Origin of the sequence: Pseudoalteromonas sp. PS5, assembly GCF_004103255.1 — a bacterium.
Classification (GTDB): Bacteria; Pseudomonadota; Gammaproteobacteria; order Enterobacterales; family Alteromonadaceae; genus Pseudoalteromonas; species Pseudoalteromonas peptidolytica.
In genome coordinates, this window is sequence record NZ_RCSQ01000043.1 from 1 (window position 1) to 51836 (window position 51836).

General features: G+C 43.6%; 43 protein-coding genes and 1 tRNA gene. 27 read left to right on the forward strand and 17 right to left on the reverse strand.

All coding sequences use genetic code 11. The features are described 5' to 3' along the window. Nucleotides 1-211: 211 nt before the first annotated feature. Nucleotides 212-778, reverse strand: coding sequence for an NAD(P)H-dependent oxidoreductase (locus tag D9603_RS05785; RefSeq protein WP_128730607.1), 567 nt, complete (start codon nt 776-778; stop codon nt 212-214). A gap of 107 nt (nt 779-885) precedes the next feature. Between D9603_RS05785 and D9603_RS05790 the strand changes: the two genes are divergently transcribed. Further along, a complete protein-coding gene (locus D9603_RS05790) occupies nt 886-1767 on the forward strand; it encodes a LysR family transcriptional regulator (protein ID WP_128730608.1) in 882 nt (293 codons plus the stop codon). A gap of 216 nt (nt 1768-1983) precedes the next feature. On the opposite strand, the gene D9603_RS05795 is transcribed toward D9603_RS05790, so the two are convergent. The 3 genes from D9603_RS05795 to D9603_RS05805 form a co-directional block, all read right to left on the reverse strand. Next, nucleotides 1984-3339 carry a S41 family peptidase gene (locus tag D9603_RS05795; protein ID WP_241651597.1) on the reverse strand — a complete coding sequence of 452 codons (1356 nt, stop codon included), beginning with the start codon at nt 3337-3339 and terminating at the stop codon, nt 1984-1986. A 311-nt stretch (nt 3340-3650) separates the two neighbouring features. Continuing rightward, nucleotides 3651-4271: an endonuclease gene (locus D9603_RS05800; protein ID WP_128730609.1), complete on the reverse strand. Its 621-nt coding sequence runs from the start codon at nt 4269-4271 to the stop codon at nt 3651-3653. A 90-nt stretch (nt 4272-4361) separates the two neighbouring features. Continuing rightward, nucleotides 4362-5066: a hypothetical protein gene (locus D9603_RS05805; RefSeq protein ID WP_128730610.1), complete on the reverse strand. Its 705-nt coding sequence runs from the start codon at nt 5064-5066 to the stop codon at nt 4362-4364. A gap of 178 nt (nt 5067-5244) precedes the next feature. On the opposite strand from D9603_RS05805, the gene D9603_RS05810 reads away from it, so the two are divergent. Then, nucleotides 5245-5625 (forward strand): hypothetical protein, encoded by a 381-nt coding sequence (locus tag D9603_RS05810; RefSeq protein WP_125251527.1) that lies wholly within the window; start codon nt 5245-5247, stop codon nt 5623-5625. 118 nt (nt 5626-5743) lie between these two features. Then, the gene (locus D9603_RS05815; protein WP_128730611.1) at nt 5744-6910 is read left to right on the forward strand and encodes a DUF3103 family protein; all 1167 of its coding nucleotides are present in this window, start codon (nt 5744-5746) and stop codon (nt 6908-6910) included. A gap of 94 nt (nt 6911-7004) precedes the next feature. Here D9603_RS05815 and D9603_RS05820 read toward each other — a convergent pair whose 3' ends face one another. Next, the gene (locus tag D9603_RS05820; protein WP_125251529.1) at nt 7005-8615 is read right to left on the reverse strand and encodes an endonuclease; all 1611 of its coding nucleotides are present in this window, start codon (nt 8613-8615) and stop codon (nt 7005-7007) included. 297 nt (nt 8616-8912) lie between these two features. Between D9603_RS05820 and D9603_RS05825 the strand changes: the two genes are divergently transcribed. From D9603_RS05825 to D9603_RS05845, 5 genes are all read left to right on the forward strand, one after another. Beyond that, a complete protein-coding gene (locus tag D9603_RS05825; protein ID WP_128730627.1) occupies nt 8913-10727 on the forward strand; it encodes an assimilatory sulfite reductase (NADPH) flavoprotein subunit in 1815 nt (604 codons plus the stop codon). Nucleotides 10728-10771: 44 nt separating this feature from the next. Further along, nucleotides 10772-12493, forward strand: coding sequence for an assimilatory sulfite reductase (NADPH) hemoprotein subunit (gene cysI, locus D9603_RS05830; protein WP_128730612.1), 1722 nt, complete (start codon nt 10772-10774; stop codon nt 12491-12493). Nucleotides 12494-12531: 38 nt separating this feature from the next. Then, complete coding sequence (locus tag D9603_RS05835; protein ID WP_128730613.1) at nt 12532-13272, forward strand: phosphoadenylyl-sulfate reductase; 741 nt, start codon at nt 12532-12534, stop codon at nt 13270-13272. 318 nt (nt 13273-13590) lie between these two features. Next, nucleotides 13591-14421 (forward strand): transporter substrate-binding domain-containing protein, encoded by an 831-nt coding sequence (locus D9603_RS05840; RefSeq protein ID WP_241651598.1) that lies wholly within the window; start codon nt 13591-13593, stop codon nt 14419-14421. Between the two features lie 4 nt (nt 14422-14425). Then, complete coding sequence (locus D9603_RS05845) at nt 14426-14962, forward strand: DUF4124 domain-containing protein (protein ID WP_128730614.1); 537 nt, start codon at nt 14426-14428, stop codon at nt 14960-14962. Between the two features lie 5 nt (nt 14963-14967). Here the strand turns inward: D9603_RS05845 and D9603_RS05850 are convergent, their stop codons facing one another. The 3 genes from D9603_RS05850 to D9603_RS05860 form a co-directional block, all read right to left on the reverse strand. Next, entirely contained in the window at nt 14968-16053 is a 1086-nt protein-coding gene (locus tag D9603_RS05850) for an NAD(P)/FAD-dependent oxidoreductase (RefSeq protein WP_128730615.1), read from the reverse strand. A 171-nt stretch (nt 16054-16224) separates the two neighbouring features. Next, nucleotides 16225-16443, reverse strand: a complete 219-nt coding sequence (locus D9603_RS05855; protein ID WP_128730616.1) for a hypothetical protein — start codon at nt 16441-16443, stop codon at nt 16225-16227. Nucleotides 16444-16521: 78 nt separating this feature from the next. Next, a complete protein-coding gene (locus tag D9603_RS05860) occupies nt 16522-16959 on the reverse strand; it encodes a hotdog fold thioesterase (RefSeq protein WP_125251534.1) in 438 nt (145 codons plus the stop codon). A 95-nt stretch (nt 16960-17054) separates the two neighbouring features. Here D9603_RS05860 and D9603_RS05865 point away from each other — a divergent pair, with 95 nt between their 5' ends. Continuing rightward, a complete protein-coding gene (locus D9603_RS05865; RefSeq protein WP_128730617.1) occupies nt 17055-17816 on the forward strand; it encodes a hypothetical protein in 762 nt (253 codons plus the stop codon). Nucleotides 17817-18015: 199 nt separating this feature from the next. Here the strand turns inward: D9603_RS05865 and acnA are convergent, their stop codons facing one another. Next, entirely contained in the window at nt 18016-20754 is a 2739-nt protein-coding gene (gene acnA / locus D9603_RS05870; protein ID WP_128730618.1) for an aconitate hydratase AcnA, read from the reverse strand. 198 nt (nt 20755-20952) lie between these two features. Beyond that, the gene (locus D9603_RS05875) at nt 20953-21324 is read right to left on the reverse strand and encodes an RNA-binding S4 domain-containing protein (RefSeq protein WP_125251537.1); all 372 of its coding nucleotides are present in this window, start codon (nt 21322-21324) and stop codon (nt 20953-20955) included. Nucleotides 21325-21523: 199 nt separating this feature from the next. On the opposite strand from D9603_RS05875, the gene D9603_RS05880 reads away from it, so the two are divergent. Both D9603_RS05880 and D9603_RS05885 read left to right on the forward strand, forming a co-directional pair. Next, nucleotides 21524-21793 carry a hypothetical protein gene (locus D9603_RS05880; protein WP_125251538.1) on the forward strand — a complete coding sequence of 90 codons (270 nt, stop codon included), beginning with the start codon at nt 21524-21526 and terminating at the stop codon, nt 21791-21793. 80 nt (nt 21794-21873) lie between these two features. Beyond that, on the forward strand, nt 21874-22533 hold the full coding sequence (locus tag D9603_RS05885) for a hypothetical protein (RefSeq protein ID WP_125251539.1): 660 nt from the start codon (nt 21874-21876) through the stop codon (nt 22531-22533). Here the strand turns inward: D9603_RS05885 and D9603_RS05890 are convergent. After that, nucleotides 22510-23490, reverse strand: coding sequence for an extracellular solute-binding protein (locus tag D9603_RS05890; protein ID WP_241651600.1), 981 nt, complete (start codon nt 23488-23490; stop codon nt 22510-22512). The genes D9603_RS05885 and D9603_RS05890 overlap by 24 nt on opposite strands. Before the next feature lie 156 nt (nt 23491-23646). Between D9603_RS05890 and D9603_RS05895 the strand changes: the two genes are divergently transcribed. Beyond that, nucleotides 23647-26304: an EAL domain-containing protein gene (locus D9603_RS05895; protein ID WP_128730620.1), complete on the forward strand. Its 2658-nt coding sequence runs from the start codon at nt 23647-23649 to the stop codon at nt 26302-26304. A 98-nt stretch (nt 26305-26402) separates the two neighbouring features. Further along, nucleotides 26403-27221, forward strand: coding sequence for an arylamine N-acetyltransferase (locus D9603_RS05900; RefSeq protein ID WP_241651601.1), 819 nt, complete (start codon nt 26403-26405; stop codon nt 27219-27221). Nucleotides 27222-27300: 79 nt separating this feature from the next. Here the strand turns inward: D9603_RS05900 and cysQ are convergent, their stop codons facing one another. The 6 genes from cysQ to cysG are packed head-to-tail and all read right to left on the reverse strand — an operon-like array spanning nt 27301 to nt 34219. Then, complete coding sequence (gene cysQ, locus D9603_RS05905; RefSeq protein ID WP_125251543.1) at nt 27301-28071, reverse strand: 3'(2'),5'-bisphosphate nucleotidase CysQ; 771 nt, start codon at nt 28069-28071, stop codon at nt 27301-27303. A 3-nt stretch (nt 28072-28074) separates the two neighbouring features. Further along, complete coding sequence (cysC, locus tag D9603_RS05910; RefSeq protein ID WP_128730622.1) at nt 28075-28671, reverse strand: adenylyl-sulfate kinase; 597 nt, start codon at nt 28669-28671, stop codon at nt 28075-28077. An 11-nt stretch (nt 28672-28682) separates the two neighbouring features. Then, nucleotides 28683-30407, reverse strand: a complete 1725-nt coding sequence (locus D9603_RS05915) for an SLC13 family permease (RefSeq protein ID WP_194086954.1) — start codon at nt 30405-30407, stop codon at nt 28683-28685. Between the two features lie 33 nt (nt 30408-30440). Further along, on the reverse strand, nt 30441-31856 hold the full coding sequence (gene cysN / locus D9603_RS05920; RefSeq protein ID WP_128730624.1) for a sulfate adenylyltransferase subunit CysN: 1416 nt from the start codon (nt 31854-31856) through the stop codon (nt 30441-30443). Then, nucleotides 31856-32755, reverse strand: a complete 900-nt coding sequence (gene cysD, locus D9603_RS05925) for a sulfate adenylyltransferase subunit CysD (RefSeq protein ID WP_125251547.1) — start codon at nt 32753-32755, stop codon at nt 31856-31858. The genes cysN and cysD overlap by 1 nt, the downstream gene beginning before the upstream one ends. A gap of 42 nt (nt 32756-32797) precedes the next feature. Further along, nucleotides 32798-34219 (reverse strand): siroheme synthase CysG, encoded by a 1422-nt coding sequence (gene cysG / locus D9603_RS05930; protein ID WP_128730625.1) that lies wholly within the window; start codon nt 34217-34219, stop codon nt 32798-32800. A 350-nt stretch (nt 34220-34569) separates the two neighbouring features. On the opposite strand from cysG, the gene deoC reads away from it, so the two are divergent. The 14 genes from deoC (at nt 34570) to fusA (ending at nt 51758) form a co-directional block, all read left to right on the forward strand. Next, on the forward strand, nt 34570-35325 hold the full coding sequence (gene deoC / locus D9603_RS05935) for a deoxyribose-phosphate aldolase (protein WP_128730626.1): 756 nt from the start codon (nt 34570-34572) through the stop codon (nt 35323-35325). Then, nucleotides 35303-35803, forward strand: coding sequence for a hypothetical protein (locus tag D9603_RS05940; protein ID WP_125251550.1), 501 nt, complete (start codon nt 35303-35305; stop codon nt 35801-35803). Before deoC ends, D9603_RS05940 begins: the two co-directional genes overlap by 23 nt. 96 nt (nt 35804-35899) lie before the next feature. Continuing rightward, nucleotides 35900-35976, forward strand: a tRNA-Trp gene (locus tag D9603_RS05945). Nucleotides 35977-36109: 133 nt separating this feature from the next. Then, the gene (secE, locus tag D9603_RS05950; protein WP_010376231.1) at nt 36110-36487 is read left to right on the forward strand and encodes a preprotein translocase subunit SecE; all 378 of its coding nucleotides are present in this window, start codon (nt 36110-36112) and stop codon (nt 36485-36487) included. 4 nt (nt 36488-36491) lie between these two features. After that, nucleotides 36492-37049 carry a transcription termination/antitermination protein NusG gene (nusG, locus tag D9603_RS05955; protein WP_010376230.1) on the forward strand — a complete coding sequence of 186 codons (558 nt, stop codon included), beginning with the start codon at nt 36492-36494 and terminating at the stop codon, nt 37047-37049. A 166-nt stretch (nt 37050-37215) separates the two neighbouring features. Beyond that, nucleotides 37216-37644, forward strand: a complete 429-nt coding sequence (gene rplK / locus D9603_RS05960) for a 50S ribosomal protein L11 (RefSeq protein WP_099642992.1) — start codon at nt 37216-37218, stop codon at nt 37642-37644. Nucleotides 37645-37650: 6 nt separating this feature from the next. After that, nucleotides 37651-38355: a 50S ribosomal protein L1 gene (gene rplA / locus D9603_RS05965; protein WP_125251551.1), complete on the forward strand. Its 705-nt coding sequence runs from the start codon at nt 37651-37653 to the stop codon at nt 38353-38355. A 336-nt stretch (nt 38356-38691) separates the two neighbouring features. Then, nucleotides 38692-39186 (forward strand): 50S ribosomal protein L10, encoded by a 495-nt coding sequence (rplJ, locus tag D9603_RS05970; RefSeq protein WP_125251552.1) that lies wholly within the window; start codon nt 38692-38694, stop codon nt 39184-39186. A gap of 71 nt (nt 39187-39257) precedes the next feature. After that, nucleotides 39258-39620 carry a 50S ribosomal protein L7/L12 gene (rplL, locus tag D9603_RS05975; protein ID WP_125251553.1) on the forward strand — a complete coding sequence of 121 codons (363 nt, stop codon included), beginning with the start codon at nt 39258-39260 and terminating at the stop codon, nt 39618-39620. Between the two features lie 347 nt (nt 39621-39967). Continuing rightward, the gene (gene rpoB, locus D9603_RS05980) at nt 39968-43993 is read left to right on the forward strand and encodes a DNA-directed RNA polymerase subunit beta (protein WP_125251554.1); all 4026 of its coding nucleotides are present in this window, start codon (nt 39968-39970) and stop codon (nt 43991-43993) included. Between the two features lie 109 nt (nt 43994-44102). Continuing rightward, entirely contained in the window at nt 44103-48284 is a 4182-nt protein-coding gene (rpoC, locus tag D9603_RS05985; protein WP_125251555.1) for a DNA-directed RNA polymerase subunit beta', read from the forward strand. Between the two features lie 385 nt (nt 48285-48669). Then, complete coding sequence (gene rpsL / locus D9603_RS05990; RefSeq protein WP_010387308.1) at nt 48670-49044, forward strand: 30S ribosomal protein S12; 375 nt, start codon at nt 48670-48672, stop codon at nt 49042-49044. 101 nt (nt 49045-49145) lie between these two features. Further along, the gene (rpsG, locus tag D9603_RS05995) at nt 49146-49616 is read left to right on the forward strand and encodes a 30S ribosomal protein S7 (RefSeq protein ID WP_099031881.1); all 471 of its coding nucleotides are present in this window, start codon (nt 49146-49148) and stop codon (nt 49614-49616) included. Between the two features lie 27 nt (nt 49617-49643). Beyond that, a complete protein-coding gene (gene fusA / locus D9603_RS06000; RefSeq protein ID WP_125251556.1) occupies nt 49644-51758 on the forward strand; it encodes an elongation factor G in 2115 nt (704 codons plus the stop codon). The last annotated feature ends 78 nt before the right edge of the window (nt 51759-51836 follow it).

A 51836-nucleotide genomic window follows, 5' to 3' on the forward strand; every position in this document is an offset into this window, starting at 1 on the left:
TTGTCGATAACTAGGCAAAAATTTTGCTATTTAGTGGTTCTAAATAAGAAATTTTTAACGCGGTTAGCGTCAGATTGACTCCTTCAAATTGAGCAAGTATTAAGTCAAATTGGTATTATTACCTGTTTGGTTAAAGTTGTCATTTGCTTTGGACGCTTAGTGTGCATGAGCTAAACGTCCATAGCAAGATATATGCAAAGCTACCTGCCCGTTATTTTAGTTTACTTGCAACAGATACTAGTTGCAGGGCAAGGTTAGAAACTTTTTCTGCTAGATCTGGGTCTTTAATTTTACCTTGTTCGTCAAAGGTATTAAATGCACTTGGAACCGCGAGCTGATCTGCCAGTACTAGGCTGCCAATTCCTGATAGTACGTCACGAACATGGTTTAAACCACGCAAGCCGCCAAGACCACCGGGTGATGTGGCGTAAAGTGCAACAACTTTGTTTCTAAACGCAGGCACTGCACCTTGCTCTGTACGCGATGCCCAATCAATTGCGTTTTTGAGCGCGGCGGTAAATGAGCCGTTGTATTCAGGGCTAGCCAATAGGATCCCATCGGCATTACGAAGCTTTTCTTTGAGTAGTTGAACACCTTGTGGTGTACCTTGAGCTTCTAGATCTTCATCAAACATTGGAATATCTAAATCCCGTAATTTTACGACCTCTACCTCGGCACCACTTTCCAGTGCATAATTTGCCGCGGCTTGAATGAGAAGTTGGTTATAGCTGTCTTTTCTTAAACTGCCTGCTAGAGCGATAATTTTAGCTGTAGTCATCTTGCTGATACCTTATTTTGTTTCGTTGAATTTATAGTAGCAAAATTTCACTTGCATAAAAGCTGAATAAACGCAATGCTTGTGTGCATATATGCACAGAGGTGGTTATGGATAAATTCACAGATTGGCAAGATCTCAAAGTCGCTTACACAGTAGCGAAGCTCGGCACGCTGTCTGCAGCAGCTGAGTATCTGCACATACATCACAGTACAGTACTTAGGCGTATTAATAACTTAGAAAAAGAGTTAGGTACGCGTTTGTTTCACCGTCATGCTCGTGGCTATCAAGTAACACAAACGGGGGAAAAGCTGTTAGCAACGGCGACGATTATCGACGAGCGTTTGATGGAATTGAGTACCTCAATCGTTGCATCAGATAGTCAGCTAAGAGGCAAGCTATTAGTGACGACAGTCAGTGGTTTTATGGATATATTGTCAGAGCCTTGTCTTACTTTTCAGCAGCAGCATCCCCAAGTACAACTAGAAGTGTTGCTTGATCAAAAGCGTTTGCGGTTAGATCACGGTCAAGCACATGTTGCAGTAAGAGCCGGACCTAAGCCGGATGAACCAGATTACGTGGTGCAACAATTGACTACTTTAGAAGCTGGATTGTACGCGTCCTCCGATTACATTAAGCGTATGGGAATACCGACGACAGTAGACGCACTACGGGAGCATAATTTCGTCTCGGGGGTGAGTGGGTTTAATGCTAGAGTCCCTTATTTTGCTTGGGTCGATGAGCATATTGCAGAGTCTCAAGTCACCTTCAGAGTATCAGAAACTTCAGATGCTACACGAGCAATTGTGAATGGTCTTGGTATTGGCGGTGTTCAGCACAATGTTGCGAGACGCTACCCTGATTTACTGCCGATACTAAAAGAGGAGCTAAGGTGGTGTAGTCAGGTATGGTTAGTCACCCATGTGTTAGTACATCGCACAGCAAAAGTACAAGCGTTATGTGAGGTGTTAAAGCGCCACTTTAACAACTGACAGCTCTTTAGCGCACGCTTTTCTTTTTTGCTTGGATTATTAGGCGGTAAGCCGAGCGCCGCGACCAAACCATATTCAGGGTAAAAAAATCAAACAGGAAAGGTCAACAGACCCCAGCTAGTTTGGCTTTTTATGCTTGCTGAGCAGGAAGCGCAAGTAAGTATATGCTCGCTCGCACTTCCTGTAGACAGTAGCGCAATTAATACAATATGCGGATCACTGTGACTCCTTTGGCTTCAGTAAGATTGCGTTATCGCGTAGAGGGTAATGTGGCAGCGTCACTGCATTACCTGATCTATCTCCTTGTCCATATTGCGTAGGTGCAAGCCTCGGAGCTGATTGGATAGTCTCAGGACATTTACCAGTATCTATATGAGAGAGTGCAGCGGCGAGCAAATCTTCATTTTGACTGCCGAGTGACTCTGAGAAGTCATCAGCCACAATACAACCTGGTACTTGTGACGACAAACCTATCTCACCATTACTGGACGCTCCTGAGGGTGTAAAGCCGTCAGCATAGTCATCAAAGCCTTTGGCATTTTCTGAGCCAAACTGAATTGTGTAGTAAACTGTGCCGCAATTTTGTGCTGGTACAAATCCGTATGGTTTACCTCTCGTAGTGGTGCCAATGAGAAGCACCTCAACATCAATACCACGTAATCCGTTGATCACATTCTCGCTTGCAGATGCTGTGCCTCGGCTTGAGAGGATATACACTCTAGGGAGGGAAACAGTTGGTAAATTGGTCGATGTAAAGGTGTTTTCAGCCCAGTTAATTACTCTGGACTCGAACTCTGTACGTTCTTCTTCTGCGGTGCGCTTGTCGTTCAAGGTACTAAACGTAAACGTTTTGTTTAGGCTATTATTCCCAGCAATCATATAACCTAGCTGAGCCGCCATAATTACACGACCCCCGCCGTTGTAACGCATGTCTAGTATTAGGTCATCGATCTGTCTTGTTTTGAATAGGTTGAACGCCTCGATTAGACCATCTTGAGCGGTTGGAATAAACTGATTAAATTGCACATACCCTACTTGCTTACCCGCGTAGTTAATAATTTGAGCATTTTGAATGGGGGATGTTTTGAAATCTACAGAGGTCAAAGTAACCGATTTTTGGTTACCTGCTTGGTCTTCAAATACGAACTCATGCTGTTCACTTTGAGCAGGAGACAGCCCTGCATTGAGTGTGGCACTGTCAGAGCTGGAGATAAAGTCGATTCCATCAATGGATAATACTTTATCGCCTCGTTGAATGCCTGCGGCAGCGGCGGGAGAGTTTGGCTCCACCGCTGCAACGGTAAAGTTGCGTGGCGGTAAAGTAGAGATTACTGCCCAGCGAATACCATAGCCAGTTGTGAACCCAGCTTGCGCTTGCTTTTGGAAGCTGTCGTAAGACTCATAAAAGTGAAATTGATCTTTATCATTACCTGAAGGAGTTTTTTGGTTCGTTTTCAGTTGATCAAAGTAATCAGTAACCGTGTCAAATTGTGCAGGGTCGTTGTCAATGACCTCGTCATACCATAAGTAAGTTTCGTTGGTAAAAGACCGGAGCCACATTTTTTCGTGCATAGCGGTACCAACCTTATCGGGATAAGGTTGTCGTTGTTGAATTGGTCGGTGCCAGTGCGTGGCGTTGCACAGTAATTAATGAACTGGCTCGAAGGTGAAAATTGGTTAAATGTCCAAATTGGCGGCTCGGTTTGCCCAGTATTATTGCCAGGGTTGTCAGTGCCTAAGGAGTCGCTACCACCGCCTCCGCATGCTGCTAATACTAAGCTTATCACTGTTGATGCGAAAACTAGAGTAATACGTTGCATCGTATTTACGTTCCTGTTTTAGTTGTATAACTAAAAGCTAGCATCGCTTTGCTCATCTAGCAATCACTGTTTCTGCCAAGCTGTGAATAACTTTCGTTGTTGAGTCGATATTTTCAAACCATAGGTTTTTTCCATATAAAAATAGGCGTCAGCAATGCGTTTTCTTGCATAGTAAGGCGGCTCGATACGACGTAGTTTAAAGTCGATTTTAACAGGGCAAGCGCCATAATTTGCTTCGGTATTAGGGAGCATAGAAAAACGGTAATTAGATCTATCACCATTTATTTCGCCGATAGCAGGGGCAAGGTTGTGAATGTCAGCTTCCATTTTTCTAAACTTTTCACTCACTTTTCGACATTGTTTTCTACCTCCCTGTTGCCAACATTGCAGTTGATGACCAAACTCCCATGCCGAGACTATATGCTCCCATTCAATGCGATTTGCTCGAGCATTTTCTTTGCCGTTTCTTGTATAAGGCAACCTAGCGGCATACCCACAGCTTGTGGTGTCGGGTACCAGCTTTTTACCCCGCTTGGTGATACCACAGTTACAATATAAGGTGCGGCTATCTTCAGTGACCTGTTTTGAAAGATATTTCTTAGCTTGTGAGAAAGAGCTGAAATCTTGCGCACTGGCGGTTAGTGCAAAGAAGTAGAGCACTATAATGTAGAAAAAGCGTGACATAACCTCTCACCTTAGGGTGGAATACAGGGAATATCACTATATCAAAAAACTCATCAATACTAACAACGAAATAGGGCGGTACACGCCGTATTATGTATACCGTCGGCGTTTACGCCAAGGAGGAGACTGTAGTAATAGCAATAAACCGGTTATGCAGAATAAGACGCTTGTTGCCGCAAATGAGACAAGTAATGGGTTATTAAAGTCCTCACGTTCGTCGTAATCCATAATGTGTAACATCCAGAAAAAATCGAAAATACGCCAAAGGCTGCTACGCACTGTAATGACTTCTCCATTGCTTGCGCTCAGATAAAGTGTGGTATTGAGCGCATCACCATACTCAACTTTCCATACGTTTTTTCTATAACCTATTTCTCTAGGCCCTTGGGCAAGGTGTGTCGCGCTAATCACCTGTGCAGTGATTAATACATGTTTATCAGCTTGCTGAATTATTTGCATTTTACTAGGTGCTGCCAGAGGGGCGCCAGTTATGCCATTAAATACTTGTGTCTCGTCATGATTTAGTTTGATGATAGGTAAACCAAGAAAGTGACTAAACTGAATATGCTCCAACTTCGTTGACTGCTGTACTAATTTATTGATGTCAGCACGATAGTCAGCAGAGGAAAACGGATTATCGAGTTTGCGCAAAGCAAGATGTTTGCCATGCACTTTTTCTAGAGGAATAGCACTCATCACTAAGCCCCCAAGCAGCCAGGCAAAAATCTGGAGGAAGAGTAAGTAACCAAGATATTTATGGAGTTTACGGGCAGGCTTTAGCAGTTTTTTAATCATCACAATATGTTATTCTAGTTATTCGTGAATATGATAACGATAACATACGCAGTGTAGAATGCGTCACATTGTCGCATTCTGGATAACCTAAGTGTAGATTAGGTAATTGCTTACTTTTACAAAATCTCAGGTTATTAAGCCATTATAACATTTAGTTTTACAAGGTAGCTTTTAACACATGTCTGAAATTCAATTTTTAAATGTCGATTTGGAACTAGAGTCTAAGCAAGATATCAGCACGTTAGTTTCAGATTTGAAGAAAAACGCTATCGTGTTGCATTATGATCAAGATGATTATCGTCAGTTGGCTAGAATTGAAGCGAACACTACCGAACTAACACCTGATAAGGCGATTAACCAGCTGTGTGAGCTGATTGAGTCCTGCTCCAAGGTCGCATTAAAGCAATGGCTTAGTTGCACAAAACGCACCTTTGATATTGGTTTTAGTTCTGGCAAGTCTCCAAAGTGCTTTTCTCAAGCACTGCATGTTGATACGTTGCTCAGAATTTCTGCAATTGGTGCTGGAATAGAAATAACGCTCTACCCAATTGAAGAATAAAAACTCTAAAACTTAGAATAAATTGTTTTATATGTTAACGTTGTTAACTTGTTGATAAATTATTCCTGTTGTTTTATCTTGTTTGTTCACTAAGACGGATTATTTCTAGGAACGCAAGATGAAACAACATGTAACACTTTCTACCCTAACACTTGCCATGCTTGGTAGTGTAACTTTTTCAAGCGTAGCTACTGCACAGACGCCAAATGCTTACAGCTCACTTCAAGGGCTTGATGTTTTTAACGCAGCACCTGTTCAGGTGGCAGATATAAAGAAACAGATAGCAAAAAATTTAGCACTATCGCTTAATCAAATTAATACTCAAGTACAGACCCAGCTTAGTGAATACCAAGACACTATCTCATTAGAACAATTGCAAGTTGGTGGGGCGGCTGCAAAGTTAATGACAGAGGCTAGTCAATACACTCGTGCGTTGAAAGGGTTAACTGATAACACATCTAACCTTTATCAACTACGTATTGCCTCAAGCCAAATGCTTACAAAATGGCAGCAAGGTGAAGTGCCTCTAATCGCATTTGCACCCAAGGGCGATGATAAGTCGTGGCAATATGTCGAAGCATTCGATCAACATGGACAATTGCATTTACTGGATGCACACAAGATGCCTGAGCGGCCAGTGCTTATCGTGGAGCTTGACGCAAAGAAAACCAAAGCTGAAGGGCTTGAGGTCATGAAGCGAGTATTTGCAAAGCAAGGAATGATGATGCCATCGGCTGAAATGCAGGCTAATGACGAAGCTGCGCCGATTTCTACCAGTGTGCTAAAAAAGATTAGGTTGAATAATGACCAAGAGCCTTGGGTGTCTGGCGCAGCAGAAGTATATGGTATTGTGACAGGTGTTAACCCTTCGCGCGACGAGCCTGTACTTGATATTGTTGATATGCCATATCTAGATCATGATGGTAGAGACTACACACCAAATCAAATTATCATTCACTGGGAAAGATATCGTTGGCAAGCGGCTGATTTGTTATTGATGGAACAGGATGACAACACCAATTATCAAGAATTGGCGACAACTTTCTTAGATATTGTGACACAAGTGATGCGTGCGATCCCTGATCCAAACGTTCAGGGATATGCGCTGATCCCACAGCTAACCAACCAATTGATAAAGGCCATGCCAAGTCACTGGTTTACTAATGACGATGATTACGTGGATGTGTACTACACCTTATTTGAAGGTCAGCGTTATACCAATCATATGGGGGCAAGCGGCAACGCCAAGATAACCTTAGAGCCATTGACGATAAATCCGCGTTAGTGGAATTCTATTACAACAACTTTTGATAAGATGTGCAGGCTAGTCCTCCTCGTAAGGAGGACTAGGTTGTAAAGACTAATTTTAGACTTTTACATTACCAAATGGCTTCAACAAATTCAGGGTGATCTACAAAAGGATTACGATTCCCTTGGAACTCATAAGCCGCTTGGTTGCGAGCTTGTTCAAGCGCATCAACAGGATCTTCGTTATGCCATCTCTTTAGCATATTAACAACCCAAGTCTCGAATACCTGATCCTGACTACCGTTTAATACAGCATCACTATAGCTGGTGTTATTTTGCCAGTTAGCGATAACATCTTGATAGCGTGTTGCCATATAAAAATAGGCGCGAGCAAAGTCTCCTTTAAAAGCATCGATAGGCTCAAATACAGTACCACTATAGTTAATACCTGTAGCAGAACCTACGCGGCTACCATTACTTGAGGTATAAGAGGCACTGCCGACTTCACCAAAAGGGAAGTTACTCCGTTTTGAATTAACATAACCATCAGAGGCGAAAATATGATGGATGTCTGAATTCATCGGCTCTACTTTTCCGCCAAACCAAGATTTAGGGAAAGAGTGCTCACGGTTATAGCAGTCTCCTTCTACACGGTAGGTGCCACACTGTGAACCGGTTGAAACATAAGTGATGCTGTCACTTACCGATGGTTTTTCAGAGTACCTATCAAGAATACTATTATCTTTTTCAAAGTAGTTATCTCGTTCACTTTGATCTATGAAGCCCCAAATTGCCGAGTAGCCCTGAGATTGATGATTTCGGATGATACGGTGCAGTTCCGTTTTAAGTGCATAACCGCTTAGCCCCGCGGTAGTGGCGTAGTATCCATCTCCCGTTGGTGGTGGTAACGTGCTACCAAGGCTAAAGCTATGATCTTGACGGCTGGTAAACTGTCCCCCAGATGCAATCGTTTTAGAGCCATGTGTTAAAGTATATTGCCCACTACCATTGCTACAACAAATGCCATCACCGTAGCTATCTAAAATAGTGAAGGTGTAATTACCATCGGCAAGGCAAATTCCCTCGTTAACGGATTGGTTGTTGCTATAATTACCGCCACTTGCCATTGTACTACCTGCGGTATTGGTAATTTTCCAACTGGTTTCACTGGCATAGTTATCAGTGATCAAAGCAAGATTTAAGCTGTTGCTTTGACAACTTGTCGGTGGTTCTGGCGTCACATTACTTGGTGCAAAGCCGTCAACATAAACGGTTTCACTGCCATCAAAGCCACTTCCATCATAAAAGCGTAAACCAACATTGATAGTAGTCGTTGCGGTTGCTGTATAGGTGTGATTAATCTGCTGCCATTGTCCGACATTGAACTGGTCTGAGTAACCATGATAGCCATCCACCACTAACCTTGCTTTGACACCACCCTCAGTATGATAAACCCATGCGCTAAATTGATAGCTTTTTCCCGCTTCAACATTAACTTGTTGTTGCAAGTCTGTACTACTTTGAGTTGCAGTATTAACCTGAATTGCGGCAGCATAGTTGCCATCTTTTACAGGGCTTGTGACTGAAGATAGCGTTATCCCAGAATCAATCGTCGTCCATCCACTTGGAGCCTGTCCACTCCAACTTTCAAAGCTGCCATTTTGCACTTGTGCAGTGGCGTTTAGGCTCAATAGTGAACAGCACGACCCGATGAGCAGGTGTTTATATTTCCCGTGTTTCATTTTTACTCTCATTATTATCATTATCTATATTATTGATTTGTCTATTTGACAGGTTGATTTTACATCAACTCTGTTACGGCAATGTTAATACTTTTAAAGGCTAAATATTGCACTTCTTTTAAGTTATTTTCTTTGGACTTTTTCATCTTCAATAACTAAAAGGAATATAAAAGCAGATTCTATTCTTTTTGATCTTATCTTTTGCCACGTATGCTTCAGGCTTATAAAAGCAGGCTCCGCTGTGAGCGAGCCAATGATGCAATGAGCAAGCAAACCTTTTGGGTACGGGGATCCATGATGTTGTTAAGTCAACTTAGTGCTGCAGCAAGTCCGCTGACAAATGAACAACTGCAAAAATTACAAGGCTTAGTTGGGGAGCTAAATCCAATCCAGCAGGCATGGGTGAGTGGCTACTTAGCAGCGACAGCCAATTCAGCTGCTTTATCAGGTGTAGCTGGTCAAGCAACTGTGAGTGTTGGTGATTCTGCACCATTAACTATTTTATATGGTTCACAAACTGGCAACGCAAAAGGCGTCGCAACGCTTATCAAGACCCAAGCTGAAGCGCGGGGATTGACGACCAAGCTCGTTAATATGGCAGATTACAAACCAGCTAACCTAAAAAAAGAAAAGTTTTTGGTGATTGCTGTTTCAACTTATGGTGATGGTGAACCGCCTGAAGACGCTGAAGCATTACATGAATTTTTGGTGAGTAAAAAAGCCCCTAAACTTGCTGGCGTGAAACAAGCTGTTATCGGTCTTGGAGATACCAGTTATGAATTTTTCTGCCAGACAGCAAAAGATTTTGAAGCGCGCCTAGGCACGTTAGGTGCTGAGATTGCCGTCCCCCGTATTGACTTAGATGTAGACTATGAAGCGCAAGCACAAGAGTGGATAACACAAGCATTAGATATATTTGAGCCAGAGCTCAAAGCGCAGCAAACCGGAGGTGGTAATGTCATCAACATGCCCTATGGCATGCCAGAGCCTGTCGCCAGTCAATATACCAAACAAAATCCGTTTGCAGCAGAGCTAAATGTGGTTCAAAAAATAACCGGGAGAAATTCCAGTAAAGATGTTCGTCATATCGAGATTTCACTTGAAGGCTCTGATATTACTTATCAACCAGGAGACTCTCTTGGCGTGTACTTCTTAAATGATCCACAAGAAGTGGCTGCTACTCTTGAGGTACTTAACCTTGATAAAGCGCAAACTGTCAAGCTGGGTGACCTAACTGTTTCAGTAGAAACAGCCTTAATTGAGCATCTTGAGCTAACACAGTCATATCCAGGCTTTGTTGAAAAATATGCGATAGCGACTGGGAATGAGGAACTAAGCGCACTTGCAAACGATAAAGCGGCATTACGTGCCTATATTGAAGAGCGACAGATCTTTGATGTGATTAAACAAAACCCTGCGAACATTGAGGCGCAAGCGTTGGTTGATTGCTGTCGTAAATTGCAAGCGCGTTTGTATTCCATCGCGTCAAGTCAAGCGGAAGTTGAAGAGGAAGTACATCTCACCGTTGGCTTAGTGGAGTTTGATGCTTTTGGTGAAAAACACTTTGGCGGCTGCTCAGGCTACTTAGCGAATCGTGCTGAAGAGGGGACCAAAGTTAAAGTATTCAGTGAGCATAATGATAACTTTAGGTTGCCGAGTGACAATACAACACCTGTGATTATGGTAGGGCCAGGTACTGGTATCGCGCCGTTCAGAGCCTTCCTACAAGAGCGTGAAGCACGAGACGCTGAAGGTGAAAACTGGCTGTTTTTTGGCAATCCACACTTCACTGAAGATTTCCTATATCAAGTAGAAATTCAAAAATACGTAAAGTCGGGTCTATTAACCCATGTAGATTTAGCGTTTAGCCGTGATCAGGCAGAAAAGATTTACGTGCAAGATAGGTTGAGAGAGAAAGGCGAAGCTGTGTTTGCTTGGCTTGAAAAGGGTGCCCATTTTTACGTTTGTGGCGATGCCACTAGAATGGCTAAAGATGTACATCAAGCACTTATCGACATCATTAAAACCCATGGAGGGAAAGATGATGAACAAGCTGAGCAATATCTTAAAGCATTGCGCAGCGCAAACCGTTATCAGAAAGACGTTTACTAACACGTCTTGTTATACCGTCAGCCAATTTTAATGTAGGAAAGACAATGAGCAATTCTGAAATCAAACCGAATAGTAAGCTCGATGCAAACGCAAAGTTTTCTGATAATGAGCGTTTGAAGTCACAAAGTGCCCACTTACGTGGCACAATTTCAACGGATCTGACCGATCAGCTAACCGGTGGCTTTACTGCGGATAACTTCCAATTGATCCGTTTCCACGGTATGTATCAGCAAGACGACCGCGATATCCGCCCTGAGCGTACTAAGCAACGCCTTGAGCCACTGCATAACGTGATGCTTCGCGCTCGTATGCCTGGCGGTATCATTAAACCACATCAGTGGTTGGCGATTGACGAGTTTGCAGCGGATAAAACTATGTATGGGAGCATTCGTCTAACAACGCGTCAAACTTTCCAGTTCCACGGTGTATTGAAGCCAAACATCAAAGGGATGCACCAGCTGCTGAATAGCGTAGGTATTGATTCTATTGCGACGGCAGGTGATGTAAACCGCAACGTGTTATGTACGACTAACCCGGTCGAGTCTGAGTTACACCAAGAAGCGTACGAGTGGGCGGCTAAAATTTCAGAACACTTGCTACCAAAAACCAAAGCTTACGCAGAGATCTGGTTGAATGGTGAAAAAACGGAAACAACGGCCGAGCCGATTTTGGGTGATACGTATTTACCACGTAAGTTCAAAACCACGGTAACCATACCACCAAATAACGAAGTAGACGTGCATGCCAATGACCTCAACTTTGTTGCTATTGCTGATGACGGCAAACTAGTTGGCTTTAATGTGCTTGTGGGCGGTGGTTTGGCGATGACCCATGGTGACGTGAATACCTATCCACGCAAAGCTGATGACCTTGGCTTTATTCCGCTTGAGCACACGCTTGCCGTTGCTGAGCATGTGGTCTCTGTGCAACGTGACTGGGGTAACCGAGTAAACCGTAAAAATGCAAAAACTAAATATACGCTAGATACATTTGGCACTGAGGCGTTTAAAGCGGAAGTTGAAAACCGTGCCGGTATGAAATTTGAGCCAAGCCGTCCTTATGAATTCACCCACCGTGGTGACCGTTTTGGTTGGGTTGAGGGGATTGATGGTAAGCATCACTTAACGGTGTTTATCGAAAACGGTCGTATTTTAGATTTCCCAGATAAACCGCTTAAAACAGGTTGTCGCAAAATTGCAGAGATCCACAAAGGGGATTTCCGCATGACAGCAAACCAAAACTTAATTATTGCGGGAGTTGCAGCTGAAGATAAAGTGCAAATCGAGCAAATCGCCCGCGAGCATGGGTTGATTGATGGTAAGCATTCAGAGCAGCGCAAAAACTCCATGGCATGTGTGTCACTACCAACATGTCCATTGGCAATGGCAGAAGCAGAACGCTATTTACCAGGGCTTGTAACACAAGTCGAAGATTTGCTCGCTAAGCATGGGGTGGCTGAGGAGAATATTATTCTTCGTGTCGTTGGTTGTCCTAATGGCTGTGGCCGAGCGATGCTAGCTGAAGTTGGGTTCGTTGGTAAAGGACCTGGTAAATACAATATGTATTTAGGCGGTAACCGCGCGGGTACTCGTATTCCTAAACTGTACTTGGAAAATGTCGGTGAAGAGGTATTTCTTCCCGCTCTTGATGAGCTGATTGGGCAGTGGGTTAAAGAGCGTAACGAAGGCGAGTGTTTTGGTGATTATGTTATCCGCAAAGAAATTGTTGCGGAAGTCAAAGTATCAAAAACTGATTTCCACGCTTGACTTAGAACGGGCAGCTAAGCTGCCCATTGGATGAGAAAATGAGTAATTTTAAACAAATATTAACTCTTGATGGCGCAACCCAGCAAATGTTACTTGCTGATGCTAATGCCTTATTGAGTGATAAAACAGCCGAGCAGAGAGTCGCTTGGGCACTGGAAAATTTACCGGATACTCACTTTTTGTCTTCTAGTTTCGGTATTCAAGCAGCGGTGATGCTACACCTTCTGACTCAACAACAACCAGATATTCCAGTGGTACTGACCGATACGGGCTACTTGTTTCCGGAAACGTATCAATTTATTGAATCGTTAACAGAGCGCTTGGCACTTAATCTTAAAATATACCGCGCTAAACAAAGTCCAGCTTGGCAAGAAGCAGTATACGGCAAGCTTTGGGAGCAAGGTGAAGAGGGGATTAAGCAGTATAATACCCTAAATAAAGTGGAGCCCATGACTCAAGCATTGCGTGAGCTTAATGCAGGTACATGGTTTAGTGGCCTGCGCCGACAACAGTCTGCGACACGCGCTGACAAACCGATTGTTGAGTTAAGTCGAGGAACTGTTAAATTCTATCCTATCATTGATTGGCATAATCGAGATGTATACCAATACCTCACCAAATTTGATCTGCCTTATCATCCACTGTGGGAGCAGGGCTATGTATCAATGGGGGATGTACATACTACTCGCAAGCTCGAGCCAGGTATGACTGAGGAAGAAACGCGCTTCTTTGGTCTGAATCGCGAATGTGGGTTACATATTGATGGTGATGGTATTTAATGCCAACTACGCCAACGTTTCAACCTCGGGCTACCATATCGTGAGCATTGTTGCATAAAAGACGCCGCCTCGCCCATGCAGGTCAATCCACCTTATACCTTAATTGGCTGCTGTGGGCGAGGATAGAGCGGTACAAGCGCGCTCTACAGTTTGATTATCACCAAGCAACGCGGTGTGTACTTCATGAATACCCTCCTTGTTATGCTCATTTGAGCATCCAGTCAATTTTGAAAAAACCAGTGTTACCCAAAGACGCGTATTCGTCTATTTTTGTGTGTATGCCTCATATAACTGAGCCGAATTATCAAAGGCATTAACTTGGAAATTGGTGGCTATCAGTCATACTTAGACTATTACTTAATCAAAGTCGAGGAGGTGGCTTTGATCTCGTTTGTAAAAGTGGGTTATTTCTGTACATGTCTTTGCACTTTGCTGGCTGTTGTATCGGGGCGTGTTGCTAGTAGTGAGGAGCATATTAATTTTGCCATTCAATATTACCCTCCTTTTATTATTGAGCATGGCGCTGAGCAAGGGCTTATTATTGATGTGTTTAAACTCTTCGCAGCGCAGTATCGATATAAAATCAACTATCTACTGTACCCTGAAAGGCGCTCATCAGTTGAAATCGAAAAGGGAACAGTTGAGGTTAGAATGGAATCAGAGCTGTGGTATCGAGGTATAACTCCGATGTGTTGGAGTGAGCCCCTTTATGTTATTGAAGATGTGATCGTGACACATAAACAAGCCGAACAGTTTGATATGACGGACGTAAAATCGCATTTGTTTCTTGGGCGTTTTGGCTATACCTACCCTCAGTTGGAGCCATATTTAGAACATGACCAGTTACAGAGGAAAGATTATTACTCTGAGCATGATGTTTTATCTGTGCTCGCCGGTGGGGGGCATAAGGCAATCGCTTTTACTATTATCGGCAAACCTACCCTACGTTGGTACCAGCTACAACATGCCCATTTTGATGAGAAGCTAGTGATTCAAGGTATATCTGATGTTGCACCATTGCAATTACAATTTGGATACAGTCAAAAAGCAAAAACGCTTTGCAATGATTTTAATCATTTTCTAACTGACTTTAAAAAGACTGAACAATTTAAAAAGATACTGCTAAAGTATGGGCTCAAAGGACAATGAAGAGATGAAAATGAAAGCCGCGAGTTATTTGATGATTATGGTCATGCTAGTCGCAGTAGCCTGTTTATTTGTGCTCAAACGACCAGATGGAAAGCCTTGGTTAAGTGTGCAGTCGATAACCCAGTCGGTAGAACACAATGCAAATGAGTTGAAGCGCCAAGGAATAGATGCAATGGATCAAGTCAAATCATATACAAACGACTTGTTAGGTGACAGTAAGCCAGCGTCGAGTTCGCATACACAAGTATATCGCTGGCAGGATGCAAAGGGACAGTGGCATTATTCTGATAAGCCAAACCCGCATGGCCATTCTCAAGCATATCAAATAGACGAGAGTAAAATTACAGTTATAGCAGCTGAAGATACAAGTATTCTTGCCGCCAAGGCTGAACAAGAGCCCAATAACTCCTCTTCAAAAGCAGTACCGACAGCGTTAAACCCTGCTGCGGTGCAGCAGTTAATGAAGGACACCCAAGACGTACAAAAGTTAATGGATGAGAGAGCAAAAAAAATAGATGAGGCGCTAAAGGAAAACCGCTAAACAGTCTATAAGTGCTGCTCAACATACTCAGCAATCGCTAAGCTTGCAGTTAGGCCTGGAGATTCAATCCCCATCAAATTGACAAAGTTAGCGATACCGTGTGTTGCCTCGAACTGAATCACAAAATCACTTTGTTGGTGGCGGCTGAGCTTTGGCCTGATCCCGGTATAGTCTGGTGTCAGTCTAGAGGGGTCGAGTCGTGGCCAGTATTGAGTTATCGCTTTTATAAACTGTGCCTTGTGCGAGTCGTCAAAACGATAATCTATGTTGTCTATATACTCAGTGTCAGGCCCAAACTTTAACTGTCCAGCCAAATCTAATGTGGCATGTATCCCAAGGCCATGTCTATTTGGAATAGGATAAACTAAGTGTTGGAATGGGTGTTTCCCTTGATAGCGGTAATAGCGACCACGACAATAATAAGCGTCCACTTGGGGGTTATTACCAGTTATTTTGTTCAGTATATCAGACGCTGACAGCCCTGCGCTGTTAATAAGTTGACTACAACACAGTTCATAATGCTCGTCCTTACAGCGCATCGCTATGACAAAGCCTTCGGCCAGCTTCTGAACATCCATGAATGCTGTTTGGGTTGCAACAATACCACCGTTGGCTTCAATTTCGGCAATCAAAGACAGCATCAACTGATGACTATCCACAATACCAGTGGTAGGAGAAAACAACGCACTGTGAATGCTTAAATGGCTTAATTGTTGGCTAATGGTTTGAGACGAAACGAAGCTCAGATCCGTGACGGTGTTGTTATACGCTGTCTGCTTGATTGCGTCGAGTTGCTGCGCCTCACTTTCATCGGTCGCGACGATAAACTTACCGAGTTGCTTGTAAGGGATATTAAGTTGTTTACAACGTGCATAAAGAAGCGCTTTACCCCTAACACATAACAGCTGCTTGAGGCTATCTAAAGAGTAGTAAATTCCGGCATGGATTACTTCACTGTTACGGCTACTGGTATGTTCGCCAACATGAGTTTCCTTGTCGATGACAAGCACACTACGGTTATGGCTAAGCTTTGCTGCAATAGCAAGGCCGACAACGCCCGCGCCAATAATGATAGTATCAACTTTATCCACTGTTTAACGCCTATCTCAAACTCTTGGTTTAGGGTGCAGTAATCACACTCTAATATCAAGTAATACTGAGCAACTAGGCATTAGGCACCACATGTTATAACTCAATATTCCATTGCACTTAGACATTATTGTAGTTAACTAACAGACTTCTGAAATTAAGCTCAGAACATATCACCCTTTATGCTCGCGGCGCATGAGTAAAATAGTAAGATAGATTTTGGTGGGTAGTGAGCAAGTAAGGCCAAGAGCAATACAGCTGGCACCTACTACAAGCCCCTTTGGCCCCAACTCATGCAGCCATTGAGTCGTCAGTATAGTATGACCTATCACAATGAGCGCAAGCCCTGATACGATAAGTAGGTGTAAAGGCCAGAGTTTGGAAGCCGACATTATATTCACCTCACCATGCTTGTTGGTGCAATAATCATGAGGTGAATTGCATCGTTATGAATTGTGGTAGATCAAGCTTTAACGTGATACCACTGCTGCTGTCATTCGTGAGATACAACATAGTTCATTTTTACTATTAGTAATGCGTACTTCCCACACTGAAGAGCGTTTTCCTAGGTGGATAGGTTTAGCAACAGCTCGCAGTATACCGTTTCGCGAGGCTTTTAAGTGATTTGCATTAATCTCCTGACCGACACAGTAAAATCGTTCGGTATCTACGACAAAGTTTGCCGCATAACTTGCGACGGTTTCCGCTAACACCACATTTGCACCACCATGTACAATTCCCATCGGGTTGTGATGCTGAGGGGTCGCAGGCATAGTCGCTACAAGATAATCATCGCCTATTTCGCTAATCTCGATACCCAAAGTTTTCATTAATGTACCTTTACCCGTCGCTCCCTCATCTAGTGATTTACACAACTCAAGGCTAATTGGGGAAAACCAAATGGACATGTTTGTCTCCTTTTCTTATACATATGCTTACATTTTTTTACTATGGCGATTTTTTCTCATCGTTACAATCTTTGCATTAACGTAAAGGGGAAAACATGAGAGTACTACCAATACTTGGGTTATTACTTTATTCCGGTATGAGTGCAGCCAATTCACACGAAGTAAGTATCGGTTTCGGTGAGTTTTTGGAAATTGAGGATGGATTCTTAGGTGTTCATTATAAGCATTATCTGACAACTTTGAAAAACAATAGCACACCTTATAGCTTGCAGGGGTATTTACAGAAAAGCGATAACTTTTCCATTGGGGGATTTACAAATGATGATTGGCAATTGTACCAAGCTGATGCTGAGCTGTTTATTGGGCGGCACTGGCGGGTGGCGGTAGATGTCACTCAATTTAGTGATGATGAGGCATTTTCTGTGTCCACCAAAGATACCATTGCACTGTTACAGGTGGGTCGTTTCGTCAGTCGAAATATGCAGTTAGGCTTAACATTTATCGGTCAACGTTCAGAATTTGATGGCTTTGGTGTAGATGATCATAGTACTGAAACAGCACTTGCGCCCTTTTTTAGGTATACCGAGGTTGAGGATGGTGTTGGGTGGGATGTGAAGATGCAAAAAGTGGCAGCAGATACGGACTTTTGGCAAGTACAAGCTGGTTATTACTTCAACAAAAGCTGGCAAGTTGCGGTGTCTGCGAGGCTACAAGAAGAAGAGTTTAATGAGTCAATCGTTGAGCTGCAAACAGAGTACTGGTTTAATGCTCATTCAGCGGTTCGATTTGGTTTAGGGTCGGATCTAAACGATGCCGATCTTAACACTGTTACACTTATTTATACGGGACGGTTTTGATACTTAACCTGAAGTTTGGGTAAGGTGCGCTTACTCTTTAACGCTCGAAAACCCTGAAATATTCACAGTTCAGGTGATTCAAGTTTGCACTGGCATAACAGCGATGACAACAGAAAACGAGCTTCGCTGAAGCTCGGTGTCAAAGTAGAGCATAGCGCTGATTTCAGCTTAAGTGCTATGCTCTTCTAATGTTGTTAGATTAATTGAGCATTTGTCTCAGCACATACTGTAATATCCCACCATGTTGATAGTACTCCCACTCTTTTGGGGTATCTATGCGAATGTCTGCTGAAAACTGTTTTTCCTCACCTTTGGCATTTTTGGCGGTAACGATGACTTCAGTTGCGGTGTCGTAGATCCCTTCTATTTCAAATTCCTCCTCACCACTTAAACTAAGCTCTTCATGACCTTCGTCTGGTTTGAACTGCAAAGGCAACACACCCATACCAATAAGATTAGAGCGATGGATACGCTCATAACTTTTTGCCAGAACTGCTTTGATGCCAAGGAGTAATGAACCCTTAGCAGCCCAATCTCTCGATGAGCCTGTACCATATTCACTACCGGCTAAGATCACCAATGGTGTATTACGTTGTCGGTACTGTTCAGCTGCATCAAATATACTCATAAGAGCGCCATCAGGTAATAACCTAGTGATCCCTCCTTCGGTACCCGGGGCTAGCTGATTGCGTAAGCGCACATTCGCAAAGGTGCCACGCATCATTACCTCATGATTACCACGGCGTGAGCCATAAGAGTTAAAATCCGCTTGCTTCACGCCTTGTGATTGTAAATATTCTCCAGCGGGAGCTGACGCTTTAATGTTCCCGGCAGGAGAGATGTGATCGGTAGTAACTGAATCTGCGAGTTTAGCAAGGCACCTTGCGCCTTTGATGCTTGGGATCCCTGGTGGCTCTTTGCTCATATCATCAAAAAAGGGTGCTTTACGAATATAAGTAGAGCTATCTTGCCAGTGATAGCGTTCGCTTTGATTAACAGCGATCTCTTGCCAATGTTTATCCCCTTGATAAACATCGGCATAGTTTTCAGCAAACATGGCTTGGGTCACAGTTTGAGAAACTAGTTCACTGACTTCAGAGACCGATGGCCAAATGTCTTTTAAGAATACATCATGTCCGTCATCAGCTTGGCACAATGCTTCATTGTAGACGTCAATATCAGTTCGCCCTGCGATTGCATAGGCCACGACAAGTGGCGGCGATGCGAGGAAGTTCATTTTTACATCTTGGTGGATCCGCCCTTCGAAGTTACGATTTCCAGATAGAATTGAGCTGACGACCAGCTGATGCTTAACGATGGCGTCGTTAATTTCTTTTGGTAATGGGCCGGAGTTACCGATACAAGTTGTACAGCCGTAGCCGACTAAATCAAAACCGAGTTCCGCAAGTGGCGCTAAAAGGTCAGCTTGTTTTAGATAATCAGTGACTACTTTTGAGCCTGGAGCTAATGACGTTTTCACCCAAGGCTTGGGCTTTAACCCAAGTGCCTTGGCTTTTTTTGCGACAAGGCCAGCAGCAAGTATGACACTTGGGTTTGAGGTGTTTGTGCAGCTTGTGATAGCCGCAATAACGCAGGCACCGTCGACTAATTCAAACTCTTGTTTTTTAAATTTAACCTTACCAACACCAAGGATTGCCGGTTCGTTTTGGTCAACCCGAGAAGTCCCACCTTCACTAACGGTGCGAGCTTCATCTTGATCCGACGCGGCATTTTTTTCACTGCGCTCATGTTGAAATTCTCCTAAATGGGCTTGGATAATTTTACCGGCGTCATTGAGAGGGATTCTATCTTGTGGGCGCTTTGGACCTGCAAGACTTGGAACGACAGTCGCTAAGTCTAGTGTCAAAACGTCGGTGTAAAGTGGCTCATCACCGGGCTCGCGCCACATGCCTTGATGTTTTGCGTAACCTTCAATCAGCGCTATCTTCTCTTCGTCACGGTTGGTGAGGCGAAGGTATTCAAGGGTTTCATCATCAATAGGAAAGATCCCACATGTGGCACCATACTCAGGCGCCATATTAGCAATCGTGGCTCTGTCAGCTAGTGGCAGGTCAGCTAAGCCATCACCAAAGAACTCAACAAACTTACCCACAACGCCGTGTTCACGTAGCATCTGCGTTACTGTCAGAACTAAGTCGGTTGCGGTTGTTCCTTCAGGTAATTGACCTTCTAATTTAAAGCCAACCACTTGAGGGATGAGTAAGGAAATAGGTTGACCAAGCATTGCGGCTTCAGCCTCAATCCCTCCTACGCCCCAGCCTAATATGCCAAGGCCGTTGTTCATGGTTGTATGTGAGTCTGTACCGACAAGTGTGTCGGGGTAGGCGAAGGGCATGCCATTGATATCTTTTTCAAACACGACTCGTGCCAAATACTCTAAATTTACCTGATGCACGATACCCGTTGCTGGTGGCACAACCTTTAGGTTGTCGAATGCGCCTTGCCCCCAACGCAGGAATTCATACCTTTCTTTATTGCGTTGATACTCAAGTTTTGCATTTAAATCAAATGCGCCATCATGACCGTATTCGTCTACTTGCACTGAGTGATCTATGACCATTTCAGCAGGAGACAGGGGATTGATTTTATTTGGGTCACCACCTAGCTTTGCCATCGCATCACGCATTGCTGCAAGATCGACGATTGCGGGCACGCCGGTGAAGTCTTGCATTACGACGCGGGCTGGGGTAAAAGCCACCTCTTTGCTAGGTTTTTCTTCAGGCTTCCAGTTTAGTAGCGCATCGATGTCCTTGGCAGTAACATTTTTACCATCTTCATGGCGTAGTAGGTTTTCGAGTAAGATTTTCAGAGAAAATGGCAGTCTCTTTGCCCTATCGCTCAACGCTGGTAGTGAGTGAATGTGCACCTGACGCTCGCCGACGGTAAGCTGAGTCAGGGTATTATATGAATTGTTCATGCTTGACCCTTTTCCTTATTCTAATCATGCAAAGAAATTTGCATGGAATGTACCAATTGCAAACCTGCTGCATTTTTGTACATTTATAGTCCTAGTGTTGAAAAGGAAATTTTTCAAGAGATGAGTGCACTTTAGCGGGGCATTAGTGCACTACAGCGGTGAGAAAAGAGTTGTGGTTTGCTGTCAAAGCGATACGAGTTAACCAAAAGAAATGGGCTTACGGCCTGTATTTTTGTCCACTTGTGTGTAAGATTTTCCCGACTTTTGTCGTTTTTTCTTACTGGCAGTCGGCGTTGCAGTTGATGGTTTTGGTGTTGCAACTGCTCTAGGCTGTGGTGTCGCGTCTGGTGCTAACGTTAAATGAAATTCATCGCCATCAAAATGCAGAATATCGCCCGAATAAATCTTTTTACGTTTTTGCGTACATATTTCATCGTTGACTGCTACATAACCTTCAGTGATCAATAACTTTGCATGTCCTCCAGTTTCTGCTAAGTCGAGCACTTTCAAAAGGTTGCACAACTCTATCGGCTCTTCTTCGAGCTCAATTTCAATAAACCCATCTTGCATTTTTATAACCTCAACATGCCGTATTTACCTAACACAGCTAGTGTCTTATTGCCTTATACGACAGTATATAAAATTACTACGATTAATGACGAAACTTTTTTGCTAAAACCAGTGTCTTTAACATTACTGAATTATTTGGTGTGTATTTTGCAGGTCGTCCACGCGATTTGTTTTTATCAGTATGTTAATGGAGGCAACGATGGGGATTCGCACAGCATTGAGAAAAGAGCTTATGCAGGTCGATAAGACAGATCTAATGACCGCGGATGATGTACGTCACTATGTCAATGAGTCGCTTACTCAAGCCAAAGACAAGCTCTCAGTCATCTCACGTTTTAATGAGCATCACAGTCAAATCCAAGCAGGGTTACCGAGTCAAGAGCAACATTTACATCATCAACAGCACCATCTTTTCAAAGATATTCTTTATCCAAAATCTGCAGTTGAAACTTGGCTATCTAGGTGTTAACTTGGAGCAAAAATAGCACCAAACTTGAAGGTAAGTGGATAATATAATTCAGCCTCAAGTTATCGTGCTCAAGGATGAATATGAGATATATTTATTTAGTAGCCGCTTGCTTGCTGAGCGGTTGTAGTACCCAAACTTTACACATTTTTGAATCAGGGCTAGACGACACCACAAGACAAAATCTGATGCGTGAGTTAGCGCAGCGAGAGGTTAATTTTCGCTTTACTTCACTGCCTGTTCCTGAAAAGTATGATAGTGCACGTTTGAATATTGCGCCGATGACATCGGGTGAAAGATGGCTTGGAGAAGTTGAGGCGGCTGTAAAAGCGGTTGGTTTTGAATCGCTCACCACTTCTGAATTTAACATGGAAGGGCATCGCTATACTCCTGGGAATGCTGGGCTGTACTTGGTTAAAAATAGAGCCGTGCAGTTACTTCCAAACCTATTATTTTCTCATCAATGTGACGATGCGCTGCAATTGCAGCTCAACCCAAGGGGGAGCTGGGAGCAGGTTGGGAGCCACTACCAAGGTCGCTGGCGTTATGAAGGTGGTCATCTTACCTTGACGTGGCGTGAAAATGATAACAAATACCCCTATCAACAAGTATATTCAGAGCGTGAGCACAGTGTACAAACCCTACAGGGTCCAAAGCCGGCTAAGACATTTACCAGAATACAATTAGCCAAACGACCTGTACCAATATTTAATTGTGACTTACAGGTGATTTTCGCTAATTGATTTAATCACCGCCTGTGCTCGTTTGACTTGCTTTAGACCTTGTTTGATTTGTTCAATAGCTGGATGAAACGGCACAAGGTTGTATTGTGCGCTGCCAAGGACAGGATATTCGTGAAGTAACTCAGCATACATAGACTGGGTACTTGGTTTTAATAAAAACTCCACAAACTGCATGGCTGCCTTGGCATTAGGCGCATGTCGTGAAATTGCTGCTGTGGTTGTGGAAACTGGAGTTTTACCCGAGTGCATTTTTATATGGTGGATCTCGAGTTGCTCTGCCAGTATCTTGTCTCTTTTATTGTCAGAGTGGTGCATCATTAGCCAGTAATAATGATTAGCAAACGCCAGTTCACATTGCCCAAGAGCAAGTGCTCTAAGTTGATCTCTATCACCGCCAACTGGGCGTTTTGCTAGCAATGTATTGGCTTGTTCTAGCCACATGTAATCACCAGAGTATGAAGAAGTATAGAGTATTGATACCAGAGCGAGGTTATAACTATGAGACCACTGACGAATACAAAACTTCCCTTTAAATTGTGGCTTATTCAGATCAGAATAAACCTGTGGTAACGGTGTATTTGAAGCTTTTCTTCTAAATATGGCGCGAGTTCGCATCGAAACGCTGATCCAGCGTTTATCATCATCTTTAAACGCAGGATTAATGATGTGCCAACTTCCAATCTCATCTAATGGACTTAGTAGATCTTTATAGTCATGCAATTGGATCAGATCAGAAGTCAGTAGTACGTCTGCTTGCGAGTTAATTCCATCAGTTCTTAAGCGTGAGAGGAGCTGCTGTGACTTGCCATTGACGAGATTGACACTTATGCCCGTCTCTTGCTCAAAAGCGTGAATAACAGGTTGGATAAGCTTGTATTTTCGAAATGAATAAACGTTAACTTGTGGCTGTGATGATTGCAGCGCGATGGCTTGATCAAAATGTACCCAAAAAAGCAAAAAAAGGAAAAGTTTACTTTTATTCATTGTAAATAAGAATTATTATCGAATGGCAGTAGCATACAATGTTTAGTAAATATGTCCAGATTTAAACGACCGCTAATTAGTAATATCAAAGATGTTAAAGCCTTGCGTACCATACGGCGATGCTTGCCAATGTTTGGTTTATTGTTTTTGTTTACGTCTTTGCTCTACGTAGGCGTGATTGTCAATATTTACTACCAAGAGCAGCTAGATCATAAACAAGAGCAGGAGTTATCAAGGCTTGAGTATTTACTTAATGGTAAATTGCAACATGTGGCTCATTTGCTTTATTCAATAGATGCTTATTTAAACCGACATCAAAGTGCTGATTTTTATGAAATTGCTCAATCTCAGCTAGCTACAACCAATTTAGGGTTAAGTATGGAAACATATGTATTGGTTGAGCCCGGACAGTTCTCAGCACTTGAAACCGCACAGCGAAATCGTGGTTATTTTGACTTTAAAATCCGTCACAACGAGGTAAGTGAATCTGGCCGCTTTTTGGTGGTGACTAAAGCTGCACCAGTCTCAGAAGTTGGTCAAACCGTGGGGCAGGCTGAGCTTTTGACAGAAGATATATTTACTCAACAAAATCAAAATGCACTATCTACGTTTGTGTGGCCAAATCAAAAGAAGCTCAGCCTCTTAATACAGCAAGCTAAAGGGGACGAGTTTAACGCAATACTTGGGTTAAGCTTTGAATTACCTATTTTGCTGGAGTCATTATTTGGTCAACTCTACCAACAACGCAAACAGCATCTCGTGGTTGCCTCGAAGGGGGAGGCTATTTATAGTTCCGATTGGCAACAGCAATTTGCTTTGGATGAATTCACACCAAGTGCTGAGCGAACCATCAACTTCTATGGTATGCCCATTACCATGCAGTTGTTTGATGAGTCTCTTTTGCACCCCAGCTGGTTAAATAATCATAAAATCTTAATTGTGCTTTTCTTATCCGTTGTTACTGTGTGTATTCTTTTGGTTTGGTTGCAGCTGCAACAGCTAAAGAATCGCAACAAAACAGTAAATAATCTCGTGGTTGAGAGAACCAAACGATTGGAAGTTACCAATCAAAGGTTACAAAGCGAGTCAAATAAACGACTAGGGGCATTGCAGCAACAGGTAGCGGCTGAACGAAAGTATAAAAGCCTGTTTATCAATAGTCATGAAGGGCTATTCGTTTTAAATCAAGATGGCAACATAGTAGACTCAAACCCTGCATTCAATCAGCTTTTGTTTGCGGGCAATACGCCTAAGCCTGAAACCAGTTTTGCGACACTCATGCAAGATTATGAGTGCAAAGATCTATGGCAAGGCATTGTAACGAATAAGCACGCGCACCAAGAAATGGAGTGGCTGGCAACGTCTGAGTGTGGTGAGCATATTTGGCTTAGGCACTCAGGCAACTGGTTGCACCTCCCTGATTCATGTCTGTATGAAGGCCGAGTAACAGACATTACTCAAGGGAAATTACTTCAAGAGCAGCTGAGGTATAAAGCACAACATGATAGCCTCACCGATCTCCTTAACCGACAAAGTTTTATTTCTTTAGTTGATAAAGTGCGCGAAAAACAGAGCGCAAAATATACACTGTTATACATTGATTTAGATAGGTTTAAATTGATAAATGACATGTTAGGACATCAAGCTGGCGATAAGTTATTAGCCGAGTTTGCTTCGCGCATGCGGGGGTTGCTAAGTGGTTACGCTGAGATTGCACGACTTGGAGGCGATGAGTTTGCCGTCCTCATTGATGATAAGCTACTACCGCAACCGATAGAAGGGGTATTAGAAGATGTTTTAGTACAGATCCGTGCACCCTTTTCACTAAAAGAGCAAGCGCATAGTGTAAGTGGCAGTATAGGAGTAAGGCATTTCACAACACCTTGCATCAGCTGTGACGCTGAAAAGTTACTGCATGATGCTGATATTTCGATGTATGAAGCCAAAAAGCGCGGCAAAAATACGTATCATATTTTTACTAACGCGATTGCTAACGAGGCGGGACGAAAGATTCAATTGGAGCAGGCATTGAACGTGATGAACCCTGTCCAAGAGCTGACGTTAAATCTGCAACCTGTGTATTGTCAGCAAGGTAAATGCTTGAAGGGGTTTGAAGCATTGTTACGATGGCACAATCCTTTGCTCGGTGATGTAAGCCCAGCTGAGTTTATTCCCATCGCTGAGCAGTGTGGAAAAATTACCATGCTTGGTCAGTGGGTTTTTGAACAAGCGCTGAGTTTCATTCATGATGTGGGGGATGACAGTATGTTTGTTGCTGTCAATGTGTCTCCGTTACAGCTACATTCTCAGCAATTTGTGGATTGGCTGATAGAACAGTGTGAAGTCGCATCGATCTCTGTATCACAAATTAAGCTAGAGCTAACCGAATCTGCGATGATGGCAGAGGAGAATATGCTAGTTGAGCCATTAAAACGCTTACATGACGCAGGATTTGGGATCTATATTGATGACTTTGGTACTGGTTATAGCAGTCTGGCTAGGCTCAATCATCTGCCAATTGACGGAGTAAAAATCGATAGATCATTTATCGCAGGGATTGAGTATGATGACAAAGCCGAGCAGCTTATTGAGGCAATTTGCGCTATTGCTAAGAGCTTCAATCTTGTCGTAACAGCAGAAGGGATAGAAACGGCGGCACAATTAGCTGTGATGTCTCGGCTTTATTGTCAGCAAAGTCAGGGGTATTTAATGTCAAAACCTTTATCAGTAGAGCGCGCAAAGCACCTACTTTTATCAGACTCAAAAATACATCAGTTGTTTGCATGATGTTGATGGTAAAAAGTTTATATTAAGTATTGACCTAAACTTAAGTCGAGGTTTTAACCTGCTCCCATCAACTTAAGGATTCAGTGATGGAATTAGCAATGAATATTAAATATTACCTAGATAGCTTGTCTCTAGAGCAGGGCTCAGGCCTTGCACTTGTAACTGAGTTGCAGCAAAAACATTTAGATCGATACGCCTTTTCAAGTATTAATGCTATGTATGGTGAACGCTTATTACTTGATGAAGACGCTTTATTTAATCGCCTAATCACCCAAAAGCAAGGTGGCTATTGTTTTGAACAAAACAAGATTGCCTATTTGGCGTTACAACAGCTAGGCTTTACGGTTCGACCTGTGCTTGCAAGGGTAATGCTCAATGGTCAACAGGACAACCCTCGCTCTCATCGCATGACGCTACTAGAACTGGAAGGGGAGGAGTACTTAGTTGACGTTGGTTTTGGGGTAAAGTCTCCCCGAGCACCCATCAATATCAACCAAGCGCTTAGTATACAAGGACGCCAAACTTATCAGGTACAAAAATCATCTGATTATGTGAAAGTGACATTGTTAGAGGAAGGAGAAGCTCCGCTCACTTTGTATCATGTTGACTTGGGTGAAATCTTTGAATCAGATTGTGAAATAGGCCATTTTTTCTCTCATCAACACCCTGATGCTGGGTTTGTTAATAACTTGATTGTATCTCGTGTCAGTCATTGCCATCGCTACTTGATCCGAAACCAAAGCTACTTTGAATGGCATGAGTGCGATGGAAATGTAGTAGAAAAACCGATCGAAAGCTTTGCGCAGCTTGAGAAGTTAGTAAGAGAACAATTTTCTTTAACTGTACCCAGCGAAGTTTTAAAACAGGTGTACGATAAAGTACTGACTCGGGCTGCGAATAAACCAACCAATACTTAGCATAAGTAAACCCTACGCCAAGATTGGCGGTATCGGTTGAGTTAATCTCGGGCTAACATGTATAAGCGACTATGTGGTATCACTCTTCTAATCTAGACACCACAAAGTAGGGATTGAGATAGTCAGCTTTTTGGTTATACCGTAGCGGCTCACCATTGAGCTGGGCTACGCTTGCTCCAGCGATATTTGCAACTGCATGTCCAGCGCCTGTATCCCATTCAGAAGTGGGGCCTAGGCGTGGGTATACATCGGCTTTGCCTTCTGCGACTAAGCATAACTTCAATGAGCTTCCCTTTGGTACCATATCAACTTGTTCAAAACGGGTAAGATATTGTGCAAGATCAGCTGACGGGTGGGAGCGCGAACCAACCACTTTAATTACGCCTTGGTTTGGTTTAGTGGTGACTTTAAGTTCAATGCGCGCTTCACCGGTTTGTTTGAAAGCGCCAATGCTTTGTTCAGCGAGGTAGCTTTCATTGAGTGCCGGAGCATGAACGACACCCAGAATGGGTTCGCCGTTGTTGATAAGCGCGATGTTGACGGTAAACTCCCCATTTTTTTTGATAAATTCCTTTGTGCCATCGATTGGGTCAACTAGCCAGTATGATTGCCACTGACGGCGTTCTTCCCAGTCAATTACCGCACTTTCCTCGCTTAAAATTGGGAGCTCTGGGGTAAGTTCTTTTAGTCCTGCAACTATCACTTTATGTGCAGCAAGATCTGCCTCAGTGACTGGACTCTCATCTTCTTTAAATTCAATGTTAAAGTCCTTGGCATAAATCTTCATAATTGCTTCACCAGCGCGAATACTCAGATTTAATACTTCTTCTAGCAGATCCGTATGATTCATGACTTACCTTATGATATTTTTTGACAGTAGATACTCTATTAGTTGCTGGACAGAACATTCCAACGACTGCTCAGAAGTATTTAAACATATTTCTGGGTTAATTGGGGGCTCATACGCAGAATCAATGCCGGTAAAATGTTTTATCTCGCCTGCACGCGCTTTTTTATACAGTCCTTTTGGGTCTCGCTGTTCACAAACGTCGAATGGAGTATCAAGGTAAATCTCAATAAACTCACCTTCAGACACCAAGTCACGAACCATATCTCGCTCGGCTTGAAAAGGCGAAATAAAAGCGGTGAGCACGAGCAGTCCGGCATCGACCATTAGCTTACTTAACTCACCAACTCGGCGAATATTTTCGACACGATCAGCATCGCTAAATCCTAAATCTTTACAGAGCCCATGTCTGACATTATCGCCATCTAATAGATAGGTATGTATATTTCGCGCTAACAGTGCATGTTCTAAGGCATTGGCTACAGTACTTTTCCCCGAGCCTGAAAAGCCAGTAAACCAAAGTATACAAGGTCTGTGAGCTTTTAATTGGCTGCGTTTGGTTTTATCTACGGCATAGTGATGCCAAACAATATTTTCGTCCATATTCTGCTCTGTTAAAATGGAAAGACAAATGGAATTACAATGAGTACCGTTGCGGAATAAATCAACGACAAGGGCAGCCCCATGGTGATGTAGTCACGAATACGGTAGTTGCCTGCGCTATACACCATTAGGTTTGTTTGGTAACCAAATGGTGAAATAAAACTTGCTGATGCACCAAACGCGACCGCCATCACAAAAGGCAAGGGGTTGACCCCAAAGCCGCTCGCGAGTGCATAGGCAACCGGAAATGAAAGTGCGGCTGCCGCGTTGTTAGTAATAAGCTCTGTAAATACTACCGTCATCACAAAAATAGCGATAAAGGCACCATAAGGACCAAAATCTCCGAGTAGCCACAGCAGGCTAGATGAAATTTCAGCTGCCAACCCTGTTTCAATCATGAGTTTGGCAAGCCCAATTGCACTGCCGACGATCGCGACCAGCTCTATGGGAAAGCGACGTTTCATCTCAGGTACTTTAATAGTACCAAGTAGTACAAGTGCGCCTAATAAAACAATTAGCCCTTTAACTAGCGGCACAATACCAAAGATACTCAAGCCAATGACGGTGACAAAACTAGCCAACACCGTATTAGATTTATTACTAGAAAGGTGTGCTTGAAGGTCTAGCCCTGAAATATAGACAAACTCGCGTTTCAGGTTCGGCAGTGCATAAAAGTCACTACTCGGTGCCAAAATTAATGAGTCACCTGCTTGTAACTTAACTTGCCCAATCCCTCCTTGTAGTCGATCATGTCCACGACGAATGGCGATAATCGCAGCATGAAACTGTTCTCTAAAGCGGATCTCTTTAATGGTTTTCCCTAAGAATCGAGACGATTGGCTAACAACGACTTCGACTAAATGCTCCACGTCTTTTTCGTGTTTATCATGGACTATCTTGAGTCCATCAAAACGTTGCAAGAGGGGGACTGAATTGATGTCTCCAACAAATAATAATACGTCGCCTGAAAGGATCTCTTGTTGTGGCGTAACTGCACAAATACGCCTTTCTCCACGTATGATTTCGGCAAGGAATAAGTCTTTCAAGTCGCGCAGACCATTTTCCTCTACGGTACGACCGACGAGTTTTGAGCTAGGCTCTACTCTTCCTTCAAGATAGAACGGCACCACTTCGTCATCATTTTTTCCATTATCAGGCAAATACTTAAGCATGATGGTGATAGTCACCAAACCAACAGCCAAAACCGCCAGTCCTACCAAGGTAAAATCAAAGAAGCCAAATGGCGCCATACCAGCTTCAACAGCAAAACCATTGACGATTAAGTTTGTTGATGTCCCTATTAATGTCAAAGTTCCACCTAAGATGGCGGTATATGACAATGGGAGTAGAAGCTTAGAGGGGGCGTGGGTTTTACTCTCCTTAACCTTAGTAATGAGAGATGCTACTACAGCTGTATTATTGGTAAAAGAAGATAAAAATGCAGTTGATAGTCCAAGCTTTAAAACCGCTTTTGTTAAGCTCCCTTGTGCCATTGACTGGGCAAGTTTGTTTACCAGTGTTGTTTTTTCTACTGCTATGGAAACCAAAATGAGCAAAACAAGCGTGATCAACGAAGGATTAGCATAATTGGCTAGCATGGATTCTAAATCGATCAATCCAGTCAAATAGCTCGTTGCAATTGCACCTGTAAACAGCCAAGCTGCGTTAATACGTGTGGCAAATAGACACACGATTAACGCTAGCATAATGCCTGTTAAAATGACTTGTTCCATAATACTGTCATACCTCGACTAACAGGCGCTGGTGCATTATTTTAATTTCGAAATATCAAGCGCTTGCCAATGTGGAAAATGCTTGCGAACTAATGCGTTAAACTCAATCTCAAAGTCGCTAAATTGACTTGAGGATGTGGTGGTCGCAGTTTGTACCTCTGCTACCATACCTGCACCAATGGTTAGGTTGGTGAGGTGGTCAATTAAAATGAACGAGCCAGTTTCATGATTGTGGCTATACTCGTCAGCAACTACATTTTCAGTAAGCTCGAGTGTTACAATGGCAATTTCATTTAATGATAATGAATCTGCCTGGCCATGCTCAAGAGTATTGACATCAATGGTATAGTCAATGTGCGTTATGGTTGCAGTGGTTTTCTTGCTGCCTAGTTTGATGTTGTAGCTCTTACCAAGTTGTAGCGGCGTTTCATGCATCCATACAAGCTTAGCACTAAGCTTATTGGTAACTTGAGCGCTGGAGTTGGCTGGCACAATGACATCTCCACGGCTGACATCTACTTCGTCATTGAGGGTGATGGTGAATGCTTGGCCTGTTTCTACCTGTGCTAGGTTACCATCAAATGTCACCAACTCTTTAATCGTTGACGTTTTGCCTGAAGGTAGGATCTTAACAGCGTCACCTACACGTAAGCTGCCAGATGTTAGTGTTCCCTGAAATCCACGAAAATCTAAGTTTGGTCGCACTACATACTGTACTGGGAAACGCGCTTCGAATGTATGATTCGGTTCTGCTGCCGGAGAATCTTCGAGTAGCTCAAGTAGTGGCTTATCATTGTAATAAGGTGTTTTTTCTGAGCGATTAACAACGTTGTCACCTTTCAATGCAGACATTGGTACAAAGCGGATATCTTCTACATTCAGTTGCTCAGCAAACTTTAAATAGTCAGCTTTAATGCGTTCAAAAACGGCTTCTTCAAAGTCAACAATATCCATTTTGTTTATCGCGACTACAAACTGCTTGATGCCTAAAGAGTCACAGATAAAACTATGACGCTTTGTTTGTACTTGAACACCATATCGGGCATCAACCAGAATAATGGCTAAATCACTGGTCGAGGCTCCTGTTACCATGTTGCGGGTGTATTGCTCGTGTCCCGGCGTATCGGCAATAATAAATTTACGCTTCGCTGTCGAGAAATAGCGGTAAGCCACATCAATGGTAATACCTTGTTCACGCTCAGCCTGTAAGCCATCAACAAGTAATGCTAAATCTAGCTCTTCACCAGCATTGCCGACTTTTTCATTGTCTTTGTGTAGTGCTGCTAGTTGGTCTTCATAAATTTGGTGACTGTCGTGGAGCAGGCGACCAATCAGTGTTGACTTACCGTCATCAACGCTGCCACAGGTCATCATGCGCAACAAGCTTTTGTCTTGTTGACGCGTTAAATAGGTTTCAATGCCTAATTCTTTTACTTCATTTGCCGTTGACATTAGAAATACCCCTCACGCTTTTTCTTCTCCATTGACCCTGCTGAATCATGATCAATGACTCGGCCCTCACGTTCTGACGACGTTGATAGCAACATCTCTTCAATAATACCTGTTAATGTATCTGCTTCTGACTCAACAGCGCCCGTTAGCGGGTAGCAGCCAAGTGTTCTGAAGCGTACAGATTTCATTTCCGGCACTTCACCTTCAGCAAGTGGCATACGATCATCATCAACCATGATAAGTGTACCGTTTCTTTCTACTACAGGGCGGGGCTTAGAGAGATACAACGGAACGATTTCAATTTGCTCTTGATAGATGTATTGCCAAATATCAAGCTCAGTCCAATTAGATAATGGGAATACGCGGATGCTCTCACCAGGATTCACTTGGCCGTTATAGGTATTCCACAGCTCTGGTCGTTGATTTTTTGGATCCCAGCGGTGGTGTTTATCTCTAAATGAGTAAACTCGCTCCTTTGCTCTGGATTTCTCTTCATCACGACGGGCGCCGCCAAATGCAGCGTCAAAGCCATATTGGTCAAGAGCCTGCTTTAGGCCTTGTGTTTTCATAATGTCGGTATGCTTGGCGGAGCCGTGGACGAAGGGGCTAATATTCATTTCGAGCCCTTCAGGGTTTTTGTGCACAAGCAATTCAAAGCCATATTCTTTTGCTAAGCGATCGCGAAATTCAATCATCTCTCTGAATTTCCAGTTAGTATCAACATGGAGCAAAGGAAATGGTATTTTTGCAGGGAAGAATGCCTTTCTCGCCAGGTGCAGCAGTACCGAAGAGTCTTTGCCAATAGAATACAACATTACTGGGTTTTCAAACTCAGCGGCAACCTCACGAATAATCTTTATGCTCTCAGCTTCTAATTGCTGGAGATGAGTTAAAGCCATGATTTATGTCCTACTTATAAATTTAACTATCTTGTACAGTGATTACGCAACTTGCGTAATCGGTTGAGCGAAACTGCTTATTTGATTGTTCTTATTAAACCAAGCTAGTTGCTCATGTAATGCAGCGACCTCACCGATTATCAGCAGAGCAGGCGAGCATATACTATGTTCATCGATTGCTTTGGCTAATTGGTCAAGCTGTGTTCTTATTACCCGCTGTGATTGTCGCGTGCCATTCTCAACTATGGCGACAGGGGTGCTAGGTGAACGACCATGCGCAAGCAATTGTGCTTGAATATGGGGAGATTTGATCACACCCATGTAAACCGCGAGGGTTTGGTTGGCTTTCGCTAACCCCTCCCAATCTAATTCTTGGCCATCTTGTTTACAGTGGCCAGTAACGAATTGGATCGCTTGAGCATGATCTCTATGCGTTAGCGGGATCCCTGCATAGGCGCTACAGCCAGCTGCTGCTGTGATCCCAGGTACGATTTGATATTGGATCCCATGCTCTGCAAGTACTTGAACTTCTTCTCCACCTCGGCCATAAATAAAGGGATCTCCCCCTTTTATACGACAAACTTTCTTGCCTTGTTTTGCGAGATCTAACAGAATTTGATTGGTTTGCTCTTGCTTTACACTATGGTTGCCTGCTTTTTTACCGACGCAGATCAAATCAGCGTCGCGACGTACAAGTTCCATGATTTCATCAGAAACTAAGTAATCATACACCACAACATCTGCTTGTTGCATTAGTTGTAATGCCTTAAGCGTCAGTAGCTCTGGGTCGCCAGGGCCCGCACCGACGACATAAACCTCGCCTTCAGGTGAAGGAGTACTTGCTAACATGGCTTCAAGTTGCATTTGTGCACTTTCATTATTGCCAGCTTGTACTTCACTAACTACATTTGAATCGAAAACTGATTCCCAAAATTGTCGTCTATCAGCAAAGTGCTTAAACCGTGACTTTACCTTATGTCTAAATTGGCCCACTAAATTCGCAAGTGGGCCGATATGTTGAGGTATCAGTGTTTCTAATTTTTCACGTAAGCGCCTTGCAAGTACCGGAGCTGTGCCTGCACTGGATATGGCGATGGTAATTGGATTTCTGTCGACAATAGAGGGGAAGATAAAGTTGCACTTCGGTTGGTCATCGACAACGTTAACAAATAGGTTACGTGCTTCTGCTAATTGCGCGACTTCGGCGTTGACAGCTTCAATGTCGGTGGCTGCAATTACCAGCATCGCATTATCTAAATCTGTTTCGTCAAACTTTTTATTTCTAAGTGTCACTTGAGCTTCGGCAGCAAGTGTTTCAAGTTCAGAGCAAAATATTGGAGCGACTAACGTAACAGCTGCGTTTACTTTCAAGAAGGCGCGACACTTTCTTAGTGCAACTTCACCACCGCCTATGATTAACACAGGTTTATTTTCTAATTTGGTAAAAATAGGCAAGTATTGCACAGCGACCTCTTAACTTTTTGATAATGGATGTCAGACCGATGTCCAGCATCATTGATAGTTGGCAGCATATAGAGTTGCAAAACGAGGAAAAAATAATTTAAACCGACCCCATATAACCAAAAGTTATAAAAATCACAGTTTAAATTAATTTTTCTATTTTTTCATGCGGTTAAGTTTGTTTTGACCCAGCCTAAGTTAATATATAGCCTTTGGTTATGAGTTATTCATTATAAAGTAGCAAGAGCCACAGTATGGGTAGTTATCCATCAAGGTGCGGACATTTGTCCTATTGCTGTTTTAGCGTATGCTTTTAACTTGGCTTTCTAAATACAGTGAAAAGGAAAACAATAATGACAGTTAAAGCTGATGCTCAGCTGGCACTGAGTTTGATGGATTTAACCTCGTTGAAAGACAATGACACTACGCAAAGTATCATGGCGTTGCTAGACAGCATAGATCCAACTATTGGTTTACCTGCCGCCATTTGCGTGTACCCACAATTCGTCACACTGGTGAAGCAGCAACTGCAAATACGCCAGTGGCAAACAATAAAAATAGCAACGGTTACAAACTTTCCGTCAGGGGAACAAAAGCTAGAGCAAGTACTGAAGCAGACTCAGCAGGCCATTGCCGATGGCGCTGATGAGATAGACCTGGTATTGCCTTATCAACAATTGATAGCCGGAGACCCTGATACGCCATGGCAATATGTACAATCTAGTAAGGCGCTGTGTGCGGGGAAAGCCAAACTAAAAGTGATTATTGAAAGTGGTGTGCTAGCAACATCTAAGTTAATTGCAGAAGCGTCGCAATTAGCGATTATGGCGGGTGCTGACTTTGTCAAAACAAGTACAGGCAAGGTTACGGTGAATGCAACACCTGAAGCGGCTGAAGTGATCTTGCAGGTCATTAAAAATAGCGGTAAAGACGTTGGTTTCAAAGCGGCAGGTGGCGTAAAGTCAGTGACTGAAGCCCAAGTCTATTTACGCATGGCAGAGGAGATTATGGGCGCAAATTGGTTGAACGCTGATAATTTTAGGTTCGGTGCTTCAAGCTTATTGAGTGATGTTGCAGTGGTTGTAAATGGACAGAGCAAGCGAAGCTGAAAAAATTAAATTAGAGCATGATGCCGTGAAACTGTTTTTACGTTGCTATGAAGAACAGTTTTCGGTACCTATGCGTCATATTTGGCATAACCAGCCGAATAAGCCGGATGTGAGCTGCTATCAAGGAGAATACAAACTTGATATAGAGGTTGCCCATTTTTATGCCAGCGAACAAGAAGCCATGGCGGTGCTCGGGCGTCCATTATCACTTTCTATTCAACGCGAATTGGCGGCAATGAGTCAAACTGTTAATAGCGATCCTTTAAGTATCGGGCTGCAACGTTTGTTAAATCAAAAAGCCAAAAAGAAATATGATTCAGAGCGCGTATGGCTACTAATTCGAAATGCTAGCCCCATTTATCATAGTGAGGATTTTAAACGTCTCAAAAACAGCTGGGCGATACCGGATAGCCATCCATTTGAGGAGGTTTGGCTACTTTGTGATTTTTATCAAGGGGAGCTTTTGCAGCTTTTTTAATCGCGATACAAATTCAAGATCTGATTAATTGCTACTTTGCACATCTTTTACACTTGTTTTCGTTTGCTTCGTCAGTATAATGGGCATCCACTTTGCAGGGGCGTAGTTCCAATTGGTAGAACAGCGGTCTCCAAAACCGATGGTTGCGGGTTCGAGTCCTGCCGCCCCTGCCAATTCAGCAACAAGTCCACATTTAAAATAACGTGACCCAAAACCACTTAAGTCGCTTATTTGTAAATTTGGATTGAATGGATTTACCCTGTTCTATGCAGGGTTGTTGTGTCTGTATTTAAGGTAAAATTGATTATGAGCACTAATGTTGAAAACTCGTCAAGCTCGATGGACACGGTAAAGTGGCTAGCTGCTATTGCACTTCTAACTGGTGCCGTAGTTGGTAATTATCTATATGCCGATTTATCTGTTTTAGTACGCGCTGTTGGCGTAGTTGCAGCTATCGCTGCGGCTTTGGGCATTTTGGTAACGACTGAGAAAGGCCGTACCTTTATCGCTTTTGCTAAAGAATCACGTATTGAAGTACGTAAAGTTATCTGGCCAACGCGTCAGGAAGCGACTCACACTACTTTCATCGTGATCATTGCAACGGTGATTATGGCATTAATCCTATGGGGATTAGATGGTATACTTTTCCGTGCAGTAGGCTTTTTAACTGGATTGGAGATCTGATCCCATGTCGGATGAGAATAAAGAAAAGAAATTACGTTGGTACGTGATCCAAGCGTTTTCAGGTTTTGAAAAACGCGTAGCACAAACCATTATCGAGCATATTAAAATCGAAGGGCTAGAAGACCTATTCGGTGAGATCCTTGTGCCGACTGAAGAAGTGGTTGAAATGCGTGCAGGTCAGAAACGTAAATCTGAGCGTAAATTCTTCCCTGGCTATGTCTTGGTTCAAATGGTAATGGACGATGCGTCTTGGCACTTGGTGAATAGCACACCACGTGTAATGGGCTTTGTTGGTGGTACGTCAGACCGCCCTGCACCAATCAGTCAGAAAGAAGCTGATCGTATTCTTAACCGTCTGCAAGAAAACGCGGAAGCACCGAAACCAGCGACATTGTTTGAACCTGGTGAAGTCGTTCGAGTTACCGATGGTCCATTTGCTGACTTCAACGGTGTGGTTGAAGAAGTGGATTACGAAAAAAGCCGCTTAAAGGTATCGGTACTTATCTTCGGTCGTTCAACGCCTGTAGACCTAGAATTTGGTCAGGTTGAGAAAGACAAGTAAAATCTAACTTGAAAAAGTTGTCAAAGGCCGCTGATTAATCTATAATCAGCGGCCTTTTTGTTATTGCGTAAAAAACGCGACAAAAAGACTGTTTTTTTAACTGGGAAGCCGTTTGAGTACGCGTCCTCGCGCGCACGAGGCAAAGACCCACAATTGAGGTATTATCATGGCTAAGAAAGTTGAAGCTTTAATCAAGCTACAAGTTGCTGCTGGTATGGCTAACCCTAGTCCTCCAGTAGGTCCTGCACTAGGTCAACACGGTGTGAACATCATGGAATTCTGTAAAGCGTTCAACGCACGTACAGAGTCTCTAGAGAAAGGTGCACCTGTTCCTGTAATTATTTCTGTTTACAGTGACCGTTCATTCACTTTTGACATGAAGACTCCACCTGCTGCATACCTTCTTAAGAAGGCAGCTGGTATCAAGTCTGGTTCTGGTCGTCCTAACACTGAGAAAGTTGGTACAGTTACTCGTGCTCAACTTGAAGAGATCGTTGAGATGAAACGTCCAGATCTTACTGCTGCTGATATGGATGCAGCTGTACGCACGATCGCAGGTTCTGCACGTGCAATGGGCTTGAACGTAGAGGAGTAATAGAGAATGGCTAAATTAACTAAGCGTATGCGTACTATCCGCGAAAAAGTGGATGTCACTAAAGAGTACGAAATCAACGAAGCTGTTGCTCTTCTTAAAGAACTTGCTACTGCTAAGTTTGTTGAAAGTGTAGACGTTGCTGTAAACCTGGGTATCGATGCTCGTAAATCTGACCAAAACGTACGTGGTGCAACTGTACTACCTCACGGTACTGGTCGTGAAGTACGCGTAGCGGTATTCACTCAAGGTGCAAATGCTGAAGCTGCTAAAGAAGCTGGTGCTGATTTAGTAGGCATGGAAGACCTTGCTGAGCAAGTTAAAAAAGGCGAAATGAACTTTGACGTTGTTGTTGCTTCTCCAGATGCAATGCGCGTTGTTGGTCAACTAGGTCAAATCCTAGGTCCACGTGGTCTTATGCCTAACCCTAAGACAGGTACTGTAACACCTAACGTTGCAGAAGCTGTTAAGAACGCTAAAGCTGGTCAGGTTCGTTACCGCAACGACAAAAACGGTATCATCCACACTACTATCGGTAAAGTAGACTTTGACGCTAACCAACTTCAAGAAAACCTTGAAGCGCTAATCATTGCGCTTAAGAAGGCTAAGCCTTCTACTGCAAAAGGTACTTTTGTGAAGAAAGTAAGCATCTCTACTACGATGGGTGCAGGTGTTGCTGTAGACCAAGCTACACTAAATACTCAAGTAGTATAATTTAGAGTTTGGCGTTTACATGGCGTAAAAATTAGACTATAATTTTGCGCCATTTTGTAGAGAACTGTGCTTCTTTACAAAGCAAAGAATTCGGGTTGAAGCGCATAATTTCGAAAATTGTTGTCTTATATAGTCTACAATAAATCGATAAATTGCGTTTCCGTCCAAGACCGTAGGTGCAAAAGCTTGCTTTTGCTTAATTAATCGCCTACGTAGACGGTGTGAATCCCAGCTAGATTTTCCTAATCTTCTGGTTCTCGCCGTAAAAAGCAGCTCTACTTCGGTAGAGTAAAGTAGAACTGGGAAGTTTTTCCCAACAAACCAGGAGTAACACCCATGGCTTTAAATCTTCAAGACAAAAAGGCAATTGTTGCTGAAGTCAACGAAGCTGCCAAAGGTGCTCTATCTGCAGTTGTTGCAGATTCTCGTGGTGTGACAGTAGACGCGATCACTGCTCTTCGTAAAGAAGCTCGTGAAGCGGGTGTATGGATGAAAGTCGTTCGTAACACTCTAGCTAAACGTGCTGTTGAAGGCACTGACTATGAATGTCTTAACGAGTCGCTAGTAGGCCCAAGCCTAATCGCTTTCTCTTCAGAGCACCCAGGTGCTGCTGCGCGTATCTTTGCTGATTTCGCGAAAAAGAACGAAGCATTTGAGCTTAAAACTGCTGCATTCGAAGGTAACATCGTTGACGTAGAAATGCTTGCTAAGCTACCTACTTACGACGAAGCTGTTGCACGCTTAATGAGCGCTATGAAAGAAGCGTCTGCCGGTAAATTGTGTAAAACAATTGAAGCAGTACGTGTACAGAAAGCTGAGCAAGCTGCTTAATCCAAGCACCGCTCCTTTCATCAATAAATTTTTAGAACCACTTGGGTTCGTGAATAATTAGGAAATTTGAAATGTCTGTAACTAAAGACCAAATCCTTGACGCGATTGCTGAAATGTCAGTAATGGAAGTTGTTGAACTAGTTGAAGCTATGGAAGAGAAGTTCGGTGTAACTGCAGCTGCTGCTGTTGTTGCTGCTGGTCCTGCTGAAGCTGCTGAAGAAAAGACTGAGTTCGACGTAATCCTAGCTGCTGCTGGCGGTAACAAAGTTGCTGCAATCAAAGCGGTACGTGGCGCAACAGGTCTAGGCCTTAAAGAAGCTAAGGCGCTAGTTGAGTCTGCTCCTGCACCTATTAAAGAAGGTGTATCTAAGGACGAAGCTGAAGCACTTAAGAAAGATCTTGAAGAAGCTGGTGCTGAAGTTGAGATCAAGTAATCTAGCTCCCGCTAGGTTCGCTGCCTGAGAAATCAGGCAAGGGCTGGTGATTATTTAATCACCGGCCTTTTTGCGCTATAGAGCGATGTATTTCTATCGTGCATATAACTTCAAATTTCAGTGTAATTTTCAATAACTTAGATCTTTGTTGAAAATCGCAATGGCGTTTGAAGATACACTGTCTTGGTTACACTAGAACTTCAATAAAGCGCAACTGATGCGTATTAAAGTCCCTAGTTAAGCAAGTTAGTGTGACAATTTAGATGTTGTTATCATGGCTTAGATGCCAGTGAAGTCTGTTCAATTTTGGACAGGTTGGGTCAAAGATCAGCAAGCTGAGGAACCCCATGGCTTACTCTTATTCTGAAAAGAAACGTATCCGTAAGGATTTTGGTAAACGTCCACAGGTTTTGGATATACCTTTCCTACTGCAAATGCAGTTGGAATCGTTCGATAAGTTCATTGCGCCTGACGCTGATGGTGATACTGGACTGGAAGCTGCATTCCGTTCTGTATTTCCTATCAAGAGCTACTCGGGCAATTCTGAGCTTCAATACGTTAGTTATCGTATTGGCGAGCCAGTATTTGACGTTAAAGAATGTCAAATCCGCGGTGTGACATATTCTGCTCCACTTCGCGTTAAACTACGTCTTGTGCTAATGGACAAAGATGCACCTGGCACGGTCAAAGACATAAAAGAGCAAGAAGTTTACATGGGCGAAATCCCGCTCATGACTGACACCGGTACTTTTGTAATTAATGGTACTGAGCGTGTTATCGTTTCTCAGCTACACCGTTCACCTGGTGTATTCTTTGATAACGACCGTGGTAAATCACATTCATCTGGTAAAGTACTATATAACGCACGTGTAATTCCTTACCGTGGTTCATGGTTAGACTTTGAATTCGATGTAAAAGATAACCTTTACGTACGTATTGACCGTCGTCGTAAATTACCTGCATCTATCATCTTACGTGCACTTGAGTACACGACTGAAGAGATTTTGGCACTATTCTTTGAGACAACCAGTTTCGAAGTAAAAGATGGTAAAGTGTTGATGGAGCTTGTACCTTCACGTCTGCGTGGTGAAACCGCAGCATTTGACATCAAAGATGCAAATGGTGATGTACTAGTTGAGCAAGGCCGTCGCATTACTGCACGTCATATTAAGAGTATCGAAAAGCAAGGTATTGATACCCTTGAAGTACCGCATGAGTACATCATTGGGCGTATCGTTGCTAACAACTATATTGACGAGTCAACAGGCGAAATCATTGCAGAAGCGAACGCTGAGCTTTCTCTTGAGCTTATGGCTGAGCTGGTAAAAGCTGGTCACACGAAGATTGATACCCTTTATATCAATGAAGTCGACAGCGGTGCGTACATGTCAGAAACAGTACGTATTGACTCTACAAATAACCGCCTAGAGGCATTGGTAGAAATCTACCGCATGATGCGCCCTGGTGAGCCACCGACAAAAGAAGCTGCAGAAGCGTTATTTGATAACCTATTCTTCTCTGAAGAGCGTTATGATCTATCGACTGTTGGTCGTATGAAGTTCAATAGCCGAGTTGGTTATGATTCAGACGAAGGCGAAGGCACGTTATCTAAAGAAGACATCGTTAGTGTGATGAAGGTGTTAATCGACATCCGTAACGGTAAAGGCGATGTAGATGATATCGACCACTTAGGTAACCGTCGTATTCGTTCTGTAGGTGAAATGGCAGAAAACCAATTCCGTGTAGGTCTTGTACGTGTTGAGCGTGCGGTACGTGAGCGTCTAAGTCTTGGTGACCTAGATAACGTGATGCCACAGGATTTGATCAACGCTAAGCCAATCTCAGCAGCAGTAAAAGAATTCTTTGGTTCTTCACAGCTTTCACAGTTTATGGATCAGAACAACCCGCTTTCAGAAGTAACGCACAAGCGTCGTATTTCTGCATTAGGTCCGGGTGGTTTAACACGTGAACGTGCAGGCTTCGAGGTACGAGACGTACACGTAACGCACTATGGTCGTGTTTGTCCAATCGAAACGCCTGAAGGTCCAAACATCGGTCTAATCAACTCACTATCTACTTACGCGCGTACAAACGACTATGGTTTCCTAGAGACTCCATACCGCAAAGTAGTAGATGGAATCGTTACTGACGATGTTGATTACCTATCAGCAATTGAAGAAGGTCAGTTCGTTATCGCACAGGCGAATACAACGCTAACTGATGATAACCAATTTGCTGAAGAACTAATTCCTTGTCGTTTTAAAGGTGAATCAACCTTTATGCCAAGCGACAGCATTCAGTATATGGACGTATCTCCACAGCAGGTAATCTCTGTGGCCGCGGCACTTATTCCATTCCTAGAGCACGATGACGCAAACCGTGCATTGATGGGATCGAACATGCAACGTCAAGCTGTACCTACACTACGTGCTGATAAGCCGTTAGTTGGTACTGGTATCGAGCGTACACTAGCAAAAGACTCTGGTGTAACTATCGTTGCGAAGCGTGGTGGTATTGTTAAATATGCTGATGCGAGCCGTATTGTTGTTAACGTTAATGAAGATGAGCGTATCCCTGGTGAAGCGGGTATCGACATCTATAACTTAACTAAGTACACACGCTCAAACCAAAACACTTGTATTAACCAGAAACCAACTTGTATGGTTGGTGAGCCGGTAGTACGTGGTGATGTACTTGCTGATGGTCCTTCAACAGACCTTGGTGACTTAGCACTTGGTCAAAACCTTCGTGTGGCGTTCATGCCTTGGAATGGTTACAACTTCGAGGATTCAATCCTACTTTCAGAGAACGTTGTAAAAGAAGATCGTCTAACGACTATCCACATCCAAGAGCTTCAATGTATTGCCCGTGATACTAAGCTTGGCCCAGAAGAGATCACTGCGGATATTCCAAACGTGGGTGAATCTGCACTAGGCAAACTTGATGAGTCTGGCGTTGTATACATCGGTGCTGAAGTAAAAGGCGGCGATATCCTTGTAGGTAAAGTAACACCTAAAGGCGAAACGCAGCTAACACCAGAAGAAAAGCTACTACGTGCAATCTTCGGTGAAAAAGCATCTGACGTAAAAGATAGCTCGCTACGTGTACCAAACTCAGTATCTGGTACAGTAATCGATGTACAAGTGTTTACGCGTGATGGCGTTGAAAAAGACAAACGTGCATTAGAAGTTGAAGAAATGCAGCTTCGTGAAGCGAAGAAAGACTTCAACGAAGAGTTTAGAATCCTTGAAGGCGGTATCCTAACTCACGCTCGTAACCTACTGATCAAAGCAGGTATGAGTGAAGAGCAAATAGCTGGCTTTAATACTGAGAAATTGCTAACGCAAAGTCTTGCGGATGAAGAGCATCAAGCAGAGCTTGAGCAACTAGCTGCACAGTATGACGAGCTTAAAGCTGACTACGACAAGCGTTTCGAGAACAAGCGTCGCAAGATCACTCAAGGTGATGATCTAGCACCTGGCGTACTTAAGATTGTTAAAGTATACCTAGCTGTTAAACGTCGTATCCAACCTGGTGATAAGATGGCTGGTCGTCACGGTAACAAGGGTGTTATTTCAACTATCGTTCCTGTTGAAGATATGCCTTACGATGACAAAGGTCGTACTGTAGACATCGTACTTAACCCTCTAGGTGTACCGTCTCGTATGAACATCGGTCAGATCCTAGAAACCCACATGGGTCTAGCTGCTCGTGGTATCGGTGAACGTCTTGAAGAAATGATGAAAGAGCAACGCGAAATTCATGAGCTGCGTGAATTCATCAAGAAAGCTTACGAAATTGGTGATTGTCGCCAGAAAGTAGATATTGCTAACTTCTCTGATGATGAAATCCGTCGCTTGGCAGCAAACCTTAAAGGTGGTCTACCAATCGCAACTCCAGCATTTGACGGTGCACGTGAAGCTGAAATCAAAGACATGTTAGAGCTTGGTGGTTATCCGAGAAGTGGTCAGGTTACGCTATATGACGGTCGTACTGGTGATGCGTTTGAGCGTCAGGTGACAGTGGGCTACATGTACATGCTGAAACTGAACCACCTAGTTGATGACAAGATGCACGCGCGTTCAACTGGTTCTTATAGCCTAGTAACTCAGCAGCCGCTGGGTGGTAAGGCACAGTTCGGTGGTCAGCGTTTCGGTGAGATGGAGGTATGGGCACTAGAAGCATACGGTGCTGCCTACACACTACAAGAAATGTTGACAGTGAAGTCGGATGACGTAAACGGTCGTACCAAGATGTATAAAAACATCGTTGACGGTAACCACAAGATGGAACCGGGTATGCCTGAGTCGTTCAACGTATTGTTGAAAGAAATCCGCTCGCTAGGTATCAACATCGAGTTGGAAGAAATTTAATCCGACCGCCGCAGTGCGCTGCGGCATTGCTTAACAGCAGCCGGACTGAAAAGAATGTAGGGGTAAACAGCGTTTACCCTCAAGATTAACCTCCGACAGGAGAGCTAAGGTGAAAGACTTACTTAAGTTTCTGAAGCAACAAAATAAGACCGAAGAATTCGACGCAATTCGCATTGGTCTTGCTTCGCCAGACATGGTGCGTTCATGGTCTTACGGTGAAGTAAAGAAACCTGAGACAATCAACTATCGTACTTTCAAGCCTGAGCGTGATGGCTTATTCTGTGCCCGTATTTTCGGCCCAGTAAAAGATTACGAGTGTTTGTGTGGTAAATACAAGCGCTTGAAGCACCGTGGTGTTATCTGTGAAAAGTGTGGCGTTGAAGTAACGCTAACAAAAGTACGTCGTGACCGTATGGGTCACATTGAGCTGGCTAGCCCAGTTGCACATATTTGGTTCTTGAAATCACTTCCGTCACGTATTGGCTTAATGCTAGATATGACGCTTCGTGATATCGAACGTGTACTTTACTTCGAATCATTCGTGGTAACTGAGCCAGGTATGACTACGCTTGAGCGCGGTCAATTACTAGGTGAAGAAGAATACCTAGATGCGCTTGAAGAGCACGGTGATGAATTTGAAGCTAAGATGGGTGCAGAAGCTGTACTTGATCTACTTCGCGAGCTAGACCTTGGTCAGTTAATCGCTGAAATGCGTGAAGAGTTACCAACAATCAACTCTGAAACCAAGCGTAAGAAAATCACCAAGCGCCTAAAACTAATGGAAGCGTTCCACCAATCAGGTAACAATCCTGAGTGGATGGTAATGAGCGTATTACCAGTACTTCCACCAGATCTACGTCCTCTAGTACCACTAGATGGCGGTCGTTTTGCGACTTCAGATCTGAACGACCTTTACCGTCGTGTAATCAACCGTAACAACCGTTTGAAGCGTCTTCTAGACTTAGCTGCACCTGACATCATCGTACGTAACGAAAAGCGTATGCTTCAAGAAGCGGTTGATGCGCTACTTGATAATGGTCGTCGTGGCCGTGCAATTACAGGTTCTAACAAGCGTCCACTTAAGTCGCTTGCAGACATGATTAAAGGTAAGCAAGGTCGTTTCCGTCAAAACCTTCTAGGTAAGCGTGTTGACTACTCAGGCCGTTCTGTTATCACCGTTGGTCCTACGCTGAAACTACATCAGTGTGGTCTACCTAAGAAGATGGCACTTGAGCTATTCAAGCCATTTATCTACGGTAAATTAGAGCGCCGTGGTATGGCGACAACCATCAAAGCTGCGAAGAAGATGGTTGAGCGTGAAGTACCTGAGGTTTGGGACGTACTAGACGAAGTTATCCGTGAGCATCCGGTTTTACTTAACCGTGCACCAACACTTCACCGTCTAGGTATCCAAGCATTCGAACCTGTACTTATCGAAGGTAAAGCGATTCACCTGCACCCGCTAGTGTGTGCGGCGTACAACGCTGACTTCGATGGTGACCAAATGGCGGTTCACGTCCCACTGACGCTTGAAGCGCAGTTGGAAGCGCGTGCATTGATGATGTCTACCAACAACATCCTAGCACCAGCGAACGGTGAGCCAATTATCGTTCCTTCACAGGACGTTGTACTAGGCCTTTACTACATGACTCGCGATCGCATCAACGGTAAAGGTGAAGGCACTGTATTTAAAGATGCAAAAGAAGCTGAAAAAGCATACCGTGTAGGTGCTGCTGAGCTTCACGCTCGTGTTAAAGTGCGTATCACAGAAGTGACTATCGACGAAGAAACACGTGAGCGCGGCACGTTAACTCACCTAGTAGATACGACAGTAGGTCGTGCAATCCTTTCATTGAATATCCCTGAAGGTTTGCCGTTTGAACTGATCAATAAACCACTAGGTAAGAAACAAATTTCAGGTCTTCTTAATGAGTGTTACCGTCGTCTAGGTCTTAAAGATACAGTTATCTTTGCTGACCAAGTGATGTATACCGGTTTCCACTACGCGATGAAGTCTGGTGTTTCTATCGGTATCAATGACATGGTAATCCCACCAACTAAAGGTGAGATCATCGATCGTGCGGAAGCTGAGGTTGCAGAAATCAACCAACAGTTCCAATCAGGTCTTGTAACTGCCGGTGAGAAATACAACAAAGTTATCGATATCTGGTCACGTGTAAACGAAAACCTTTCTCGCGAGATGATGGCTAACCTTTCAAAAGAAACGGTTATCAACGCTGAAGGCAACGAAGAAGAGCAACCGTCATTTAACTCAGTGTTTATGATGGCAGACTCGGGCGCTCGTGGTAGTGCTGCTCAGATCCGTCAGCTAGCTGGTATGCGTGGTCTAATGGCACGTCCAGATGGTTCAATCATCGAAACGCCAATTACAGCGAACTTCCGTGAAGGTCTAAACGTACTACAGTACTTTATCTCGACGCACGGTGCACGTAAGGGTCTAGCGGATACAGCACTTAAGACAGCGAACTCGGGTTACCTAACTCGTCGTCTAGTAGACGTAGCACAAGATTTGGTTATCAACGAATCAGACTGTGGCACCGAAGAAGGTCTAGTAATGAAGCCGCTAATCGAAGGTGGTGACGTTGTAGAACCACTTCGCGAGCGAGTACTAGGTCGTGTTGTTGCGGAAGATGTATGTAAGCCAGGTACTACTGAAGTACTTGTTGCACGTAACGTAATGATTGACGAAAAACTGTGTGATCTTTTAGAAGAGCATTCAGTAGACGAAGTTAAAGTACGTTCTGTAATCACCTGTCAAAACGACTTTGGTGTGTGTGCACACTGTTACGGTCGTGACTTGGCCCGTGGCCATATCATCAATCCTGGTGAAGCAGTTGGTGTAATCGCGGCACAGTCAATCGGTGAGCCGGGTACACAGCTTACGATGCGTACATTCCACATCGGTGGTGCGGCATCTCGAGCGTCTGCAGAGAACAGTGTTCAAGTTAAGAACAATGGTAACTTGAAGCTGCACAATGCGAAGTTTGTAATCAATGCTGATGGCAAAATCGTTATCACGTCTCGTTCAACCGAGATCACGATTATCGATGAGCACGGTCGTGAGAAAGAGCGTTATAAAGTACCTTACGGTGCAGTATTAACTGTACAAGATGGTGCTGACGTTAAAGGTAACGACATCGTTGCTACTTGGGATCCGCATAGTCACCCAATCATCATTGAACATGAATCAAAAGTATCGTTCAGCGATATCGACGATTCAAACACTGAAGCACAGACTGATGAGTTAACTGGTCTAACACGTGTGGTTGTTAAGGATCTTGCGAAAGTAAACGCGAAAGAGCCTAAACTAATCATTGAGAACGAAGAGCGTGGTCTTCAAGAGATCCGTCTACCTTCATTCACAACGATTGAAATCACAGATGGTGCAACAGTACTACCAGGTTCTGTACTAGCTCGTATCCCACAAGAAGGTTCGAAGACTCGTGACATTACGGGTGGTCTACCTCGAGTTGCTGACCTATTCGAAGCGCGTAAACCAAAAGATCCTGCAATTCTTGCAGAAATCACAGGTACTGTTAGCTTCGGTAAAGAGACTAAAGGTAAGAAGCGCCTTGTGATCACACCTGATGAAGGTGATGCGTACGAAGAAATGATCCCGAAATGGCGTCAGCTTAACGTGTTCGAAGGTGAGCAAGTGGCTAAAGGTGAAGTTATTGCCGATGGTCCAGAATCACCGCACGATATCCTACGTTTGCGTGGTGTTACTGATGTATCTAATTACATCACTAACGAGGTACAAGAAGTATACCGCCTACAGGGTGTAAAGATTAACGATAAGCACATTGAGACTATCGTTCGTCAGATGCTTCGTAAGTGTATCATCCTTGATGGTGGTGACAGCGAATTCCTAGCAGGTGAGCAAGCAGAAGTTGCGCGCGTTAACATCGCAAATCGTGAGCTAGAAAAGCAAGGTAAGATCCCAGCTAAGTTTGAAATTCAGCTGATGGGTATTACCAAAGCATCACTTGCGACTGAGTCGTTCATCTCAGCTGCATCGTTCCAAGAAACAACTCGTGTTCTAACAGAAGCGGCTGTGAATGGTAAGAGCGATGAGCTACGTGGTCTGAAAGAAAACGTAATCGTGGGTCGTTTGATCCCAGCGGGTACAGGTTTTGCCTACCATGAAGAGCGTATCAATCGTCGTAAGCAAGGCGAAGCTGCACTTGAAGAACAAACAGTAAGTGCGGAAGAAGCAACTCAAGCGCTAACAGACGCATTAAACGCTGATTTACTAGGTGGCAACGAGTAATCGAGTCAGTTAGCTAAATAAGTTAAAAGCCGCTGTGCTAACTCCACAGCGGTTTTTTTATGCCTATACTATTATGGTCTATTTAAGGAAAAGCATGCCAAAGTTGCGACCTGTCGTGTTGCCATCAAAACGTCATATGAATATGTATACTGCAATAATCGTTTTTCCGCTAATCCCATAAGATTTGTTAACTTTCAATAAGTTCAAGCTGAAAATAGGCTAGGTTCAAAGTATTTAAAGACCGCTAATGATTACTTTTGGTTGACAGGTTAAACTTTGGTCATTAAAATTCGGCCACCCATTTTAGTCGTTCAATAAATTGAAGCGCGCTTAAATGGTAAGATTTTATTTTTCAGTAGTAATTTATTAATTCAGGAGCTATTTAATGGCAACTATTAACCAGCTAGTGCGTAAGCCACGTCGTAGCAAGGTTACTAAGAGCAACTCAGCTGCTCTTAAAGCTTGTCCACAAAAGCGTGGAGTATGTACTCGTGTATATACAACGACACCAAAGAAACCAAACTCTGCATTACGTAAAGTAGCGCGTGTTCGTCTAACGAACGGTTTTGAAGTAACTTCATACATTGGCGGTGAAGGCCACAACCTTCAAGAGCACAGTGTAATCCTAATCCGTGGTGGTCGTGTTAAAGACTTACCAGGTGTGCGTTTCCACACAGTTCGTGGTGCGCTTGACTGTGCGGGTGTTAACGACCGTAAGCAAGGTCGTTCTAAGTACGGTGCAAAACGTCCTAAGGGCTAATGGTTCTCCGTTAGTAAGGCCAAGCACTTAAGTTTTAAATTTTTATATATTGTTTTGGGAATCCGTGTAACACACGGACCTGAAGATACCGGAGAAAGAAAATGCCTAGAAGACGCGTAATAGGTCAACGTAAAATTCTTCCAGATCCGAAGTTCGGATCAGAGCTTCTTGCTAAATTCGTTAACGTAGTAATGCTTGACGGCAAGAAATCTACTGCTGAAAAAATCGTATATGGTGCGCTAGACGTGGCTGCTGAAAAATCAGGCAAGTCGCACCTAGAAATCTTTGAAGCTGCACTTGATAACGTTCGCCCACAGGTAGAGGTTAAATCTCGCCGTGTTGGTGGTTCAACGTACCAAGTACCAGTAGAAGTACGTCCAGTGCGTCGTAACGCACTAGGTATGCGTTGGTTGGTTGAAGCTGCTCGTAAGCGTGGCGAAAAATCAATGGGTCTTCGTCTTGCTCAAGAGATGATCGACGCTGCTGAAAACAAAGGCACTGCGGTTAAGAAACGTGAAGACGTTCACCGTATGGCTGAAGCGAACAAAGCATTCGCTCACTACCGTTGGTAATCTGCTAACACCCTTTAAGAGGATATTATGGCACGGACAACTCCTATTGAGCGCTACCGTAACATCGGTATTTGTGCTCACGTAGATGCGGGTAAAACAACTACGACCGAGCGCGTACTTTTCTATACTGGTCTTTCTCATAAGATTGGTGAAGTACACGACGGTGCCGCAACTATGGACTGGATGGAGCAGGAGCAAGAGCGTGGTATCACGATCACTTCTGCTGCAACAACGTGTTTTTGGAAAGGGATGGATGCTCAGTTTGATGAGCATCGTATAAACATCATCGATACTCCAGGACACGTAGATTTTACTATCGAAGTAGAGCGCTCATTGCGTGTACTTGATGGTGCTGTTGTTGTGTTGTGTGCTTCATCAGGTGTGCAACCGCAAACTGAGACGGTTTGGCGTCAGGCAAATAAGTATGAAGTGCCACGTATGATTTTTGTCAATAAGATGGATCGTACGGGGGCAGATTTCTTGTCTGTAGTTGAGCAGGTTAAAAAACGTCTTGGTGCTACACCTGTGCCTATTCAGTTGCCGATTGGTGCTGAAGACGAATTTAAAGGTGTTATTGACCTCATCAAAATGAAAGCGATTAACTGGAATGAAGAAGACCAGGGGATGACTTTCACTTACGAAGAGGTCCCTGCAGACCTTCAGGAGCTTGCTGAAGAATGGCGCTCTCATCTAATTGAGAGTGCAGCAGAAGCTTCTGAAGAACTAATGGAAAAATATCTTGAAGATGGTGAGTTGAGCGAAGAAGAGATTAAATCAGCCCTTCGCCAACGCACATTGGCCAATGAAATTGTGCCTATGACGACGGGTAGCGCATTCAAGAACAAAGGTGTTCAAGCTGTGCTTGACGCTGTAATTGAATTCATGCCGTCGCCTACTGAAGTAAAGGCTATCCAAGGTGTCTTAGATGACGAAACCGAAGATACGCGTGAAGCTGACGATAATGCACCGTTTGCGGCGCTTGCATTTAAGATCGCAACCGATCCATTCGTCGGCACACTTACTTTCTTCCGAGTTTATTCTGGTAAAGTGAGCCAGGGTGATTCGGTACTAAATCCTGTTAAAGGTAAAAAAGAGCGTTTTGGACGTATTGTTCAAATGCACTCTAACTCGCGTGAAGAGATTAAAGAAGTTCATGCGGGTGACATCGCGGCTGCTATCGGCCTAAAAGATGTAACTACTGGTGATACACTTTGTGCTCAAGAAGCGCCAATTACGTTAGAACGTATGGAATTTCCTGAGCCCGTAATCTCAGTCGCAGTAGAACCTAAAACAGTAGCTGACCAAGAAAAAATGGGCGTTGCACTCGGTAAACTTGCAGCAGAAGATCCTTCATTCCGCGTAGAAACGGACGAAGAATCAGGTCAAACGATTATCTCTGGTATGGGTGAGCTTCACTTAGATATCATTGTCGATCGTATGAAGCGTGAGTTTAACGTTGTGTGTAACGTTGGTAAGCCTCAGGTTGCATACCGTGAAACTATCCGAGCTTCTGTTGAAGCTGAAGGTAAGTTTGTGCGTCAATCTGGTGGTCGTGGTCAATATGGTCACGTTTGGTTGAAGCTAGAACCAATGGATGTCTCTGATGACGATGCGCCAATATATGAATTCGTTAACGAAATCGTAGGCGGTACAGTACCAAAAGAGTATATCCCAGCGGTTGATAAAGGGATTCAAGAGCAGATGAAGCAAGGTGTTCTTGCTGGTTATCCGCTATTGGGTGTCAAAGCCACTTTGTTTGATGGCTCGTTCCACGATGTCGATTCAAACGAGATGGCGTTTAAAATCGCCGGTTCGATGGGCTTTAGAAATGGTGCGCTAGAAGCAAGTCCAGTTTTACTTGAGCCTGTCATGAAAGTAGAAGTAATCACCCCTGAAGAAAACATGGGTGATGTAGTAGGCGACTTAAACCGTCGTCGTGGCATAATTGAAGGCATGGAAGAAGCATTTGGTGGCTCTAAGCAAGTTAATGCTCAGGTACCGCTTTCTGAAATGTTTGGTTATGCAACAGATTTACGCTCTGCTACTCAGGGTCGCGCATCATACTCAATGGAGTTTCTAAAGTATGCTGAAGCGGCTAAAAATGTAGCTGATGCAATAATTGCAGCTCGCGCTGTTAAGTAATTTTAGTTCGGTCCGGTCTTAGGGCTGGACTTTAATTTCTTTATAGGAAATTTTAAAATGGCAAAAGAAAAGTTTGAA

Coding starts and splice junctions, on each gene's coding strand:
- nusG (WP_010376230.1), top strand. CDS start 36,492: ATGTCGGATGAGAATAAAGAAAAGAAATTACGTTGGTACGTGATCCAA.
- D9603_RS05820 (WP_125251529.1), bottom strand. CDS start 8,615: ATGAAACACGGGAAATATAAACACCTGCTCATCGGGTCGTGCTGTTCA.
- D9603_RS05795 (WP_241651597.1), bottom strand. CDS start 3,339: ATGCACGAAAAAATGTGGCTCCGGTCTTTTACCAACGAAACTTACTTA.
- D9603_RS05835 (WP_128730613.1), top strand. CDS start 12,532: ATGAGTAATTTTAAACAAATATTAACTCTTGATGGCGCAACCCAGCAA.
- D9603_RS05875 (WP_125251537.1), bottom strand. CDS start 21,324: ATGCAAGATGGGTTTATTGAAATTGAGCTCGAAGAAGAGCCGATAGAG.
- acnA (WP_128730618.1), bottom strand. CDS start 20,754: ATGAACAATTCATATAATACCCTGACTCAGCTTACCGTCGGCGAGCGT.
- cysN (WP_128730624.1), bottom strand. CDS start 31,856: ATGTCAACGGCAAATGAAGTAAAAGAATTAGGCATTGAAACCTATTTA.
- cysD (WP_125251547.1), bottom strand. CDS start 32,755: ATGGCTTTAACTCATCTCCAGCAATTAGAAGCTGAGAGCATAAAGATT.
- rpsL (WP_010387308.1), top strand. CDS start 48,670: ATGGCAACTATTAACCAGCTAGTGCGTAAGCCACGTCGTAGCAAGGTT.
- D9603_RS05940 (WP_125251550.1), top strand. CDS start 35,303: ATGGACAGAGCAAGCGAAGCTGAAAAAATTAAATTAGAGCATGATGCC.
- D9603_RS05810 (WP_125251527.1), top strand. CDS start 5,245: ATGTCTGAAATTCAATTTTTAAATGTCGATTTGGAACTAGAGTCTAAG.
- rpoB (WP_125251554.1), top strand. CDS start 39,968: ATGGCTTACTCTTATTCTGAAAAGAAACGTATCCGTAAGGATTTTGGT.
- D9603_RS05790 (WP_128730608.1), top strand. CDS start 886: ATGGATAAATTCACAGATTGGCAAGATCTCAAAGTCGCTTACACAGTA.
- D9603_RS05855 (WP_128730616.1), bottom strand. CDS start 16,443: ATGTCGGCTTCCAAACTCTGGCCTTTACACCTACTTATCGTATCAGGG.
- cysI (WP_128730612.1), top strand. CDS start 10,772: ATGAGCAATTCTGAAATCAAACCGAATAGTAAGCTCGATGCAAACGCA.
- D9603_RS05785 (WP_128730607.1), bottom strand. CDS start 778: ATGACTACAGCTAAAATTATCGCTCTAGCAGGCAGTTTAAGAAAAGAC.
- cysQ (WP_125251543.1), bottom strand. CDS start 28,071: ATGAATCATACGGATCTGCTAGAAGAAGTATTAAATCTGAGTATTCGC.
- D9603_RS05825 (WP_128730627.1), top strand. CDS start 8,913: ATGTTGTTAAGTCAACTTAGTGCTGCAGCAAGTCCGCTGACAAATGAA.
- D9603_RS05895 (WP_128730620.1), top strand. CDS start 23,647: ATGTTTGGTTTATTGTTTTTGTTTACGTCTTTGCTCTACGTAGGCGTG.
- D9603_RS05800 (WP_128730609.1), bottom strand. CDS start 4,271: ATGTCACGCTTTTTCTACATTATAGTGCTCTACTTCTTTGCACTAACC.
- D9603_RS05880 (WP_125251538.1), top strand. CDS start 21,524: ATGGGGATTCGCACAGCATTGAGAAAAGAGCTTATGCAGGTCGATAAG.
- D9603_RS05845 (WP_128730614.1), top strand. CDS start 14,426: ATGAAAATGAAAGCCGCGAGTTATTTGATGATTATGGTCATGCTAGTC.
- D9603_RS05900 (WP_241651601.1), top strand. CDS start 26,403: ATGAATATTAAATATTACCTAGATAGCTTGTCTCTAGAGCAGGGCTCA.
- D9603_RS05860 (WP_125251534.1), bottom strand. CDS start 16,959: ATGTCCATTTGGTTTTCCCCAATTAGCCTTGAGTTGTGTAAATCACTA.
- deoC (WP_128730626.1), top strand. CDS start 34,570: ATGACAGTTAAAGCTGATGCTCAGCTGGCACTGAGTTTGATGGATTTA.
- rplK (WP_099642992.1), top strand. CDS start 37,216: ATGGCTAAGAAAGTTGAAGCTTTAATCAAGCTACAAGTTGCTGCTGGT.
- secE (WP_010376231.1), top strand. CDS start 36,110: ATGAGCACTAATGTTGAAAACTCGTCAAGCTCGATGGACACGGTAAAG.
- cysC (WP_128730622.1), bottom strand. CDS start 28,671: ATGGACGAAAATATTGTTTGGCATCACTATGCCGTAGATAAAACCAAA.
- D9603_RS05865 (WP_128730617.1), top strand. CDS start 17,055: ATGAGAGTACTACCAATACTTGGGTTATTACTTTATTCCGGTATGAGT.
- D9603_RS05815 (WP_128730611.1), top strand. CDS start 5,744: ATGAAACAACATGTAACACTTTCTACCCTAACACTTGCCATGCTTGGT.
- rplJ (WP_125251552.1), top strand. CDS start 38,692: ATGGCTTTAAATCTTCAAGACAAAAAGGCAATTGTTGCTGAAGTCAAC.
- fusA (WP_125251556.1), top strand. CDS start 49,644: ATGGCACGGACAACTCCTATTGAGCGCTACCGTAACATCGGTATTTGT.
- D9603_RS05885 (WP_125251539.1), top strand. CDS start 21,874: ATGAGATATATTTATTTAGTAGCCGCTTGCTTGCTGAGCGGTTGTAGT.
- rplL (WP_125251553.1), top strand. CDS start 39,258: ATGTCTGTAACTAAAGACCAAATCCTTGACGCGATTGCTGAAATGTCA.
- D9603_RS05805 (WP_128730610.1), bottom strand. CDS start 5,066: ATGATTAAAAAACTGCTAAAGCCTGCCCGTAAACTCCATAAATATCTT.
- rplA (WP_125251551.1), top strand. CDS start 37,651: ATGGCTAAATTAACTAAGCGTATGCGTACTATCCGCGAAAAAGTGGAT.
- rpsG (WP_099031881.1), top strand. CDS start 49,146: ATGCCTAGAAGACGCGTAATAGGTCAACGTAAAATTCTTCCAGATCCG.